The 57,009-nt window shown below is 64.9% G+C and carries 49 protein-coding genes and 1 pseudogene (2 of these 50 only partly in view); 34 read left to right on the top strand and 16 right to left on the bottom strand.

From position 1 onward, the window contains the following. Positions 1-1,337: the 3' portion of an allantoinase PuuE gene (gene puuE / locus C4S73_RS08835; protein ID WP_103872117.1), read on the top strand. Its footprint begins 88 nt before the window's first position; only the last 1,337 of its 1,425 coding nucleotides appear in the window; the start codon falls outside the window, past its left edge; the stop codon is at positions 1,335-1,337. A 163-nt stretch (positions 1,338-1,500) separates the two neighbouring features. Here puuE and C4S73_RS08830 read toward each other — a convergent pair whose 3' ends face one another. Next, entirely contained in the window at positions 1,501-2,262 is a 762-nt protein-coding gene (locus tag C4S73_RS08830) for an SDR family NAD(P)-dependent oxidoreductase (RefSeq protein ID WP_103872116.1), read from the bottom strand. A gap of 148 nt (positions 2,263-2,410) precedes the next feature. On the opposite strand from C4S73_RS08830, the gene C4S73_RS08825 reads away from it, so the two are divergent. From C4S73_RS08825 to glgX (C4S73_RS08815), 3 genes are all read left to right on the top strand, one after another. Next, entirely contained in the window at positions 2,411-2,590 is a 180-nt protein-coding gene (locus C4S73_RS08825) for a hypothetical protein (protein WP_103872115.1), read from the top strand. Positions 2,591-2,726: 136 nt separating this feature from the next. After that, a complete protein-coding gene (locus C4S73_RS08820; protein WP_103872114.1) occupies positions 2,727-5,204 on the top strand; it encodes a glycogen/starch/alpha-glucan phosphorylase in 2,478 nt (825 codons plus the stop codon). 10 nt (positions 5,205-5,214) lie between these two features. After that, positions 5,215-7,203: a glycogen debranching protein GlgX gene (glgX, locus tag C4S73_RS08815; RefSeq protein ID WP_160115703.1), complete on the top strand. Its 1,989-nt coding sequence runs from the start codon at positions 5,215-5,217 to the stop codon at positions 7,201-7,203. 142 nt (positions 7,204-7,345) lie between these two features. On the opposite strand, the gene glgX (C4S73_RS08810) is transcribed toward glgX (C4S73_RS08815), so the two are convergent. Beyond that, positions 7,346-9,433 carry a glycogen debranching protein GlgX gene (gene glgX / locus C4S73_RS08810; protein WP_103872112.1) on the bottom strand — a complete coding sequence of 696 codons (2,088 nt, stop codon included), beginning with the start codon at positions 9,431-9,433 and terminating at the stop codon, positions 7,346-7,348. Between the two features lie 225 nt (positions 9,434-9,658). Here glgX (C4S73_RS08810) and glgA point away from each other — a divergent pair, with 225 nt between their 5' ends. Continuing rightward, positions 9,659-11,188, top strand: a complete 1,530-nt coding sequence (gene glgA, locus C4S73_RS08805; protein WP_103872428.1) for a glycogen synthase GlgA — start codon at positions 9,659-9,661, stop codon at positions 11,186-11,188. A gap of 199 nt (positions 11,189-11,387) precedes the next feature. Here glgA and C4S73_RS08800 read toward each other — a convergent pair whose 3' ends face one another. Continuing rightward, complete coding sequence (locus tag C4S73_RS08800) at positions 11,388-11,654, bottom strand: DUF2934 domain-containing protein (RefSeq protein ID WP_103872111.1); 267 nt, start codon at positions 11,652-11,654, stop codon at positions 11,388-11,390. A gap of 185 nt (positions 11,655-11,839) precedes the next feature. Here C4S73_RS08800 and glgB point away from each other — a divergent pair, with 185 nt between their 5' ends. Together glgB and malQ are read left to right on the top strand one after the other, a co-directional pair. Next, positions 11,840-14,053, top strand: coding sequence for a 1,4-alpha-glucan branching protein GlgB (glgB, locus tag C4S73_RS08795; protein ID WP_103872110.1), 2,214 nt, complete (start codon positions 11,840-11,842; stop codon positions 14,051-14,053). Positions 14,054-14,094: 41 nt separating this feature from the next. After that, positions 14,095-16,155 carry a 4-alpha-glucanotransferase gene (gene malQ / locus C4S73_RS08790; RefSeq protein WP_103872109.1) on the top strand — a complete coding sequence of 687 codons (2,061 nt, stop codon included), beginning with the start codon at positions 14,095-14,097 and terminating at the stop codon, positions 16,153-16,155. Positions 16,156-16,317: 162 nt separating this feature from the next. On the opposite strand, the gene C4S73_RS08785 is transcribed toward malQ, so the two are convergent. Together C4S73_RS08785 and C4S73_RS08780 are read right to left on the bottom strand one after the other, a co-directional pair. Beyond that, positions 16,318-17,775 carry an SNF2-related protein gene (locus C4S73_RS08785; RefSeq protein WP_244595513.1) on the bottom strand — a complete coding sequence of 486 codons (1,458 nt, stop codon included), beginning with the start codon at positions 17,773-17,775 and terminating at the stop codon, positions 16,318-16,320. Further along, the gene (locus C4S73_RS08780) at positions 17,772-18,740 is read right to left on the bottom strand and encodes a LysR family transcriptional regulator (RefSeq protein WP_160115702.1); all 969 of its coding nucleotides are present in this window, start codon (positions 18,738-18,740) and stop codon (positions 17,772-17,774) included. The genes C4S73_RS08785 and C4S73_RS08780 overlap by 4 nt, the downstream gene beginning before the upstream one ends. 149 nt (positions 18,741-18,889) lie before the next feature. On the opposite strand from C4S73_RS08780, the gene C4S73_RS08775 reads away from it, so the two are divergent. The 4 genes from C4S73_RS08775 (at position 18,890) to C4S73_RS08760 (ending at position 23,901) form a co-directional block, all read left to right on the top strand. Next, the gene (locus C4S73_RS08775) at positions 18,890-20,416 is read left to right on the top strand and encodes an ABC transporter substrate-binding protein (protein ID WP_103872107.1); all 1,527 of its coding nucleotides are present in this window, start codon (positions 18,890-18,892) and stop codon (positions 20,414-20,416) included. A 160-nt stretch (positions 20,417-20,576) separates the two neighbouring features. Continuing rightward, positions 20,577-21,494 carry an ABC transporter permease gene (locus C4S73_RS08770; protein WP_103872106.1) on the top strand — a complete coding sequence of 306 codons (918 nt, stop codon included), beginning with the start codon at positions 20,577-20,579 and terminating at the stop codon, positions 21,492-21,494. Between the two features lie 18 nt (positions 21,495-21,512). Further along, positions 21,513-22,409: an ABC transporter permease gene (locus tag C4S73_RS08765; protein ID WP_103872105.1), complete on the top strand. Its 897-nt coding sequence runs from the start codon at positions 21,513-21,515 to the stop codon at positions 22,407-22,409. A gap of 103 nt (positions 22,410-22,512) precedes the next feature. After that, on the top strand, positions 22,513-23,901 hold the full coding sequence (locus C4S73_RS08760) for a M20 family metallopeptidase (protein WP_103872104.1): 1,389 nt from the start codon (positions 22,513-22,515) through the stop codon (positions 23,899-23,901). Between the two features lie 17 nt (positions 23,902-23,918). On the opposite strand, the gene C4S73_RS08755 is transcribed toward C4S73_RS08760, so the two are convergent. Together C4S73_RS08755 and C4S73_RS08750 are read right to left on the bottom strand one after the other, a co-directional pair. After that, the gene (locus tag C4S73_RS08755; RefSeq protein WP_103872103.1) at positions 23,919-24,170 is read right to left on the bottom strand and encodes a hypothetical protein; all 252 of its coding nucleotides are present in this window, start codon (positions 24,168-24,170) and stop codon (positions 23,919-23,921) included. A gap of 102 nt (positions 24,171-24,272) precedes the next feature. Beyond that, on the bottom strand, positions 24,273-24,776 hold the full coding sequence (locus C4S73_RS08750) for an MgtC/SapB family protein (RefSeq protein WP_103872102.1): 504 nt from the start codon (positions 24,774-24,776) through the stop codon (positions 24,273-24,275). Positions 24,777-24,929: 153 nt separating this feature from the next. Between C4S73_RS08750 and C4S73_RS08745 the strand changes: the two genes are divergently transcribed. Together C4S73_RS08745 and C4S73_RS08740 are read left to right on the top strand one after the other, a co-directional pair. Then, positions 24,930-25,328: a MarR family winged helix-turn-helix transcriptional regulator gene (locus tag C4S73_RS08745; protein ID WP_103872426.1), complete on the top strand. Its 399-nt coding sequence runs from the start codon at positions 24,930-24,932 to the stop codon at positions 25,326-25,328. Between the two features lie 49 nt (positions 25,329-25,377). Beyond that, positions 25,378-26,694: an MFS transporter gene (locus tag C4S73_RS08740; protein ID WP_103872101.1), complete on the top strand. Its 1,317-nt coding sequence runs from the start codon at positions 25,378-25,380 to the stop codon at positions 26,692-26,694. 89 nt (positions 26,695-26,783) lie between these two features. Here the strand turns inward: C4S73_RS08740 and C4S73_RS08735 are convergent, their stop codons facing one another. Continuing rightward, the gene (locus C4S73_RS08735) at positions 26,784-27,611 is read right to left on the bottom strand and encodes an alpha/beta fold hydrolase (protein WP_103872100.1); all 828 of its coding nucleotides are present in this window, start codon (positions 27,609-27,611) and stop codon (positions 26,784-26,786) included. A gap of 339 nt (positions 27,612-27,950) precedes the next feature. Here C4S73_RS08735 and C4S73_RS08730 point away from each other — a divergent pair, with 339 nt between their 5' ends. The 3 genes from C4S73_RS08730 to ggt all read left to right on the top strand — a co-directional run bounded on the left by C4S73_RS08730 (position 27,951) and on the right by ggt (position 32,078). After that, positions 27,951-28,673 (top strand): GntR family transcriptional regulator, encoded by a 723-nt coding sequence (locus tag C4S73_RS08730; protein WP_103872425.1) that lies wholly within the window; start codon positions 27,951-27,953, stop codon positions 28,671-28,673. A 109-nt stretch (positions 28,674-28,782) separates the two neighbouring features. Then, positions 28,783-30,366, top strand: coding sequence for an ABC transporter substrate-binding protein (locus C4S73_RS08725; RefSeq protein WP_103872099.1), 1,584 nt, complete (start codon positions 28,783-28,785; stop codon positions 30,364-30,366). Between the two features lie 116 nt (positions 30,367-30,482). After that, positions 30,483-32,078 (top strand): gamma-glutamyltransferase, encoded by a 1,596-nt coding sequence (ggt, locus tag C4S73_RS08720; RefSeq protein WP_103872098.1) that lies wholly within the window; start codon positions 30,483-30,485, stop codon positions 32,076-32,078. A 258-nt stretch (positions 32,079-32,336) separates the two neighbouring features. Here ggt and C4S73_RS28985 read toward each other — a convergent pair whose 3' ends face one another. Next, positions 32,337-32,516: a hypothetical protein gene (locus C4S73_RS28985; RefSeq protein WP_342210568.1), complete on the bottom strand. Its 180-nt coding sequence runs from the start codon at positions 32,514-32,516 to the stop codon at positions 32,337-32,339. Positions 32,517-32,678: 162 nt separating this feature from the next. Then, positions 32,679-32,867, bottom strand: coding sequence for a DUF3008 family protein (locus C4S73_RS08710; protein ID WP_103872424.1), 189 nt, complete (start codon positions 32,865-32,867; stop codon positions 32,679-32,681). 248 nt (positions 32,868-33,115) lie between these two features. On the opposite strand from C4S73_RS08710, the gene C4S73_RS08705 reads away from it, so the two are divergent. The 5 genes from C4S73_RS08705 to C4S73_RS08685 all read left to right on the top strand — a co-directional run bounded on the left by C4S73_RS08705 (position 33,116) and on the right by C4S73_RS08685 (position 40,144). After that, on the top strand, positions 33,116-34,387 hold the full coding sequence (locus C4S73_RS08705) for a DUF763 domain-containing protein (RefSeq protein WP_103872423.1): 1,272 nt from the start codon (positions 33,116-33,118) through the stop codon (positions 34,385-34,387). Positions 34,388-34,838: 451 nt separating this feature from the next. Next, the gene (locus tag C4S73_RS08700; protein ID WP_160115701.1) at positions 34,839-35,486 is read left to right on the top strand and encodes a cytochrome c oxidase assembly protein; all 648 of its coding nucleotides are present in this window, start codon (positions 34,839-34,841) and stop codon (positions 35,484-35,486) included. Continuing rightward, entirely contained in the window at positions 35,464-36,627 is a 1,164-nt protein-coding gene (locus C4S73_RS08695) for a c-type cytochrome (protein ID WP_160115700.1), read from the top strand. The genes C4S73_RS08700 and C4S73_RS08695 overlap by 23 nt, the downstream gene beginning before the upstream one ends. Further along, complete coding sequence (coxB, locus tag C4S73_RS08690; RefSeq protein WP_103872094.1) at positions 36,624-37,601, top strand: cytochrome c oxidase subunit II; 978 nt, start codon at positions 36,624-36,626, stop codon at positions 37,599-37,601. The genes C4S73_RS08695 and coxB overlap by 4 nt, the downstream gene beginning before the upstream one ends. Beyond that, positions 37,598-40,144, top strand: a complete 2,547-nt coding sequence (locus tag C4S73_RS08685) for a cytochrome c oxidase subunit I (protein WP_103872093.1) — start codon at positions 37,598-37,600, stop codon at positions 40,142-40,144. Before coxB ends, C4S73_RS08685 begins: the two co-directional genes overlap by 4 nt. Positions 40,145-40,182: 38 nt before the next feature. On the opposite strand, the gene C4S73_RS27890 is transcribed toward C4S73_RS08685, so the two are convergent. Next, positions 40,183-40,569 carry a hypothetical protein gene (locus C4S73_RS27890; protein ID WP_146071306.1) on the bottom strand — a complete coding sequence of 129 codons (387 nt, stop codon included), beginning with the start codon at positions 40,567-40,569 and terminating at the stop codon, positions 40,183-40,185. 2 nt (positions 40,570-40,571) lie between these two features. Here C4S73_RS27890 and ku (C4S73_RS08675) point away from each other — a divergent pair, with 2 nt between their 5' ends. Then, the gene (ku, locus tag C4S73_RS08675) at positions 40,572-41,414 is read left to right on the top strand and encodes a non-homologous end joining protein Ku (RefSeq protein ID WP_103872091.1); all 843 of its coding nucleotides are present in this window, start codon (positions 40,572-40,574) and stop codon (positions 41,412-41,414) included. Positions 41,415-41,429: 15 nt separating this feature from the next. Here ku (C4S73_RS08675) and ku (C4S73_RS08670) read toward each other — a convergent pair whose 3' ends face one another. From ku (C4S73_RS08670) to xth, 3 genes are all read right to left on the bottom strand, one after another. Then, positions 41,430-42,218, bottom strand: a complete 789-nt coding sequence (gene ku / locus C4S73_RS08670) for a non-homologous end joining protein Ku (RefSeq protein WP_103872422.1) — start codon at positions 42,216-42,218, stop codon at positions 41,430-41,432. A 70-nt stretch (positions 42,219-42,288) separates the two neighbouring features. After that, positions 42,289-44,913 carry a DNA ligase D gene (ligD, locus tag C4S73_RS08665; protein WP_103872090.1) on the bottom strand — a complete coding sequence of 875 codons (2,625 nt, stop codon included), beginning with the start codon at positions 44,911-44,913 and terminating at the stop codon, positions 42,289-42,291. A gap of 68 nt (positions 44,914-44,981) precedes the next feature. Then, complete coding sequence (gene xth, locus C4S73_RS08660) at positions 44,982-45,833, bottom strand: exodeoxyribonuclease III (protein WP_103872089.1); 852 nt, start codon at positions 45,831-45,833, stop codon at positions 44,982-44,984. 112 nt (positions 45,834-45,945) lie between these two features. On the opposite strand from xth, the gene msrA reads away from it, so the two are divergent. From msrA to C4S73_RS08640, 4 genes are all read left to right on the top strand, one after another. Continuing rightward, positions 45,946-46,464: a peptide-methionine (S)-S-oxide reductase MsrA gene (gene msrA, locus C4S73_RS08655; RefSeq protein WP_103872088.1), complete on the top strand. Its 519-nt coding sequence runs from the start codon at positions 45,946-45,948 to the stop codon at positions 46,462-46,464. Positions 46,465-46,746: 282 nt separating this feature from the next. Next, entirely contained in the window at positions 46,747-47,676 is a 930-nt protein-coding gene (locus C4S73_RS08650) for a DUF72 domain-containing protein (RefSeq protein ID WP_244595512.1), read from the top strand. Positions 47,677-47,797: 121 nt separating this feature from the next. Then, positions 47,798-48,040: a hypothetical protein gene (locus C4S73_RS08645; RefSeq protein WP_103872087.1), complete on the top strand. Its 243-nt coding sequence runs from the start codon at positions 47,798-47,800 to the stop codon at positions 48,038-48,040. A gap of 40 nt (positions 48,041-48,080) precedes the next feature. Continuing rightward, positions 48,081-48,689 carry a cysteine hydrolase family protein gene (locus C4S73_RS08640; protein ID WP_103872086.1) on the top strand — a complete coding sequence of 203 codons (609 nt, stop codon included), beginning with the start codon at positions 48,081-48,083 and terminating at the stop codon, positions 48,687-48,689. A 100-nt stretch (positions 48,690-48,789) separates the two neighbouring features. On the opposite strand, the gene C4S73_RS08635 is transcribed toward C4S73_RS08640, so the two are convergent. Then, entirely contained in the window at positions 48,790-49,761 is a 972-nt protein-coding gene (locus C4S73_RS08635; protein WP_103872085.1) for a TIGR03885 family FMN-dependent LLM class oxidoreductase, read from the bottom strand. A 79-nt stretch (positions 49,762-49,840) separates the two neighbouring features. Here C4S73_RS08635 and C4S73_RS08630 point away from each other — a divergent pair, with 79 nt between their 5' ends. The 7 genes and pseudogenes from C4S73_RS08630 to C4S73_RS08600 all read left to right on the top strand — a co-directional run bounded on the left by C4S73_RS08630 (position 49,841) and on the right by C4S73_RS08600 (position 55,800). Further along, a complete protein-coding gene (locus tag C4S73_RS08630) occupies positions 49,841-51,454 on the top strand; it encodes an alpha-amylase family glycosyl hydrolase (RefSeq protein ID WP_103872084.1) in 1,614 nt (537 codons plus the stop codon). Next, positions 51,455-52,159: pseudogene (locus C4S73_RS08625) on the top strand (UdgX family uracil-DNA binding protein); the annotation flags it as partial. Positions 52,160-52,290: 131 nt separating this feature from the next. Further along, positions 52,291-52,527, top strand: a complete 237-nt coding sequence (locus tag C4S73_RS08620; protein ID WP_103872420.1) for a DUF2171 domain-containing protein — start codon at positions 52,291-52,293, stop codon at positions 52,525-52,527. Between the two features lie 70 nt (positions 52,528-52,597). Continuing rightward, on the top strand, positions 52,598-54,391 hold the full coding sequence (locus tag C4S73_RS08615) for a thiamine pyrophosphate-requiring protein (RefSeq protein ID WP_103872082.1): 1,794 nt from the start codon (positions 52,598-52,600) through the stop codon (positions 54,389-54,391). A 26-nt stretch (positions 54,392-54,417) separates the two neighbouring features. After that, positions 54,418-54,795, top strand: coding sequence for a VOC family protein (locus C4S73_RS08610; protein WP_103872081.1), 378 nt, complete (start codon positions 54,418-54,420; stop codon positions 54,793-54,795). A 230-nt stretch (positions 54,796-55,025) separates the two neighbouring features. After that, positions 55,026-55,460: an HD domain-containing protein gene (locus C4S73_RS08605; RefSeq protein ID WP_103872080.1), complete on the top strand. Its 435-nt coding sequence runs from the start codon at positions 55,026-55,028 to the stop codon at positions 55,458-55,460. A gap of 106 nt (positions 55,461-55,566) precedes the next feature. Beyond that, positions 55,567-55,800 (top strand): DUF6894 family protein, encoded by a 234-nt coding sequence (locus tag C4S73_RS08600; RefSeq protein ID WP_103872419.1) that lies wholly within the window; start codon positions 55,567-55,569, stop codon positions 55,798-55,800. A 302-nt stretch (positions 55,801-56,102) separates the two neighbouring features. Here the strand turns inward: C4S73_RS08600 and C4S73_RS08590 are convergent, their stop codons facing one another. Further along, on the bottom strand, positions 56,103-56,405 hold the full coding sequence (locus tag C4S73_RS08590; RefSeq protein ID WP_160115699.1) for a hypothetical protein: 303 nt from the start codon (positions 56,403-56,405) through the stop codon (positions 56,103-56,105). Positions 56,406-56,828: 423 nt separating this feature from the next. Between C4S73_RS08590 and C4S73_RS08585 the strand changes: the two genes are divergently transcribed. After that, positions 56,829-57,009, top strand: the 5' portion of a protein-coding gene (locus tag C4S73_RS08585) for a DUF6894 family protein (protein WP_103872077.1). It continues 77 nt past the right edge of the window; the window shows 181 of its 258 coding nt (coding positions 1-181); it begins with the start codon at positions 56,829-56,831; its stop codon lies beyond the right edge, outside the window.

Here is a 57,009-nt window from a genome sequence, read left to right as displayed (position 1 = left end):
TGCAGTTCGTGATCAATTACGAGGAGGGCGGCGAGAACAACGTGCTCCATGGCGATGCTGCCTCCGAGGCCTTTCTCTCGGAGATCGTCGGCGCCGCGCCCTGGCAGGGCCAGCGCCACATGAACATGGAGTCGATCTACGAATACGGCTCGCGCGCGGGCTATTGGCGGCTCTGGCGGATGTTCACCCAGCGCAAGATGCCGGTCACGGTCTTCGCGGTGGCAAGCGCGCTCGCCCGCTATCCCGAGATCATCGATTCGATGCGGGAAGCCGGCTGGGAGATCGCGACCCACGGCCTGAAATGGATCGATTACCGCGATATCCCGGCCGAAAAGGAAGCCGCCGACATCGCCGAGGCCGTCAGCATCCAGCAGGAGCTCACCGGAGAGCGCCCGCTCGGCTTCTATCAGGGCCGCAGTTCGGAGCGGACAACGCCGCTGATGATGGAGGAAGGCGGCTTCCTCTACACCGCCGACAGCTATGCCGACGAGCTGCCCTACTGGCTCGCCGGGCCGAAGGGCCCGCAACTCAGCGTGCCCTATACGCTCGACGCCAACGACATGCGGTTTGCCACGCCGCAGGGCTTCAACGCTGGCGACCAGTTCTTCGCCTATCTCAAGGATTCCTTCGACACGCTCTATGCCGAGGGCGAAACCGCCCCGAAAATGATGTCGGTCGGCCTGCATTGCCGCCTTGTCGGCCGGCCGGGCCGCGCCGCCGCGCTGGCGCGCTTTCTCGACTATATCCAGGGCCATGACCGGGTCTGGGTCGCGACCCGGCTCGACATCGCTCGCCACTGGATTCGCTACCATCCGCCGGAAGGCGGTTATGTGCCCTCAAAGCTGCCGAAAGCGCTCTTCGTCGAGATTTATGGCCGCGTCTGGGAGCACTCGCCCTGGGTGGCGGAAGCGACGCATGATGCCGGCCTCGGCCCGGCGCAGGACAGTGCGCAGGGCCTGCACGCCGCCATGACCAAAGCGATGAACGCCGGCTCCCCCGAGCGCCAGCGCGCCCTCCTGCTTGCCCATCCCGATCTCGCGGGCAAGCTCGCCGCGGCGGGTCAACTGACGCCTGAATCCAGCCATGAGCAGGCCTCCGCCGGGCTCGACCGGCTGACCAGCGATGAGCGCGTCCGCTTCATCGCGCTGAACGAAACCTACAAGGCCCGTTTCGGCATCCCCTTCATCATCGCCGTGAAAGGACTGGCCAAGCAGGACGTCGTCACAGCCTTCGAAACGCGGCTGAAAAGCACGCCGGAGGCCGAGTTCGAAACAGCGCTCGAGCAGGTCTCGAAGATCGCGCTGCTACGGCTGAAGGATCTGCTGCCGGAAGGGTGACGGCTGTCCTGACCGTCATTGCGAGCGCAGCGAAGCAATCCAGGAGACGTCGAGCGAGACGCTGGATTGCTTCGCTTCGCTCGCAATGACGGAGAAGCGCCTTGAGCATCGGCCCGAAAAGTGGAATGCAGTTTTCGGGAAAAGCCGATGCAAAAACAAAGAGCTACAGCCCGCTGACGAGATGCCCGCCATCGACGGCGACGACGGCGCCGGTCATGTGGCGCCCCGCATTCGAACACAGCAGCAATAATGGCCCATCGAGATCGTCGGGTTCGCCGATCCGCCGCGCGGGAATCCGCTTCGTCAATGCCTGCCCGGCGTCGCTGGCGAAGAAGTCGCTGTTGATGTCGGTCGCGACATATCCCGGCGCCAGGGCGTTGACCCGGATCGCGTGCCGCGCCCATTCGAGCGCCAGCACCTTGGTCATCTGGATCAGCCCCGCCTTGGAAATCGCGTAGGGCGCGACACGCGCCATCACCCGCTCGCCGAGGATCGAAGCGATGTTGACGATCGCTCCCCCACCCTCCTGCGCCATCATGATCTTCGCCGCCGCCTGTGCCGCAAAAAAGCAGCCCTTGAGATTGACGTCGAGCTGCGCGTCCCACTGCGCCTCGGTGACGGACAGGGCAGCCTCGGTTTCGCCGATGCCGGCATTGTTGACGAGCACGTCGAGCCCGCCGAGGAGCCCGGCCGCCTCGCCGATACCCGATTGCATGGCGGCAACCGAGGCCATGTCGAGAGCCAGCGGCACGACCCTGCCCGGCAGCGGGGCACAGTCATCGGCGAGTTGCGCCAGCCGGTCGACCCGCCGGGCAGCCGCGACAACATGCGCGCCATTGCCTGCCAGCAGCCGCACGAAATGCGCGCCCAGCCCCGATGATGCACCGGTCACGATCACGCGCTTGCCCTTGAGATCGCCGAACATGCTGCCTCCTCGTCTTCAGACTGTCCGAAGGGGACACCGCCCGGCGATGCCGGTCAATCCACGGCACTGCGGGCAGCCCGATCCACACGGCATCGGAACTCGACGGCAAGGCATGCGTTGATCTCCCTCAGCTTGGACGGAGGGGGATATGTTTCGGATTCTTCTGATCATCGTGGTCATCGCGATCGGTTACGACGCGGTGGTCCACAGCGGCTACTACACCCGACAGATCTGGACGGGCGTGGTCGGCCTGACGGATTCGGCCGTCGGCAGCGCAAAGCAGCTCGGCGAGAAGGTGCGGGACGAGACCGCGACCAAGACGAATTGATCTCCCCGGTCGGGGCGGTCGTCAGGGCTGGAGACGAGCGTCCCACCGAAACATACCGCACTGCGGCAATTTCGTCTGGACACCCGCATGCATACCCCTAACACTCACCGCAGAGAAACAGCCGGAAGCGCAACGCTTGACCGAGACAGCCTCAAAGCCCGAGCCCGCCATTCATTTTGAGCCCGATGACCAGGTCGAGCGGCTCAAGGCGGAAATCACCAAGAAGCTGACCTATTCCCTGGGCAAGAACGCCTCGGTGGCGCAGCCGCATGACTGGCTGACAGCCGGCATCCTCGCGGCGCGCGACCATATCGTCGACGTCTGGCAGCGTTCGACCCGCGAGAGCTATCAGACCGGGCGCAAGCGGGTTTACTACCTCTCGCTCGAATTCCTGATCGGCCGCTCGCTCGCCGACGCCCTCAACAATCTCGGCCTGACCGGCGCGATGGCGCAGGCGATGAGCGAACTCGGCGTCGATCTCGCCGCCATCGAGACGATCGAGCCCGACGCCGCGCTCGGCAATGGCGGTCTTGGCCGCCTCGCCGCCTGCTACATGGAGGCCATGGCCTCGACCGGCGTGCCGGCGCTTGGCTACGGCATCCGCTACGATCATGGCCTGTTCAAGCAGCGCATCGACGGCGGCAAGCAGATCGAGGTGCCCGAGGACTGGCTCTCCTTCCGCAATCCCTGGGAATTCGAGCGGCGCGAGAGCTCCTACAAGATCGGCTTCGGCGGCTCGGTCACCGGCACGGCCAAGCCCGGCGAGGTCTTCTGGGAGCCGGAGGAGACCGTCTTCGCGGTGGCCTACGATACCGCGATCATCGGCTGGCGCGGCCGCGACGCCACGACATTGCGGCTGTGGCGAGCCCGCGCCATGCATCCGCTTTCGCTCGACGCGTTCAATCAGGGCGATCTCGTCGGTGCCGTCGCCGAGCGCAACCGCGCCGAGGCGATCTCGAAGGTGCTCTACCCCAACGACTCCACCCCGGCGGGGCAGGAATTGCGGCTGCGGCAGGAGTTTTTCTTCACCTCGGCCTCGCTGCAGGATCTGGTGCGCCGGCACTACCGCCAGTTCGGCAAGCTCGACAACCTGCCCGACAAGGCCGCGATCCAGCTCAACGACACCCACCCGGCGCTGGCCGTCGCCGAGCTGATGCGGCTGCTGATCGACCAGCATGGCCTGTCCTGGGAAGACGCCTGGACGATCACCAACGGCACGATCTCCTACACCAACCACACCCTCCTGCCCGAAGCGCTGGAGACCTGGCCGGTGGCGCTGATGGAGCGGCTTCTGCCGCGCCACATGCAGATCATCTTCGGCATCAATGCGCGCTTCCTTGACGCGGTCAGGCGCTCGGCCGGCGGCGAGAACGTCGACCTCTCCTCGATCTCGCTGATCGACGAATATCACGGCCGACGCGTGCGCATGGCCCATCTCGCCTTCGTCGGCTCGCACACGGTCAACGGCGTGTCGGCGCTGCATTCCAACCTGATGAAGGAGACCGTCTTCGCGCCGCTCCACAGGATCTTTCCGGAGCGCATCACCAACGTCACCAATGGCATCACGCCGCGTCGCTGGCTGCTCAGCGCCAATCCGGGCCTGACGAGCGCGCTCCAGGATGTCTGCGGCGAAGGCGTCACCGACGATATCGAGCAGATCCGCAAGCTCGCGCAGCATGCCCGCGATCCGGCCCTGCACGAAAGGCTGGCCTCGATCCGGCACGACAACAAGCTGAAGCTGGCGAAGATCATCCGGCAGGACACCGGCGTGGTGGTCGACCCCACCGCGATGTTCGACGTCCAGATCAAGCGCATCCACGAATACAAGCGCCAGTTGCTCAATATCCTGGAGACGATAGCGCTTTACGACGCGATCCGCTCCGAGCCCTATCGCGACTGGGCGCCCCGCGTGAAGATCTTCGCCGGCAAGGCCGCGTCGAACTATGGCACGGCCAAGGCGATCATCAACCTGATCAACGACGTCGCCGTGGTCGTGAACAACGACATCACCACGCGCGACCGGCTGAAGGTGATCTTCCTGCCGAATTACAATGTCAGCGCCGCCGAGGTCATCATCCCGGCGGCCGACCTCTCCGAGCAGATCTCGACCGCCGGCATGGAAGCCTCCGGCACCGGCAACATGAAGTTCGCCTTGAACGGGGCGCTCACCATCGGCACGCTCGACGGTGCCAATATCGAGATCGGCGAGCGCGTCGGCGCGGACAACATCATGATCTTCGGCATGACGGCAGCCGAGGTCGAGGCTGCCCGCCTGGCCCCCCGGCCGACGAGCGAGATCATCGCCGCGACGCCGCATCTCGAAGGCGTGCTCGATGCCGTCGCGGACGGAGCCTATTCGCCGCGCGAGCGGGACCGCTATCGCGGCCTCGTCGAGGGCCTGCGCGTCAGCGACTGGTTCATGGTGCTCAACGATTTCGAGAGCTATCGGCAGGCGCAGCGCCGCGTCGACGCGCTCTGGGCCGACCAGCCGACATGGTGGACCAAATCGATCACCAACACCGCTCATTGCGGCTGGTTCAGCGCCGACCGGGCGATCCGCGAATATGCGCAGCGCATCTGGCACGTGCCGGCCGGCTACGCCGCCAAGAGCTGAGCCTAAGGCGTTGAACACCTTGCCTGAGCGCCGCTGGCAGATCGCGCCCTGCGACCTGCCAGCGCAGATGGGCGCGACGCTGGTGGACGGCGGCGTCGCCTTCGCCGTCTTCTCCCGCAATGGCGACACGGTATATCTGTGCCTGTTCGACGAGGCCGGTGAGCGCGAGATCGCGCGTCTGCCCCTGCCCTGCCGCAGCGGCGACATTCACCACGGGCTGTTGCCCGGCGCCGGACCGGGCCTGCGCTACGCCCTGCGCGTCGAGGGGCCGTTCCAGCCGGCGCGCGGCCACCGTTTCGATGCAACCAAGTTGCTGGTCGATCCTTACGCCCGGCGTATCGACCGCCCGTTTCGCTGGGACCCGGCGCTGGCGGCGCCCCCCTCGGCCGGCATAGACACCGCCCCGCTGGTCCCGCGCAGCATCGTCACCGAACAGCCGGCCGGGGTGCCGCATCTAAGCCGCCAACCGAAACCGGGCTTCATCTACGAACTTGGCGTCAAATCCTTCACGATGCGCCACCCGGCCATAGCCGAGCCCCTGCGGGGAACGCTTGCGGCGCTGACGGCGAAACCCGTTCTGGACCATCTCGCGCGGCTCGGGGTCAGCCATGTCGAGCTGATGCCGATCGCGGCCTGGATGGATGAGCGCCATCTGCCATCGCTCGGCCTCGCCAATGCCTGGGGCTACAACCCCGTCAATTTCTTCGCGCTCGACCCGCGCCTTGCGCCCGGCGGGGATCATGACCTGCGCCAGCTTTGCGCTGTCTATGCTGAGGCCGGCATCGGCGTCATCCTCGATATCGTCCTCAACCATACCGCCGAGAGCGACGAGCATGGCGCGACGATCAGCCTGCGCGGGCTCGACAACGCCGTCTACTACCGCCACGCCAGCGACGATCCCGGACGGCTGATCAACGATACCGGCTGCGGTCACACCTTGGCGCTCGACCGCGCACCGGTGGTTCGGATGGCCACCGACGCCTTGCGGCATTGGCGCGGCTGCGGTGTCGCCGGCTTCCGTTTCGATCTCGGCACAGTGATGGGCCGGCTGGAGACAGGCTTCTCGCAGGATGCTCCGCTCTTCGCCGCGATCCTCCAGGACCCCGACCTCGCCAATGCCCTGCTGATCGCCGAACCCTGGGATATCGGGCCGGGCGGCTACCGGCTCGGCGAATTCCCCGCCCCCTTCGCCGAATGGAACGGACGTTACCGCGATGATGTCCGTCGCTTCTGGCGTGGCGATGCAGCCATGGCCGGCAGCCTGGCGACACGGCTCGCCGGCTCGGCCGACCTCTTCGGCGCGCGGCATCGCGGCCCCGATGCCAGCATCAACTTCATCGCCGCCCATGACGGCTTCACGCTGGCCGATCTCGTGGGCTATGCCGCCAAGCACAATCAGGCCAATGGCGAGGACAATCGCGACGGCGACAATGACAGCCATAGCTGGAACAATGGCCGTGAGGGGCCAAGCGACGAGCCGGCGATTGCGGCTGCACGCGATCGCGACATCCGCGCCCTGCTGGCGACGCTGTTCCTGTCCCGCGGCATCCCCATGCTGACGGCGGGCGACGAACTCGGCCGGACTCAGTTTGGCAACAACAACGCCTATGCCCAGGACAATGCAGCGTTTTGGCTGGATTGGGACCATGCCGAGGAGAATCGGATCGGCTTCGTTGCGGAGCTTGCCCGCCTGCGCCGGGAGCATCCCCTGCTGACCGCCGAAACCTTCCTGACCGGCAAGGGCACCCCCCCGGATGCGGTCTGGCTCAAACCAGATGGCACGCCGATCGTCGATCACGAATGGCAAGGACTGGACGCGCTTTGCCTCGTCCTGACCGGTGACGACGAGACGATGCTGATCGCGATCAACCGGGGACATCAGGCTGTATCATTGACCTTGCCGGAAGACCAGAAATGGCGGCGGCTTGCGTCTTCGGCCGCCTGCGATGATGCGAGGGCGCTGCCCGCACGCAGCGTCAGCCTGTATCACCGCGCCTAGTCGAACCTCCCCGTCATGGTCGGGCTTGTCCCGACCATCCACGTCTTCTTTGGTCGAGCCTGAGTTCAAGACGTGGATGCTCGCCACAAGGGCGAGCATGACGGATCGCTGCAAGACCTCGGCCCAGACGTGAAGCCAAACCTCACATCAGCACGATCAGGGACCTCGGCGACAGCGTCAGTTCGCTCTCCGCCTTCAGGCCCTTGCGGCCCTCGTCGGAGCCCGGGCCGGTCTCGGTGTCGAGCACGACCGACCACGCGCCTTTCTTCACCCGTGCCGGAATCTTGAAGACAACTTCGCCGTCGAAGGCATTGAAAAGAATCAGCGCCTCGTCGCCGCCCTGCTCAACCTCCGGCGTGTGCATCAGCAGTCCGATGGCCCGCACGCCGTCATCGTCCCAATGCTCTTCCTGCTGGTCGCCGCCGGCCGGATTGACCCAGCGCAGGACGCAGCCGTCACGGAAGGAGGCTCGCCGGAAGATCGCATGCTCGGCCCGCAGCGCGGTCACCCGCTGGACGAACTGCGTCAGTGCCCGGTCGCGGTCGGTGAGCTTGTCCCATTTGATCCAGGCGAGTTCGTTGTCCTGGGCATAGACGTTGTTGTTGCCATCCTGCGAATGGCCGAGTTCGTCGCCAGCCAGGATCATCGGCGTGCCATGCGAGAGCAGCAGCGTCGCCAGCAGGTTGCGCTTCTGCCGTTCGCGGGCCGCGATGATGCCGGCATCATCCGTGGGCCCCTCGACCCCGAAATTGAAGGACAGGTTGTGGCCGTGGCCGTCCTTGTTGTCCTCGCCATTCGCGGCGTTGTGCTTCTCGTTGTAGGAGACCACGTCGTTCAGGGTGAAGCCGTCATGGGCGGTGATGAAGTTGACGCTCGACCAGGGCCGCCGGCCGCGCAGATCGTAGACATCGCCCGAGCCGGTCACGCGCGCCGCGAGGTCGCGGATGATGCCCTCCTCGCTCTTCCAATAGGCTCGCGTGGTGTCGCGGTACTTGTCGTTCCACTCGGCCCAGCCGGGCGGGAAGCCGCCGACCTGATAGCCGCCGGGGCCGATGTCCCAGGGCTCGCCGATGAGCTTGACCTTGCGCAGGACCGGATCCTGCCCCATCGCGTCGAAGAAGCCGCCGCGCTGGTCGAAGCCTCCTGGCTCGCGCCCGAGAATGGTGCCGAGATCGAAGCGGAAGCCGTCGACCTCCATGACCTCGACCCAGTAGCGCAGCGAATCCAGCACCATCTGCAGGACGCGCGGATGGCTGGTGTTCACCGTATTCCCGGTGCCGGTATCGTTGACGTAAAACCGCGCCTCGCCGGGCATGGTCCGGTAATAGGAGAAGTTGTCGATGCCCTTGAACGAGAGCGTCGGCCCCATCTCGTTGCCTTCGGCGGTGTGGTTGTAGACGACGTCGAGGATGACCTCGAGCCCGGCATCGTGGAAGCGCCTGACCATGTCGCGGAACGAGGCCAGCCCCGCTCTGCCCTCATAGCGCGGCTGCGGCGCAAAGAAGCCGATCGAGTTGTAGCCCCAATAGTTGCGCAGGCCCTTGGCGACGAGATGGTGGTCGTCGAGAAAGGCCTGAACCGGCAGGAGCTCGACCGAGGTGACGCCAAGGCTCTTGATGTAGTCGACGACAGCCTTTTCGCCGAGCCCATCGAAAGTGCCGCGCTTCGCCTCGGGAACGGCCGGGTGCAGCTGGGTGAAGCCGCGCACATGCGTCTCGTAGAAGATCGTGCGATCCCAGGGTACCGTCGGCTTCGCGGGAGCCTTCGGATCGGCCGCGAAATCGCAGACGACGCATTTGGGCATGAAAGCGGCACTGTCGAGCTCGCTGAAGCTCAGATCCTCATCGGCCTCGGCTTTCACGTCATAACCGTAATGAGCGTCGTTCCAGGCGATCTCGCCGGCATATTCTCTCGCATAGGGATCGAGCAGCAGCTTGTTGGGGTTGAAGCGATGGCCCTCATCGGGCGCATAGCGGCCGTGGACACGATAGCCATAGCGCTGCCCCGGCTTCACTCCCGGCAGATAGCCGTGCCAGATCTCGTTGGTGTATTCCGGCAGGGTGATGCGAGCGATTTCGCTCTGGCCGCTCTCGTCGAACAGGCACAGTTCGACACGCTCAGCCGCCGCTGAGAAGATGGCGAAGTTCGTGCCTGTCCCGTCATGAATCGCGCCGAGTTCGGTCGCTTCGCCGGCCTCGACATCGAAGCGCGCCTTGGTGTTGTCAGCCATGTCAGCCCCTGCGCCAATCAGGCTGGCGGAGGCTGCGGCGCGCACCGCCGCAACACCCCCGTCACATCATTCATTTAAGCCTGTCGCGAAGCCTGCAACGTCTCCGCACCATCCGTGTTCCACGCGAGCGGCACCGAATTTGCATCATTATTTTGCAGCGCAGCATGGAACCTTAACCTTTGTAAAGTGTTCTCGATCGCGCAGGCAGGTCAGGATGGTGTGGCGATGGTCGAGGTGCTGAAGCAGGCCGGGACGGACACCATCTCCTCGACGTCCGGCCATGCCCTGACATACGCCGCCGCGGTCAAGGACAGCCCGCCGGAGCCGGCGGCATTGCTCTCCACGACAAAACTGCTCTTTGTCACGTCCGAGATGGGCGACTTCATCAAGGCCGGCGGCCTGGGCGAAGTGTCGACCGCGCTGCCCCGGCAGTTGCGGGCTTTCTGCGATGTGCGCGTCCTGATCCCCGGCTTCCGGCAGGTGCGGGCGGCCAAGCCGAACATGGACATCGTCCATCAGATGCCGCGCACGGCAAGCCTGCCGCCCTGGTCGCTCGGCCGCTTCAGCACGCCCGACGGGCTGACGATCTATGCCGTGCTCTGCGACGAACTCTACGATCGCGAGGGTTCGCCCTATGGCCCCTTCGCAGGCGGCGATTTCGGCGATAACGACATCCGCTTCGGCCGGCTTTCGCTGGCTGCTGCCGAGATCGCGGCCGGCGAGGCCGACCCGAACTGGAAGCCCGACATCATCCACGTCAATGATTGGCCATCAGCCCTGGCGGCCGGCTATCTGCGCTGGAAGGGGTTGGCAACGCCCTCGATTCTGACGATCCACAATCTCGCCTATCAGGGCCTGTACCAGCCGGCACGGATGAACGCGCTTGGCATTCCCGATCTCGCCTTCTCGGTCAACGGCGCCGAATTCCATGGCAAGATCTCCTTCCTGAAGAGCGGCATCTATTACGGCTCGCATGTCACCACGGTCAGCGAGACCTATGCGAGCGAGATCACGACGGCCGATCACGGCTGCGGCCTGGAGGGCCTGCTCAAGACCCGCATGGATGAAGGCCGCCTGACCGGCATCGTCAATGGCATCGATGACAGCTGGGCTTCGCCCACAGGCGTCGAGAAGACCGGCGCCCAGATGATCCGTCAGTGGAAGCGCCAGAACGCGGCCAATATCCGCAAGAGCTTCGAGCTTCCCGCGTCGCGCGGGCCGCTATTCTCGATCATTTCGCGCCTGGTTCACCAGAAGGGCATCGACCTCTCGATCGAGGCCGCCGAGACGATCATCGACAATGGTGGCCAGCTCGTCGTCACCGGGCGCGGCGAACCGCGGCTGGAGGATGCGATCGAGCGCCTCGCCCGCCAGCACCCGGCATCGGTCGCCGCCCGCATCGGCTTCGACGATGGCGAGGCCCGGCGCATCTTTGCCGCCAGCGATTTCCTGCTGATGCCCTCGCGTTTCGAACCTTGCGGTCTCAGTCAGATGTACGCTCAGCGCTCGGGCGCCCTGCCGATCGCCTATCGCACGGGCGGCCTCGTCGACACGATCGAGGACGGGCTGTCGGGCTTCCTGTTCTCGTCGCTGACGGGCGCAGGCCTGACATCGGCCGTGACCCGCGCACTCGACGCCTTCCGCTCGAAGCGGGCCTTCGTGCAGATGCGCGAGCATGCAATGGCCAAGCGCTTCGACTGGGGCCGGCCGACCCACCGGTATGCGGATGTCTACGCCAAGGCGCTGGCGGCATGAGGTTTGGCTGAACAATTGTGCGGCCGGGCCTCGCCGACATCCCGCGCAAGCGAGCCGGCGAGAAGCGTGCCCATGGGGCGACAGGTAAAGGCGAGTGCAGGTAAGGCGAGACAGAATGGGCGCAGCCTTCATCCTTCGAGAGGGCAACTCCATCGAAGCGCCGTCTCGAAAGATGAAGGCTGTATGTCCCGGGATGCGTTCAGGCCTTCTTCGTGGGCCCCGCTTTCGTCGCCGCGATCTTGGCCGGCGGCGTCGCGGCAGGATCCCTCGTCAACGCGGTCGTGATCTTGCCCTTGGCAGGCGGCTTGGCCTTGAGGCCACCGTTTGTCTTGAGCTCGCCGTTTTTCAGGCTGGCCGAAACGCGCGCCTCGGCCTGCTTCCAATGCTCGGCGTCGCGTCCTTCAGGCTTGCCCTCTGCTTCCCAGATCGCATAGGCCGTATCGCGAACGATCTGCTCCCGGCTCATCGACAATCTCCATTTCACGCTAGGTTTGCCCGCTGTGACAACGAGGTCGGTAATGCTTGGTTCCACTCAGAAAATCGTGAAGCATGCGGTATGTTGAAGCGGGAACGCAAAGCCCTTCCGCTGCGTTGCAGCATGAATGATTCCGCGGCCTTCGTGGAGTCGTCTTCGCGCTGGAACCAGACCCGATGACGCGCCAGATCCCACTCAGATTGCCCAGCCTTCCGCCGCGCGACATCGCGCTGCTCGAAGAAGGCCGCCATCCCGATGCTTTCGCCGTTCTGGGCCGGCATCCGGTCGAGGACATCATGCTGGTCCGGGCCTTCCTGCCCGGCGCCAACTATGTCGAACTCGTCACCGGCGAGGGCGAAGAGCGGCGCACCGTCGCGATGATCGGCCAGGGCAACGGCCTCTATGAGGCGCCCTGCCCGCCTCAGCAGCCCTACCGCCTCCGGGTCGCCTGGCCCGGCGGCATCACCGAGGCCGCCGACCCATACAGCTTCGGCCTGCTGCTTTCCGACGATGATATCTATCTCGCGGCGGAAGGCCGGCATTTCGACCTGTCGACACGCCTTGGCGCCAATATCCGCAGCTTTGAGGGTATTGAGGGCGTGCTCTTCGCGGTCTGGGCGCCGAACGCGTCCCATGTCGCGGTCGTCGGCGATTTCAACGGCTGGGATACCCGCCGCCATCCGATGCGCCGGCGATTGGGACCGGGCATCTGGGAGCTGTTCATTCCCGGACTGAAACCGGGCGCCGTCTATAAATACGCGCTCGACGCGGCCTCCGGCGAACGCCTGCCCTGGAAGGCTGATCCGCTGGCGCGCTGCACAGAGTTGCCGCCGCGCACGGGTTCCGTGGTCGCGGCGCCGCCCGACTACGCCTGGACGGATGCCGACTGGATCGAGGCGCGCTCGAAGGCTCATCCCATTACCGAGCCCATGTCGGCCTATGAGGTCCATGTCGGCTCGTGGCTGCGCACGGAATGGGGCCAGATGGGCTCCTGGGACGAGGCCGTCGACAGGCTGATCCCTTATCTCCAGCATATGGGCTTCAGCCATGTCGAGCTGATGCCGATCACGGAGCATCCCTTCGGGGGATCGTGGGGCTATCAGCCGCTGGCCATGTTCGCGCCGACAGCCCGGCTGGGCCCGCCCGAAGCTTTCGCCCGCTTCGTCGACCGCTGCCATGCAGCGGGCATCGGCGTGATCCTCGATTGGGTGCCCGCGCATTTTCCCTCAGACGAACACGGGCTCGCCCGTTTTGACGGCACGGCGCTCTACGAACACGAGGACCCGCGCGAAGGCTTCCATCGCGACTGGAACACGCTGATCTACAATGTCGGCCGGCGCGAGGTGCGCGGCTTCCTGATAGCCTCGGCGCTGTGGTGGGTCGAGACCTTCCATCTCGACGGCCTGCGCGTCGATGCCGTCGCCTCGATGCTCTATCGCGACTATAGCCGCCTGCCCGGCGAATGGGTGCCCAACCAGTATGGCGGGCGCGAGAATCTGGAAGCAGTCAGCTTCTTCCAGGAGCTCAACACGCTCATCGGCGCCCGCGGCCGAGGCGCGGTCACCATCGCCGAGGAATCGACCGCATGGCCCGGCGTCACAACGCCGGTGCATCACGGCGGGCTGGGCTTCCACTTCAAGTGGAACATGGGCTGGATGCACGACACGCTGCGGTTCTTCGCGCGCGATCCGATCCATCGCGGCCATCATGGCGACGATGTCACTTTCGGGCTGATCTACGCCTTCTCCGAGAATTTCGTGCTGCCGATCTCGCATGACGAGGTGGTGCATGGCAAAGGCTCGCTGATCTCGCGCATGCCCGGCGACGACTGGCAGCGCTTCGCAAACCTGCGGCTCTGCCTGGCACTGATGTGGACGCATCCCGGCAAGAAGCTTCTGTTCATGGGCTGCGAGTTCGGCGCTGAGGAGGAATGGAGTGTCGACGCGCCCTTTCCCTGGCCACACCCGGACGACGAACGCAGACGCGGAGCGATGAATCTGATCCGCGATCTGAACGCGCTTTACCGCGCTACTCCGGCCTTGCATCGGCTGGACCATGCCCCCGAGGGCTTCGCCTGGATCGTCGCCGATGACAGCGCCAACTCCGTTTTCGCCTTCAGCCGCTCGGGCGGCGCAGGCGCGCCCGACGTTCTCGTCATCGCCAACATGACACCGGTGCCGCGCCACGATTACCGCATCGGCGTGGTCAGGCCCGGGCTCTGGCGTGAGCGCCTGAACAGCGATGCCGATGTGTATAGCGGCGCCGGGCTGGGGAATGGCGGCGCGTGCCGGACAGGATCGATTTCGGCCCATGGCCAGAAGCAGAGCCTCTCGCTGACGCTTCCGCCGCTCGGACTGCTGGTGCTTGAACACGATCCAGCTGGCCTTTAGCAGCCGCTTCGATCCCAACCCCCTGCCCTGCGGAGCAAGCGATGAGCGACGAAACCCTGCGCGTGCTCGCCACCAAGGCCGGCATCGCCCCGCATTGGACGGACCAGACCGGCGCCGAGCGCGCCGTCTCTCCCGACAGCCTGCGCGCGATCCTATTCGCGCTCGGCCTTCCCGCCGACAGCGACCAGGCCTTGCGCAATTCGCTCTCGCTTATGGAAGCCGGCGGCCTCGCCTCGGCCTCGCATTTTACCACGGCGCGGGTCGGCCAGCCCGTCAGCCTGCCGCTCCCCGCCCCCGGCGGAACCGCAGTGGAGATCACGCTCGAAGGCGGCGCCCACCGCGTCGTCACCTCGGAAGACGGCTATGACGGCGCACTCACGCTCCCGGCCTTCGACGAGCCCGGCTACCATATCGTTCGCACCACTCAGGGCGATTTCACCGTCGCGACCGCCCCCGAACGCTGCATCACCTTCGCCGATCTGAACGGCGGCGCGCCGGGCTGGGGGATGGCAGCGCAGATTTATTCTCTGCGGAGCAACGGCGATGGCGGCATCGGCAATTTCGCGGGTGTCGCGGCCCTGGGGCGCAGCGCTGCCAGCCGGGGGGCCGATGCGCTGGCGATCAGCCCGGTCCATGCGCTCTATGGCGCGGACCCGGCACTGTTCAGCCCCTACTCACCCTCGACGAGGCTGTTCTACAACCCGCTCCACGCCGATCCGGCTGCCGCGATGCCGGCCGAACTCATCCAGGACGTGATCGCCAAACTCAGCCTCGCCGATGATATGGCGAAGCTCTCAGCCCTCCCGCAGGTCGACTGGCTCGCTGCGACGCCGCTGCGTCACACGCTCCTGCGCGGGCTGTTCGATGCCCTGCGCGATCCCGCCCGCGCTCTGGACGCGCCGCGTGCCGATTTCGAGCGCCATCTGGCCGAGGCTTCGCCGCTGCTGAAGGCGCATTCCGTCTTCGAGGCCCTGCATGCGGCCCAATTGCGCCGCGATCCGGCGGCCCAAAACTGGCACGACTGGCAGCCCGCCTACCGCGATCCCGAAAGCGCCGAAGTCGCGGCCTTTGCGGCCGAGCACGCCGACGAGATCGCCTATCAGATCTTCCTGCAATGGCTGACCGGCCGCTCCTATGGCGAGGCCCAACGCGTCTGCCGCGAGAGCGGCATGAAGGTCGGGCTCGTCGCCGATCTCGCCATCGGCATGGACGGATCGGGCAGCCATGCCTGGAGCCGCCAGCATGAGGTGCTAGGCGGCCTGAGCATCGGCGCGCCGCCTGACTATTATGCGGCGGACGGCCAGAACTGGGCCCTGACCACCTTCTCGCCGCGCGGGCTCGCGGCGTCCGGCTTCGCCCCCTTCATCGAGACGCTGCGCGCCAGCCTGCGCTATGTCGGCGGCATCCGCATCGACCATGTCATGGGCATGAGCCGGCTCTGGCTGGTGCCGGAAGGCGCGAGCGCGCTCGATGGCGCCTATGTCACCTTTCCCTCGGAGACCCTGTTCCGGCTCGTCGCGCTCGAATCCTGGCGACACAAGGCGATCGTCATCGGCGAGGACCTGGGCACCCTGCCCTATGGCTTCCGCGATTATCTGCGCGAGCAGGGCGTCGCGGGGTTGCGCGTCCTGCGCTTCGAGAAATCGGATCATGGCTATGTCCCCCCCGAGGAATGGGAGCCGGCCGCCGCCGCGTTGACCACGACCCACGACCTGATCCCGACCGCCGGCTGGTGGGCCGGATCAGATCTCGAACCGTCTCAGGATGGCATCGACCATGAGGGCATCCGCGCCTGGGATCGTGGCCTGCTCTGGGGGGCGTTCCAGCAGGCGGGCCTGGTCGAGGGCGAGCGTCCCGCGCCCGACGACACCGACCCGGTCGTCGACGCCGCCATCCGCTACATCGCCAAGACGCCCAGCACGCTGAAGATTCTTCCGATCGAGGACGCCCTCGGCATCCGCACCCAGCCCAACGTTCCCGGCACCACGACGGAGAAGCCGAACTGGCGGCATCGCCTCGATGGCGATGCGGATGCCTTGCTGGATGACGAGACCGTGCAGGCGCGATTGGCGCATCTCGGCCCGCCGCGCGGCGAGGTCTAGCGCCGGACGAACTTGCTCGGAACCACGCCGTCATCCCGGACGTAGCGAAGCGAAGATCCGGGATCCATCGAAGGGCTGCAAAACTCTACGATAGATCCCGGATCGGCGCGGCTTCGCCGCTTGTCCAGGATGACGGTGGAGTTTGGCACAGATCCTCTAGCCTCACGCCGCCGCGCGCCCCTCGACGATCCCCGCGATCTCCTCCAGCATCTGCGTGTCGTCGCCGGCTAGCCCGTCCATAGCGGCCATGCGCGCGATGACCGTCGCGGCGACCGCCTCCTCGACCGTATCCTCGGCATAGGCGTAGAAGATCGTCGCATGCTGGCCGTCGCGATGGCAGCGCCCCTCGATCTGCTGCAGCTGGATCGCGCTGTGGCGCATGTCGTGGACGACCAGAGACCGCTCGCGCTCGCCGCCCGGCATTTCGCCCCGGTGCAGCGAGATCGATTCCGTCACGGTGAAAATCACGGCATCGAGCCCACCGGTCTGGAAAACCAGCCGCGTCTGCTCATTGACCACTCCGGAGCGCTCGCCATTGATCTCGGCGACGCGCCAGCCGCGCCCACGCAAGGCATCCGCCAGCATGGCGCTGGTCTCCAGGAAAGCGACGGAGACCGCGACCTGCTCGTCATTGCCCAACAGGTCGTCGCAGAAATCGACCGTGCCGGGAATCCGTAACAGGCTCGCCTTCTGCCGGAAGCGCAGATCGGCGGCCCAGCCCTGCGGCTTGCGCGTCGAGCCCCCCGCCAGTCCCAGCTCTCGCCGGAACTCGCGCCAGGTCGCATCGTAGAGCTTGCGTGCGGCTGCATCGAGCGCGACCGGCGCAAGTTCGCGCTGCACCTCGGGCCAGCCCGCGATCTCCTCGGGCCGCCTGCGCAAGCCGATGGCGTTGGCGCCGCGATAAAGCAGATCGGCCATCACCTTGCGGTCGGTTTCGTTGGGATCCCAACTCCAGTTCTTCCAGCGGCCTTTGGCGCGGCCGATCTTCAGCCGCTTCATCAGCACGCGAAATCCGTCGAGATCTTCGGTCGGAGCGCCTGCGGCCCGCGCCAGCAGCGTGCCGAGATAGGACAGCTCATGCGGCGACTGGCCGGCCGTGGCGCTCATATAGATCGCGAAATTCGCAGCCGCCGCCATCTGTCGGCAGACCATGCCCTGCTGCGAGTTGGGGTTGCGGATGCGGTGCGCCTCGTCGATCACCACCAGCGGCCAGATGCGCTTGGGCGTGCCGTGCTTGGCGAGTTCGTTGTTCTTGGCGCGCACCGAACGCTTCTTGCTGTCGGCAGGAGCCGCCAGCAGCGACTTCGTCCGTTCGAAATTCATCAGCGTCACGCGCTTCGCAGGCAGGCCCGACAGCGCCATGGTGCGGCGCCATTGCGGTATCGCACCCTTCGGGCAGATCACCAGGATTTCCGCTTCCGGCATCGCCGAGAGGGCGAGCCAGGCCGAGAGCGTCTTGCCGAGCCCCGTCAGATCGCCGAGCAGAAAGCCCGGCGCGCCCTTCGCCCGGGCAGAAAGGATGGCGTCACGCGCTACCAGCTGGTGGGCGTGAGGCACCATCAGGACAGAGCCGTCGCCTTGATTCATCGGGATCGAATTCATGAGCGGGATCGAGTTCATGCCGTCTGCGTTGCCACGGCCGCTGCGGGGCCGGCAAGCTCGGCCGCTTGCAAGGTCAGCGCCGCGCTCGTCTCGGTGTTCTCCAGCTCGCGCGTCAGGAGCGCCAGAAAGTTCGTCACCAGCCGCGGCAACACCCGCCCCGACATCGTCTGGAGCTGCAGGCTGCGCGATGGCATCTCGCTGTCCCTGAGCGGCAGTGCGACGATCGAACCGTCGCGCATCGAGGCGCCAAACGTGATGCTGCTGGCAAAGGTCACGGCCCCGCCCAGCCGGCAGAAATGCAGCACGCTGGTGATGTTGGTCGAGGTCAGCACGGGGTCGAGCGTCAAACCGCGCCCGGAGCAGTGGATATCCATGATCTTTCGCACGGTCGCCTCGCCGTCGAGCATGGCCAGCGGATAGGCGAATATCTCCTCGATCCTGACCGGCGCCCGCGCCAGTAGCGGATGGCCCGGAGCCACGAACGCATAGGTCGGCACCGCACGCTGCCAATGGGTCGTGATGCCCCGCTCCGAAGACAGCACGAAGGTCGCGCCGATATCGACCGAGCCCATCCGGACCTGCTCGGTCACCACCGGCGGCGACATCACCTTGACGTCGAAGGCGACCTCCGGATGCGTCTTGCGGAAGGCATGGATCGTCTCGGGGATGAAACTCACCGCGAAACCCTCGGTGATTCCCAGCCGAATCAAGCCCTTGCCGGCGCTGCTGAGTTCGCGGATCTCGCTGACGATCTGCTCGTTCTCCAGCGCCAGACGTTGTGCATAAGCCGCCAGCGTCAGCCCCGCCTGGGTCATGATCATGCCCCGCGCGCGCCGCTCGAACAGCACCGCGTCGAGTTCCTTCTCGAGATTGGAGACCTGCCGGCTGACGGCCGACGCCGCCACGCGCAGGCGCTGGGCGGCCGCACTGACGGAGCCGGTCCGCGCCACTTCGAGAAAATATCGCAGGGCCGATGATTGCATGGGAACGCCTGTAGCGCTCCTTTGCCGGATCGGCAACGATCCGTTCGATTCATTCTTATGGCGGCAAGTGCGATCCTTCGGCAGATTTGCGGCCGCACAAAGGCGCGGTAACGACGGCATCGCCGCGGGCCGCTTCGAGGGGAAAAAGAATGAAACTCGTATCCAAGGCTTTCGCGCTGATGCTGGCCTCGACCGCGCTTGCGGCGACGGTGTCCGGCCCGGCGCTGGCCCAGAAGGCGGCCAACACCGTCCGCTTCGCCTATGACCAGGCGCCTGAAAACGTCGATCCGTTCTTCAACAACGTCCGCATCGGCGTGATCATCGGCGCCAATGTCTGGGACACGCTGGTCTACCGCGACCCCACCACCAACGAGTACAAGGGCCAGCTCGCCAAGAGCTGGAAACAGATCGACGACAAGACGATCGAGTTCGAGCTGCGCGAAGGCGTTAAATTCCACAATGGCGAGGAGTTCGACGCCGACGACGTCGTCTACACGCTGAACTTCGTCGCCAAGCCCGAGAACAAGGTCGTCACCCAGGGCAACGTCAACTGGATCGAAAAGGCCGAGAAGGTCGGAAAATACACCGTCCGCCTGACCACCAAGGAAATCTTCCCCGCCGCGATCGAATATCTCGCCGGCCCGGTGGTGATCCATCCCAACGAATATTACGAGAAGGTCGGCCCCAAGGGCCAGAACGACAAGCCTGTCGGCTCCGGCCCCTACAAGGTGACGAACTACGTTCCGGGCAAGTCGATCACGCTCGAGGTCAACAAGGACTACTTCAAGAATTCGCCCAAGCCACAGGCCAAGATCGGCAAGATCGAGATCCGTTTCATCCCCGACCGCCAGACCCAGATGGCCGAGGTGCTGTCGGGGGGCGCCGATCTGATCATGAGCGTGCCCAAGGACCAGGCTGACCAGCTCAAGACCATGCCGAACCTGCAGGTCGTCTCGGGCGAGACGATGCGCATCGTCTTCATGCAGATCAATGCGCTCGAGAACTCGCCGGCCCCGGCCCTGAAGGACGAGCGCGTCCGCAAGGCGATCAACCACGCCATCGACCGCGAAGCCATGGTCAAGAACATCGTCGGCGAAGGCTCGCGCGTTATCAACACGATCTGCTTCCCGTCGCAGTTCGGCTGCACCGACGAGGGCGCGGCGCGCTACGCCTATGATCCCGCCAAGGCCAAGGCGCTGCTCGCCGAGGCCGGCGTCAAGGACCTGACCCTCGACATCGTCGCCTATCGCGAGCGCAACCAGACCGAGGCGCTGATCGGCTATCTCCAGGCCGTCGGCATCAAGACCAACCTGCGCTTCCTGCAATATGCGGCGATGCGCGAGGTCATCAGCTCCGGCAAGGCCAACCTGACGCACCAGACCTGGGGCTCGTTCTCGGTCAATGACGTCTCGGCCAACACGCCGAATTACTTCGCCTTCCGCAGCGAGGACATCACCCGGGACGCCACAGTTCGCGACCTCCTGAACAAGGGCAACAACTCCGTCGCCCCCGAGGTCCGCAAGCAGGCCTACAAGGAAGCGCTCAAGATCATCGCCGACAAGGCCTATGCCGTGCCGCTCTACTCGCTCCCGACCTACTACGTCGGCAGCAAGGATCTGACCTTCAAGGCCTATCCCGACGAGCTCGTGCGCTTCTGGGAAATGACCTGGAAGTAAACCCGCCTCGCTCGCGGTAACCGTCATTGCGAGCATCGCGAAGCAATCCAGTGGTCTCGCTCCGCGCCCTGGATTGCTTCGTCGCTGCGCTCCTCGCAATGACGAATGAGCGCAGCCGCTTCCTGTCAATAACATTCATCGAAGCTCAGAGACCCACACCTTGATCGGTTTCATCCTCAAACGCCTTGGCCTGGCGGTCCTTGTCGCGCTCACCGTCTCGGCTATCGCCTTCCTGCTGCTGCGCCTCTCCGGCGACGTGGCGGTGGCGATTGCCGGCGAAGGCGCGCAGCAGGCCGATATCGACCTGATCCGCGAAACCTATGGGCTGAACCGGCCGATCCTCATCCAGTATCTCGACTGGCTCTGGCGGACGATGCAGGGCGATTTCGGCACCTCGATCTATTTCAAGACCGATGTCGCAGCCCTCGTCTTCTCCAAGATCCCGACCACGCTGATCCTCGGCGTCGCCTCGCTCGGCTTCGCGCTGGCGATCTCGATCCCGCTGGGCATCCTCGCTGCCGTCTATGCCAATAGCTGGGTCGACCGGCTGGCCTTGGCGATCGCAGTCGTCGGCCAGGCGCTGCCGAACTTCTTCTTCGCGCTGTGCCTGGTGATGCTGTTTTCGATCACGCTGCGCTGGCTGCCGGTTTCCGGCTCGCAAACCTGGCAGCATTTCGTCATGCCGACGATCGCGCTCGGATACTACGCGGCACCCGCCTTCATGCGGCTGATCCGCGCCGGCATGATCGAGGTTCTCTCGGCCGATTATATCCGCACCGCCCGTGCCAAGGGCCTGTCGCCACGCAAGGTCGTGGTGACCCATGCGCTGCGCAACGCGCTTGTGCCGGTCGTCGCGCTGACGGCGGTGCAGCTCGGCTTCCTGCTCGGCGGCTCGGTGGTGATCGAGTCGATCTTCGCGCTCGATGGGCTGGGCTACCTCGCCTATCAGAGCATCACCTACAAGGATTTCCCGGTCATGCAGATGGTCGTGATGCTGCTCGCGGGCGTCTATGTCCTGCTGACGCTGCTCGCCGACATCGCCAATGCCTGGCTCGATCCCCGCATTCGGGTGTCCTAGGATGCAGGATTTCCAATCATGAGCGACGTCGCCCCCCTCACCCTGCCCGCCGGCTCCGTCCCACCTGGCCGCACGCCGCTGAAACGCCTGCTGTCGCAGACGACGCTGCTGATCGGCCTCGGCTTGCTCGCGGTTTTCATCGCCATGGCGGTGCTCGCGCCGCTGCTGGCGCCGCACGACCCCTATCTGCAGAACCTGACGGCACGCAACGTCCCGCCCTTCTGGTACGAGAAGGGCAACTGGGCCCATCCGCTGGGCACCGATCCGCTCGGGCGCGACTATCTCTCGCGGCTGCTCTACGGGGCGCGGATCTCGCTGCTGATCGGCATCAGCGTGGTCATCCTGTCCGGCCTGATCGGCGCGACCATGGGCCTGCTCGCGGGCTATTTCGGCGGCCGCATCGACCTCGCCGTCACCTTCATGGTGACGACGCGTCTGGCCATGCCGGTCATCCTCGTGGCGCTCGCGGTGGTCGCGATCATCGGCTCGTCGCTCTGGGTCGTCATCCTCGTGCTCGGCCTTTTGAAATGGGATCGTTTCGCGGTGGTGATGCGCAGCGCGACCCAGCAGGTGCGCTCGCTCGACTACATCGCAGCTGCCCAGGCCTCCGGCGCCTCGACCCTGCGCATCATCCTGAAGGAAGTCCTGCCCAACGTCGCGCCCCAGCTCATCGTCGTCGCGACGCTGGAAGCCGCAAGCGCCATCCTGCTCGAAGCCGCACTGTCCTTCCTCGGGCTCGGCGTGCAGCCGCCGCTGCCGTCCTGGGGGCTGATGATCTCGGAAGCGAAGGCCTACATGTTCTTCTCGTTCTGGCTCATCGCTTTGCCCGGCTCGGCGCTGGCTCTGCTGATCTTCGCGATCAACCTTGCCGGAGACGGCCTGCGCGACGCGATCTCGCCCGCCAAATCGATCTGATGTTCCAAATACCCTCAGCCCTCATCCTGAGGAGCCGCGAAAGCGGCGTCTCGAAGGATGAGGGCTGGCGATAACTCTCGCTCATAGCTCACGGAGACCGCCCATGACCCGCGCCCAGGCCATCGCGCATGCGCAAGACTATTTCGACTCCGGCAGCTTCAAGAGCGATCTCACGCGGCTTGTCGCCATGCCGACCGAAAGCCAGAACCCCGAGCGCGCGCCGGTCCTCGCCGATTATCTCGAAAACGAGATGCGGCCGCTGCTGGAGAAGCTCGGCTTCACCTGCAAGACGCTGACGCATCCGCGCGCCAAGGGCCCCTTCCTCTTCGCCGAGCGCATCGAGGACCCGAGCCTGCCGACCATCTTCGGCTACGGGCATGGCGACGTCATTCGCGGCCTCGACGCGCAATGGAGCGAGGGCCTCTCGCCCTGGACGCTGACCGAGCGCGGCGACCGCTGGTACGGCCGCGGCGTCGTCGACAACAAGGGCCAGCACGTCATCAACCTCAATGCGCTGCGTGCCGTGCTCGAGACGCGCGGCAAGCTCGGCTTCAACGCCAAATACCTGATCGAGATGGGCGAGGAATGCGGCTCGCCGGGCCTGCGCGAGCTCTGCACCGAGCAAAAGGAGCTGTTCAAATCGGACGTGCTCATTGCCTCGGACGGGCCGCGCCTCAATGCCGAGCGCCCGACCCTCTTCCTCGGCGCTCGCGGCGGCGTGACCTTCGATCTCACGATCAACGCCCGCGAGGGCGGCCACCATTCCGGCAACTGGGGCGGCATCCTCTCCGATCCCGCAATCCAGCTTGCTCACGCCATCGCCTCGATCACCTCGCCGACCGGCCAGATCCGCATCCATGAATGGGTGCCCAAGGAGCTGCCGGAGCCCGTGCGCAAGGCGCTGGCCGATTGCGAGATCGATGGCGGCCCCGATGGCCCGGCGATCGATCCCGAATGGGGCGAGCCCGGCCTGTCGCCGGCCGAGCAGGTTTTTGGCTGGTGCTCTTTCGACGTGCTGGCGATGAAGTCCGGCGTTCCGGAAACCCCGGTCAACGCGGTGCCGCCCAGCGCCTGGGCCCGCTGCGCGCTTCGCTTCGTCGTCGGCATCGATCCCGAGGATGTCATCCCCGCACTGCAGCGCCATCTCAAGCGCCATGGCTTCGACATGGTCGAGGTCACCAAGGCGCGCGATGCCGTCTTCAACGCCACCCGCCTCGACCCCGATGATGCCTGGGTGCACTGGGCGCTCGCGTCCGTCGCGAAAAGCACCAACAAGAAGCCGGCGCTGCTGCCCAATCTCGGCGGCGGGCTGCCCAACGACATCTTCTCGGAGATCGTCGGCATGCGCACGATCTGGGTGCCGCACTCTTATCCCGGCTGCTCGCAGCACGCGCCCGACGAGCACCTGCCCGTAGCGATTGCCCGCGAGGGGCTGGCGATGATGGCAGGTCTTTATTGGGACCTCGGCGACGGCAATACACCGCCGCTCTGAGCATCGGGCTCTGAAACCTACTCCTGTGGCTGGCGCGGATCGCGCGCCGGCGGCAGATCGACAGGCGTCGCCGGAGGAGCCTCCGGCGGTGCGTTGGGCGGCAATTCCGGCGGCGGTTCGGTAGGAATACCCTGCGGCGCCTCGTCGGGCGGCGACTCGACCGGCGGAGCCGGCGGCACCTCGGTCGGCGTCAAAGGCGGCGCTTCCGGCGGCGGATTGGGAATTGCCGGCGACCCAGGGTCGCTCTGAGCATGCATAGTGACGGCCATAAGGGGTCCTCCTGCTTCGTCCAACGCGGGGCAAGCGGGAAGGTTCGCGGAACGCCCTTCAAAATCCACGCGAGCTGAGCGCCCGCGCGCTGCTTTCCCCGATCACGAGTCGGCAGGATCGCCCGGATCGCCCGGATCGTCCTTGGGCGAAGTTTCGCGCCCGGCCGGAACCTGGCCGCGATCGCCTTCATGGCGACGCTGTATGAACTCTTCGACCGTATGGTCGATGTAAAGCAGCAGAAGCGAGATAACAGTCGCCGCCAGCACGATCCACCACTGGCCCAGCCCCGCCGCACATCCCAGCGCAGCCGTCACCCATATCGCCGCTGCCGTCGTGAGACCATGCGGATTGGGATCGCCGTCGCGCCGGATGATGACGCCGGCACCGAGGAAGCCGACGCCGGTCAATACGCCCTGAACGACGCGGCTGGCTGCATCGATATGCCCGTTGCCTGCAAAGATCGCGGCCGCCGCTGCAGTTCCCAGTCCCACGAGGCCGAAGGTGCGGATTCCCGCGCTCTTATGCTTCAGCGTGCGCTCCCAGCCGACAGCGACACCCGCTGCCGTACCGGCCAGCAACCTGAGAAGCAGATTCAGTTCATCCAAAACCAGCACTCCCGGCAGTACCACGGCAAGACGCTCTGCCGTTGCGGCTCGGCAAGGTCCTCACCTCCCGGAAGAATTAGCACGGCCCGCGGAAAAGTCGCCCGAAGCCAGCCCGCTCTTGCCATTACCCATATGCGGGCATATACCCGCGATATGGCTATAGTCTGTTTTTGCACGACATTGCGACGCGCGGCTCGAAGAGTCGCAGAGAGCTTCGACGCGGCTCTGGCGCCCATCGGCATCAACACTGCGCAGTTCAGCCTGTTGCGGTCGATCAGCCGTGCCGCGCCGGTGAAATTGACCGAACTCAGCCGCGTGACGGAACTCGACCGTTCGACGATCGGCCGCAATGTCCGCGTTCTCGAACGCATGAATCTCGTCGCGCTGGGTCGCGGCAAGGATCAGCGCGAAGCCATGGTCACGCTGACCGAGGCGGGGCGCGCTGCTATCACCGAGGGCATCCCGCTATGGGAGGCTGCTCAGGCAGCCTTCGAGGCTCGGCTGGGAACAGAGCGGGCTCAAAAGTTACGCGCCGAATTGGACGCACTCTGACTATTTTGTTTCGCATATGCGGGTATCTACCCGCAATCTGGAGATCGTGATGTCTGCAACCGCTCGCCCTTCTGGATTATCCACCGCCATTGCAGCGGCAATGGCGCGGCGCGGCCTGCATTATGGCTGGGTCGTCGCGGCCGTCACCTTCCTCACCATGCTGGTGACCGCCGGAGCTGTCGGGGCGCCCGGCGTACTGATCGGGCCGTTGCAGCGTGAATTCGGCTGGGCCACCGCCGACATCTCCTCGGCCCTGGCCGTCCGCCTTCTGCTCTTCGGGCTGATGGGGCCGTTTGCGGCAGCGTTCATGAACCGGTTCGGGGTTCGCCCGGTCGTGAGCGTCGCCCTGACGCTGATCGCGTCCGGCATTCTGGGCTCGTTCTTCATGACCAAGCTCTGGCACCTCGTCATGCTCTGGGGCATCGTCGTGGGGCTGGGCACCGGTCTCACGGCGATGGTGCTCGGCGCGACCGTCGCAACGCGCTGGTTCCAGGCCAGGCGCGGCCTCGTGGTCGGCCTCCTGACCGCGAGCACGGCGACTGGGCAGCTCGTCTTCCTGCCGCTGCTGGCGAGCCTGACCGAAAGCGTCGGATGGCGCAGTGCGCTCGTCCTCGTGCTCGCCATGCTGGTCGTCGCGACGCTGGCGGTGCTCGCCTTGATGCGCGACCGCCCGTCCGACATCGGCCTTGCGCCCTTCGGCTCCGACAGCCTTGCTCCCGCCCCTCCCCCGGCAGGCGGTTTCGGCGCGATGCTGATGTCGCCGCTGGTGGCCCTGCGGGAGGCCTCGCGCACGCACACATTCTGGGTCCTGTTCGGCACCTTCTTCATCTGCGGCGCCAGCACCAACGGCCTCGTCCAGACCCATTTCGTTTCGCTCTGCGGCGACTTCGGCATGGCCGCGACGACGGCAGCCGGCGTGCTCGCAATGATCGGCATCTTCGACTTCGCGGGCACAGTCGGCTCCGGCTGGCTGTCCGACCGTTTCGACAGCCGCTGGCTGCTGTTCTGGTATTACGGCCTGCGCGGGCTCTCGCTGCTTTATCTCCCCTTCACCGACTTCTCCTTCTACGGTCTCTCGCTCTTCGCCATGTTCTACGGCCTGGACTGGGTCGCGACGGTGCCCCCGACCATCAAGATCGCGGCCGACAAGTTCGGCGAAAAGACCAATCTGGTCTTCGGCTGGATCTTCGCCGGCCATCAGCTCGGAGCGGCCTTCGCGGCCTATGGCGCCGGTTTCAGCAGGACCGTCTACGAGAGCTACCTGCCCGCCTTCTTCATTGCCGGCGCGCTATGCCTCTTCGCGGCGGCCTTCGTGACGACCCTGCGCGGCACCGGCATGGCCCAGCAGAAGGTGCAACCGGCCTGACAGCACTGCCGCCGGCGTTCGCAACCGGCAACAGCACCGTAACGGAAGACAGAGGACGCGGCCGTCGCGCGCCCTCTGCTCGCGACGCATTAGCCCTTGATGAAAGCGAGCACATCGGCGTTGAAGGTGTCGGCGTCGGTCTCGGCGAGCCCATGGGGCGCTCCGGGATACACCTTCAGCGTCGCTCCCTTCACGATCTTGGCGCTTTTCAGCCCCGCGGCCGCGATCGGCACGATCTGGTCGGCATCGCCATGGATGACGAGCGTCGGCTTGTCGATCTTCTTCAGATCCTCGGTGTAATCGACCTCGGAGAACTCGTGGATGCAGTCGTAATGGCCCTTCACGCTGCCGGCCATGCCCTGCAGCCAGAACGACTCGCGCAGGCCCTCGCTGATTTTCGCGCCCGGTTTGTTGAAACCGTAGAACGGCATCGTCAGGTCCTTGAAGAACTGCGACCGATCGCCCGCCGTACCCTTGCGGATGCCGTCAAAGACCTCGATCGGCGTGCCCTCGGGATTGGCAGCTGTCTTCAGCATCAGCGGCGGAACGGCGCCGACAAGCACCACCTTCGCGACACGACCGGTGCCGTGACGGCCGATATAGTGAACGACCTCGCCACCGCCGGTGGAGTGGCCGACCATGACGAGGTTCTTGAGGTCGAGCTTCTCGATCAGCTCGGCCAGGTCATCGGCATACTGGTCCATGTTGTTGCCGTCCCAGGGCTGGTCGGAACGACCATGTCCACGCCGGTCATGAGCGATGACGCGATAGCCCTTCTCCGCGAAGAACAGCATCTGCGGATTCCAGGCTTCCGAGCTGAGCGGCCAGCCATGGGAGAACAGGATCGGTTGGCCGGTGCCCCAGTCCCGGTAGAAGATGTGTGTGCCGTCCTTGGTCTTGATGGTGCCGTTGCTCATGCTTCTGTCTCCGTGTTGAATGGTTCAGCGGCGACGACCGGTCCAATGAATGGACGCGTGGCGACGACTGACAATATCGCCGGTCGCATGGCGCCGCTCGTCAAATCGGTCTGGTCCGAGCCCGCCCGCCATCGATCACCCGAGCACCTGCCCTCCAAGCACAGCCGGCAACTGACGGCGTAGGCAAAGCAAACGCATCGGCCGAAAATTCAGGCACCTCCGGCCAGCATTGCAGCAAGCGAAGGCTTGAGTTCCCTCACATCATCTGCATCACTGTATCCAGTGATGCAGATGATGGCCTGCGACCTGTTTCGCGGGCTCTCGTCAGGAGCCGCCGACATGAGCTTTGGACGTAACGCCTCAGTCGCCACGGCCCAGGACGAGGCCTATATCGCCATCCTCCACGCCATCCGCAGCGGCCGTTTTCAGCCGGGCGTGCGCCTGATCCCCGAGACGATCGCGCAGGAGCTGGCGATGAGCCGCATGCCGGTGCGCGAAGCCTTCCAGCGGCTCGCCAATGAAGGGCTCGTGGTGATCCGGCCCAACCGCGGCTGCGTCGTGTCCGGCCTGACGATCGACGAGATCTTCGAGACCTTCGAGATGCGCTCGGTGCTGGAGGGGCTGGCGGTCCGCTTGGCCATGCCGCGTGTCGACGCAGGCGTCCTGGCCGAGCTCGACATGTTTCTCCTGCGGATGGAGCGCAGCGGCGAAGCCGGCGGCGGCGACTGGCTCGCGCACCACCAGGCCTTTCACGAATATATCTGCGGGCTGAGCGGGCGGCCGAAGCTGGTCAAGCAGATCTCGGCCCTGCACATCGCGATCGAGCCCTATATGCGCGTCTGGCTCCATCACGTCGACAGGCCGCTGACCGCCACCAAGACGCAGCATGTCGTCGTCGAGGCGATGAGAACGGGCGACGCTGCCCTCGCGGAAATCACGATGCGCGATCACGTCATGCGCACGGCGCCGCGCCTCGCCGAATTCCTGCGCGCCGGCAATCTGCTGAACGGGACGCCGCGTCGCACCGGCCAGGCGGCACCCGCCTCGCTCCATCTGCCGTGACCATGCGGCCTGGGCCACGCGCACGGGCCCAAAACCAGATCAGCGGCGAACAGGCCCGAAGAGGCCGGACGCCATTGAGACAACCAGACAATCAAACAGGGGAATACGAATGGATCGGCGTCAGTTTCTGAAAGCTTCCGCGGCTGCGGCACTCCTGCCCGCGCCCAATATCGCGCGCGCGCAGGACAACAAGGTCCTGCGCTTCGTGCCCTATTCCGATGTCGCGATCATCGACCCGATCTGGACGACCGGCTACTCGACCCGCACCCATGCATTGCTGGTCTGGGACACGCTCTACGGACTGGACGAAAGCCTGCAGCCGCAGCCGCAGATGGTCGAGGGCCATGTCGTCGACGATGACGGCAAGCGCTGGACGCTGACGCTGCGTCCCGGCCTCGTCTTCCACGATGGGAGCAAGGTGCTGGCGCGCGACGCGGTCGCCTCGATCAAGCGCTGGGGCGTGCGCGACACCTTCGGCCAGTCGCTGATGGCAGTGACCGACGAGATTTCGGCGCCCGACGATCGCACCATCGTCTTCCGGCTCAGCAAGCCGTTTCCGCTACTGCCGGCTGCGCTGGCACGGCCAAGCGCGCTCGTTGCCGCGATCATGCCGCAGCGGCTGGCGGAGACCGATCCGTTCAAGCAGATCCCCGAAGTGATCGGCAGCGGCCCGTTCCGCTATGTCCCGCAGGAGCGCATCCCGGGCGCCCGCCATGTCTATGCCCGGCATGAAGGCTATGTGCCGCGCTCAGCGGGAACGCCGAGCTTCATGGCCGGCCCGCGCACGCCCTATCTCGACAGGATCGAGTTCCAGGTCATGCCGGATCCGGCAACCGCCATTTCGGCGCTTCAGACCGGCGCGGTCGACTGGGTCGAGCAGCCCCTGATCGACCTGCTGCCCACCCTGCGCAAGAACCCCGACATCGTCGTCGCGATCAAGGACCCCTCCGGCATGGCCGGCCAGCTCAGGCTGAACCATACCCAGGCGCCGTTCAACAACCCGGCGATCCGGCGTGTCATCCTCAGAGCGCTCGACCAGCAGGACTGCATGAACGCGGTCTGCGGCGGCGATCCCGAGGTGGTCAGGACCAGCATGGGCTTCTTCCCCAGCAACTCCGCGATGGCGTCGGAAGCCGGCATCGAGGCACTGAAGGCGCCCAAGGACTACGCCAAGCTGAAGCAGGAGCTGATCGAGGCCGGCTACAAGGGTGAGCGCATCGTCCTGCTATCGGGCCAGGACGTGCCGCGCATCGCCATGGTCTGCGAAGTCGCCGCCGACATGCTGAAGAAGATCGGTGCCAACGTCGATTTCGTCGCGGCCGACTGGGGCACCGTGCTCCAGCGCATCACCAATCGCCGCCCCGTCGAGGAAGGGGGCTGGAGCTGCTACGTAACCTACTGGTCCGGGCTCGACCTCGGCACACCCGCCACCAACTCGCCCATGCGCGGCAATGGCGCCAAGGGTGGACCGGGCTGGCCCGAAAGCCCTGCAATCGAGGCGCTGCGCGCCCGCTGGCTCGAGACAGGCGATGTCGCACAGCAGAAGGCGATCGCGCAGGAGATCCAGCTTCAGGCTATGCAGGACGTGCCCTATGTCCCCGCCGGGCAGTATTTCCAGCCCGTCGCCTACCGCAAGACCCTCACCGGCATGCTGAACGGCGTCCCCGTCTTCACCAACCTCCGCAAGAACTAATCCCCGCAAGGGTTGACGACAGCCGGCCCGGAGGACAGCGCGCTGTCTTCCGGGCCCTCCCATGATAATCCCCCACCCGCCGCAGCACGCGGCGGACAAACTGGACCAGCCCTGCCATGCGTGACTTCGAGCTTCCCGGACGTTCCCTCGCCATCGGCCGCGACGCCATGGCCGCGACCTCCCACCCGACGTCGACGCTCGCAGCCATCGATGTGCTGCGCGCCGGCGGCAACGCGGTCGACGCCGCCATCGCGGCCTGCGCCGTGCAATCCGTCGTCGAGGCCGGCTCGACAGGGATCGGCGGCGATTGCTTCGCCCTGATCTCGCGCGAAGGCAGCACCGAGATCAGGGGCTATAACGGCTCCGGCCGCACGCCCGCCGCCGCAACCGCGCAATGGTATCGTGAGGCCGGCATCACCTCGATCGAGCGGCATTCGCCTCACGCCGTCACCGTGCCCGGCGCTGTCGAGGCCTGGGCACGGCTGGTCGAGGATCACGGGCGCATGTCGCTGGCCGAGATTCTCGCGCCCGCCATCGCGCTCGCGCGCGACGGCTATCCGCTGACGCCGCGCGTCGCCTACGACCTCGCCAATCAGCGCGAATTGCTGCGGCAGGACCCCAACGCCGCCGCGACCTTCCTCGTCGCGGGCCAGCCGCCGGCAGCCGGCACCTTGCAATACCAGCCCGGCCTGGCGGCAACGCTGGAGGCTATCGGCCGCGAGGGGCCGGACGCCTTCTATCGCGGCGAGATCGCCGCCGAGATGGCCGACTATCTCAAGGCGGCAGGCGGCCTGCACACGCGCGAGGATTTCGCCGCTGCCGAGGGAGAATATGTCACCCCGATCAGCACGCAGTTCCGTGGCCGCACGGTCTATGAGATTCCGCCCAACGGCCAGGGCATCGTCGCGCTGATGATCATGAAGATCCTCGAACGCTTCACGCCGACGCCCGATCCTCTGGCGGTAGAGAACCTGCACATCGAAATCGAGGCGACGCGTCTGGCCTACGCAGCGCGCGACCAGTTCGTCGCCGACATGTCGGTCAGCCACGTCCCCGTCGACTACCTGCTCTCCGACGCTCTCGCCGACGAGCTGGCGGCCCGCATCGACCCCGCCAAGGCGACCGCGCCGCTGCCGGCGCTGACCGGCGGCGCCGAGCATCGCGACACCGTCTATATCTCGGTGGTCGACAAGCAGCGCAATGCGGTCAGCTTCATCAACTCCGTGTTCCATCCCTATGGCAGCGGATTGATGACGCCGAAATCCGGCGTGCTCTTCCACAATCGCGGCCAGAGCTTCGTGCTCGAACAGGGGCACCCCAACGCCATCGGCCCGCGCAAGCGCCCGATGCACACGATCATCCCGGCCATGGTCGCCGAGAACGGCAGGGTCTGCCTCTCCTTCGGCGTGATGGGCGGCCATTATCAGGCGATGGGCCACGCCCATTTCCTGGCAAAACTGTTCGATCACGGCCTCGATCTGCAGAGCGCCATCGACCTCCCCCGCCTGTTCCCGCTGCCGGGCACGGCGACCGTCGAGGTCGAGGGCCGGCTGCGCGAGCGCTGCGGCGCTGCGCTGGAAAGCCGTGGCTTCAAGGTCCAGCCGCCCAAGACGCCGATCGGTGGAGCGCAGGCGATCTGGATCGATTGGGAGAACGGCACGCTGCTCGGCGGTTCCGACCCACGCAAGGACGGCTGCGCCATCGGCATTTAGAGCATCGGCCGGAAAAGTGAGATGCGGTTTTCGGGAAAAGCCGATGCAAAAACAAAGAGCTAGATCGTCGGGCCGGATACGATATCCGGTCCGACGGTCTAGAGCACCTCACCATCGCGGGTGAACTGCTGACTCCGTTGGGGGTCGGACATTATCTGCGAGCCGCCAGGCGATGGCCGCGGGGAGTGAAGGAACCGTCGCTCCCCTCGGAACAAGCGCATGAACGGTATTTCTGCGCCGCCTGCAGAGCCGCTACGGCTATCGCTTTGACCGCCGCATGCGATAGCGATCGAGGTGATCGGCGGCCCACATGATCAGCCGAGCCATCGGCCGCCGCAGCATGGGCACGTCAGCAGCGATCAGCATCAAGCCAAGCGGCAGCATCCATAGCCCCAGAAACGGCAGGATCGAGAAGACGCCGCCGACGATCAGCACCATCCCCGCCGGCAGTCTGACCCAGCGCGATTGAGGGTGCCGCAACCACCGCATCCAAGACGCCAGCCTATGCGGCAGTTCGCGCTCGATACGCTTGAAGGCGAGACGAAGCTCCCTTGCGCCATCCGACATGCTATTCAGATGCCGCCGTGACCGAGGCGAGGCTCACGACTTCGACACATGCTCGGGCTTGCCCTTGCGCTTGGTCGAGGCGAGTTCGTCGAGTTCGCGTTCACTCATCGATTTCTCCATCGATTTTGAAGCGCCTTTGAGTTCGCTTTTCTTGATGTCGCCGCGCTTGGCGGCCAGGGCGGCGCCTGCCGCCTTTTGCTGAGCTGCTGATTTCGCCGGCATGACCGTCTCCTTGCAAAAGGTCGCTTCCAAGCGACATCGTTTAAACCATCGACTTGCCCAAGCGTTCCCCACGGATCGGCTTTATCGAGCCTTCGCGCCGGCGGGTCGGTACGTTGCGGCCAAACCAAAGAATTCGAGAGCGGTGAGGCCATCCGCGGCCGACGAGCGACAGTCCGAGCATGCTCCTTTGCAGCATCCGCCTGGTTGCGCTATATGTTGAGTTCCTGTTTCGTTCGCGAGGACCCGGCGTGACGCGTCGCTCCGGCAGTGCCGATCTGCCATTGCATTACGGCCGCGTGCCCGCCTGGCTTGCCCAGCGCATGACGCGTCTCGGCGCTGTCATCTGCGAAGCGATCATCCATCACTATGGCCGCGACGAGCTGCTGCGACGTCTGGCCCACCCTTTCTGGTTCCAGTCTTTTGGGGCGGTGATGGGCATGGATTGGCACTCCTCGGGCATCACCACGAGCGTCATCGGCGCTCTCAAACGCGGGCTGGCGCCGCTCTCCGGCGAGCTCGGCCTGCATGTCTGCGGCGGACGTGGCAGCCATTCCCGGCATACGCCCGCAGAACTGGAGCGGATCGGCGCCAGGGTCGGCTTCGATGGGCACGCGTTGGCCAAAGCAAGTCGCCTCGTCGCCAAGGTCGACAGCGCCGCTGTGCAGGACGGTTTCGATCTCTATCTCCACGGCTTCATCGTCACCGATGACGGACAATGGGTCGTCGTGCAGCAGGGCATGAATGGCGATGGTGGACTCGCTCGGCGCTATCACTGGCAGTCGGAGGGGCTCGCGAGCTTCGTCGAGACACCCCATGCCGCAATCGATGGCCAGAACCAGGGCCGCATCATCAATCTCACCGATGCACGCGCGAAACCGTCCCGCGACGGCCAGATCACGATGCTGCGGGAAATCGGTCCAGATGCCATCGTCAAGGAGTTCGCGGCGCTGGAGCGCGACCGTGCCCCGCCGGCGCTATCGCCCGCGCAACTCGCCCTGCCCCATCTGGTCATGCCGGCCCATCACGACGTCCGGCCCAAGGACGTGATCGCGCGGCGACTTCACGGGGCGCTCGCAGCTGCGGCCGACAGAGCTCCGGCCGATTTCTCGGAGCTGCTGCTCGTGCCTGGCGTCGGGGCGCGCACCGTGCGCTCGCTTGCGATGGTGGCCGAGGTGGTCCATGGCGCGCCGTGCCGCTTCGCCGATCCGGCGCGCTTCTCGCTTGCCCATGGCGGTAAGGACCGGCAACCCTTCGCCGTACCCACCAAGGTCTACGATCAGACCATTGCCGTGCTGCGATCCGCGGTCGATCGGGCAAAGCTGGGCCAGGACGATCGTCTCGCCGCGATCTCCCGGCTCGACCGCGAGAGCCGCCGGCTGGAGCGTGTCGCCACGGGCCCGACACTGGGCGAATATGTGACCGAGGAACGCCGACGGTCGGCGGAGTATGGGGGCCGGAGCATCTTTGGCTGGGAGCAAGGGGAGCCCGAGGTCGCCTCGGCAGCCGCGGTGAAGCCCTGAGCCTTCGCATGTCCCAAGGCTTTCCAGCTCCCTCCCTCCGCGATTCGCGGCAACCGGCTTCTCACCCTCCTTCCACCCGGTCACGTCGGCCATCTTGATCGTCGGAAACCACGACGATTTGGAGATTGGGCAGCGTGGGATCGGGCTGTAGCCGGCGTCTCCCGGCAACGCTACCTGGCTGTTTCAGGCTGCAAGGCTCAACACCGAGGCGGCAACGCCGGATGATGTCTCCTTGCGGTGGGAGGCGCGAGCCAACCGGATCCTGACGTGAGGCCGAGGCATTTATTCGCGATGCTCGCCCTTTGCCGCACTGCCTGCGGAACCCCGGCGCTCTCCGCTCGTTGGCGAAATGGGGGAAGTGGGTTTGGAACGCATTCTCGTTCAGCACGAAAGCGGAGCCAGAACGGACGGATCAGCTGCCGTCCTGACGAGCTGCGCCCTGGTCCTGGTGTTGGGGGTCGTAACGGTCGCACTGGTCGAGATCGGCCCGCTTTCGCTGCAGATGCTGCAGCATCTGGCCTTGATGAACCTGCTGGCTCCCCTCGCTGCGCTGCTGTTTGCGGGGCGCTTCAGACCGGGCGCGCCCCACATGATCTGGAAGGCCGGGCTGCTGCAGATTCTGCTGCTCTGGGCCTGGCACGCACCGGCCGTGCAGCAGGCGACGGCAGGCTCGGCCATATTCCAACTTGCTCTGCTCATCCTGCTGGCGGTCTCTGCGGTCGCGTTCTGGCGCGCGGTGATCGCGGTTGGAGCGTCGTCGGGATGGCGCTCGCTCGCCGCCTTAATGTTGACGGGCAAGTTCGCCTGCCTTCTCGGCGTGCTCCTGATCTCCGCGCCGCGCGATCTCTACGGGCTGCCCGGCCTCGCGCTGGCATTGTGCACGACGGGCCCCTCCACGCTGGCGGATCAGCAGCTCGCTGGCCTGCTGATGATCACGGCCTGCCCGCTGAGCTATCTCGTCGCGGGCGTCATTCTGGCCGCGCAGATGCTGGCGCGTCTCGACCTCGGCCAAGGTCCGGAGATGAGTGCCTCGGAGATGAGTGCCTTGGAGGTGGATTCCCTGGAGGTGGATGCCGATGTCGCTGCTCGGTCGCGCTAGGTTCGCGAGCTGGTGGCTGTTCGCCAGCTGGCGCCGAGTGATCGGCGCCGTGCTCGCGCTCGTCTCGGCTGGCATTGCCGGGGCAACGCTGTTCGCCTGGCTAGGCGTCTACAACGTCGCGGCCAGTACAGGCCATTTTCGCATCGTCGATCATATCCTGCGCTTCGGCATGGAGAATTCGGTCAGGGCGCGCGCGCCGGACATGGCTCTCCCACGGCCGGACGATCCCGACCTCATCCGGCTGGGCGCCGGCCATTTCCACGGCGGCTGCGCCTATTGCCATGGCGCGCCTGGCACACCGATCAGCCCGGTAGCGGCCGGCATGCTGCCACCGCCGCCAGATCTGTCGGAGAAGGTCGGCCTCTGGAGCGACGGCGAGTTGTTCTGGATCGTCAAACACGGATTGAAATACGCCGGGATGCCCAGCTGGCCCGCGCTGGAACGCGATGATGAGATCTGGGCGTTGGTCGCCTTCCTGCGCCGCCTGCCGACCCTAGAGCGCGGGAGTTATCGCGCACTGGCCATGGGCGAAGTCGATGTCGAGCCGCAAAGCGGCGGCGAGATCGCGACCGGTCAGGCCGACGCCGACGCAGTCGGAGCCTGCGCACGCTGCCACGGAGCGAAAGAGGCACCGCCGAGCAAGCTCGTGCCGACCCTTCACGGCCAGCCCAAGCCGGTGATCCTCGGTGCGCTCAAGGCCTATGCGGCTGGCGAGCGCCCGAGCGGAGTGATGCAGACAGCGGTGGCCGGCCTGCCGGATCGCGCAATGGATGAGCTCGCGGCCTACTATGCCGGGCTCCCGCCGCTTGCGATCCGCGACACGGCGTCCGCCGGATCTGCCGCGCTCGAACGTGGGGCGGCGCTGGCGCGCGAGGGCATTCCGTCGCGCGGCGTCCCTGCCTGCCTGAGCTGTCACGGCCCCCAGGCGATAGCGACCTATCCGCGGCTGGCGGGACAGCCGGCGCGTTATCTCGAAAGCCAATTGAGCGTCTGGCGCACCGGACTGAACGACAGCAGCCCGACCGCCAAGATCATGGCGCCGATCGCGCGCCGCCTGAGCCGCGAGCAGGCCGGCGACCTCGCCGTCTATTTCGCCAGCCTGTCGCCTTCAACACCGACGGCCGGCGAGAGCGAACGATGATCCGTCGCTCCCTCCCTTACATCGCCGCCGGCACATTCGCGCTGTCGGGCTGTAGCGAGATGCAGTCGGCGCTGGCGCCGGCCGGCGACGAGGCCAGGCGCGTCGCCCTGCTGACCTGGATCCTGTTTGCCGGCGCGGCCATGATCCTGCTGATCGTCGGCATCGCGCTATATCTGGGGATCAGGGGCTCGGAACGCTCGCGTCGCGTGTTGGGCTCCGACAAGGCGATCAAGCTCGGCGGCATTGCCTTCCCGGTCGTGACGTTGACCGTCCTGCTCGGCTATGGCGTCTGGCTGATGCGCGGCACGATCGCTACAGATCAACCCGGCACGCTGCGCATCGAGGTCACCGGCGAGCAATGGTGGTGGCGCGTCGCCTATGCCGGCCGCAACGGCACCGCCATCGCGGAGGCGAATGAACTCCGGATACCAGTCGGACGCGAAATCGATGTCGTGCTGCGCTCGGCCGATGTCATCCATTCATTCTGGGTGCCGAGCCTGGGGGGCAAGCTCGACATGATCCCGGGCCGCACCAATACGCTCAGGCTCAAGGCCGAAAGACCCGGCATCTATCGCGGCCAATGTGCCGAGTATTGCGGCGGCCCGCATGCGCTGATGGCGATGGAGATCGTGGCGCTGCCGGACGGAGAGTTCGAGGCCTGGCTCGCAGCCGGCGCGGCGACACCTACAGGCGACCGCCACGAGCGAGGACGCGCGCTGTTCGAATCCGCCGGCTGCGGCGCTTGCCACACGGTGCGCGGCACGCAGGCCTCGGGCGTCGTCGGGCCCGATTTGTCTCGCGTGGGCGCGCGGCGCTTCCTGGCTGCCGCGACGGTGCCCAACACTCCCGAAAACCTCGCCCGCTTCATCGCGAGCGGACAGGCGATCAAGCCCGGCAATCTGATGCCGGAGTTCAAGATATTCTCCGACGACGAACTTGGAGCGCTGGTGATGTATCTCGTGAGCCTGAAATGACATCGGAACGGAATGCATCGGCTGACGAGCAGGTCTTGCCGAACGAACTGCCGCGGCCCGAGGGCGAGCGCGAAGCACTCGAAGCCGTCTGGGCCGGGCCCAGAGGCTGGCGCATCGTCAGCGACGTCAACAACACGATCATAGGCTACTTCTACATCGCCACCGCCTTCCTGTTCTTTCTGGCGGCCGGCGTGCTGGGGTTGCTGATCCGGCTGCAGCTCGCCTCGCCGGGCAATGATGTCCTGTCGCAGGAGACCTACAACCAGATCTTCACCATGCATGGCACGGTGATGATGTTTCTGTTCGCGGTGCCCGCCGTCGAGGCGGCAGGAGTGCTCCTGCTGCCGCAGATGCTGGGTGCGCGCGACATGCCGTTCCCGCGGCTCGGCGCCTTCGCCTTCTGGGCCTATTTCGTCGGCGGGACCATTTTCTTCTGCACGCTGTTCTTTGGTGTCGCGCCGTCCGGCGGCTGGTTCATGTACCCGCCCTTGACCGGCCAGCGGTTCTCGCCCGGCGTCGGCGCCGACTGGTGGCTGCTGGGCATCGGTTTCATCGAGATCTCGGCGATCGCCGGGGCGATCGAGATCATCGTCGGCGTGCTTCGCACCCGTGCGCCGGGCATGACGCTGGCACGAATGCCGATCTTTGCCTGGACCATGCTGATCTTCGCCGGAATGATCGTCTTCGCCTTCCCTGCGGTGATCCTCGCGACCATCCTGCTGGAACTCGAGCGGGCTTTCGACTGGCCGTTCTTCATCGCCGAGCGCGGCGGTGACCCGCTGCTCTGGCAGCACCTGTTCTGGTTCTTCGGCCACCCGGAGGTCTACATCATCTTCCTGCCGGCTGCCGGCATGGTCTCCATGATCGTGCCGACCATGACGGGCACGCCGCTCGTCGGCTATCGGCTGATCGTGGTGGCGCTGATCGCGGTAGGCTTCTTCTCCTTCGGGCTGTGGGTCCACCACATGTTCACGACCGGCATTCCGGCCCGGTCGCTCGGTTTCTTCTCGGCAGCGAGCATGGCGGTGGCGATCCCCAGCGGCATCCAGATCTTCGCCTGGATCGCGACCATCGCGACCGGCCGGCTCAGGATCACGGTCGCCTCGCTCTTCGTCATCGGCTTCCTGCTGATCTTCACGCTCGGCGGGCTCACCGGCGTGATGGTGGCGATGGTGCCGTTCGACCGGCAGGCCCATGACAGTTATTTCGTCGTCGCGCATCTGCACTACGTGCTGTTCGGCGGCATGGTCTTCCCGCTATTTGCGGCGATCTACTACTGGACGCCGGCCTTCAGCACGCGACGCCTCTCCGAGTATCTCGGAAAATGGGCTTTCGGACTGATTTTCGCAGGCTTCAACCTCGCCTTCCTGCCCATGCACATCACGGGGCTGATCGGCATGCCGCGCCGGGTCTACACCTATCCCGCCGGCATGGGCTGGGACAGGCTGAACCTCGTCTCGACGGTCGGGGCCTTCCTCCTTGCATCGGGCGTGCTCGTCTTCCTGATCGATGTCGCCCGCAACCTGCGCCTCACCCGTGGCGGGCCGGTCGGCGACGCCTGGGGTGGCGGCACGCTGGATTGGGTGCCGAACCACAGTTTCGGCCTGCGCAGTATTCCGCGCATCGCCAGCCGCGAGCCGCTATGGAACCAGGCCGGCCTCGCCGGCAAGGTCGAGGCCGGCCGCTACTACTTGCCGGGCACGGCGACCGGTGCGCGAGAGACCATCGTAACCTCGCCCGTCGAGGCGGAGCCGCAATATCTGATGCGCCTGAGCGGTCCCGGCTGGGCGCATCTTTCGGCGGCCGTCTTCACCGCCGGCTTCTTCCTGCTGCTGACCGTCAAGGCGGTGACGTTGGCCTCGATCTGCGGCCTGCTTGCGGTGATCTCGATCCTCGCCTGGATGTGGGACAGCGATCCTGCACCGACCGAGCCCGTCGACATCGGCGGAGGCATCGTCCTGCCGACCTATGCCTCCGGTACGCTCTCGCACAGCTGGTGGGCGATGGTGATCCTGATGCTGGTCGCCGCCGCGCTCTATCTCTCCTACCTCTTCGGCTACCTCTATCTCTGGACCGTCTCGCCGCAGACCTGGCCGCAAGCTTCCGCGCTGCCATCGCCATGGTCGCCGCTCGGCCCATTGGCGGCCTTCGCGATCAGCGGCATGCTGCTGCTTGGTGCGCATCGCCTGCTGAGCCGCAAAGACGTGCCCCAAGCCGGCCTCTGCATTCTGATCGGGCTCGGTGTCCTGGCCCTGCTGGCGGGGCTGGCGCTCGATGGCCTGTCCCATTGGCGCAGCGGCCTGCGGCCCCAGGCCAGCGGCTATGCGGCGATGGTTTATGCCAACGTGGCGCTGCAATTGCAGATCGCCGGACCTGTCGTGGTGATGGCTGGATTTGCCATCGCCCGCGCGCTCGCCGGACGCCTGACAGCGGTCCGGCGCGTAGTGTTCGACAACCTGTCCCTGTTTTGGGCCTACGCGATTGGCCAGAGCCTGTTCGGCCTGCTGCTCACGCACGGCTTTCCGCGGATGGTCGCGTCATGATGCATAGGCCCATTTCTGTCGGAAATGCTGTATCGGCGTTACTGGGCCCGATGATCTGGGCCGCGCACTTCCTTATCGTCTACACTTTGGAGTCGCTTTTCTGTCGGGCCGCCATCGGGCACTGGCATGGATTTGCCATCGCCGCCGCAACCGTCACCGCAGTCGCGGCGCTTGTCGTCCACGGCCGCCGACAGCGGCCGCGCCTTCGCGTAGAGGGGGTGGACGGCTTCCTCGCGCGAGCCGCATTGACGCTGGGTGGCCTGTCTCTCGTTGCGATCCTGCTTGTGACCACAGCCGGCCTCGCGCTGCCGGCCTGCCGATAGGGCATTGGACTGCCCGGTGCAGTTGGCGCTTGGAACGGGAACCATCACATCGCCGCCTAGTTCCTCGCATGTAGGCATCACCGACGCATCCTGGGGAAACATCAATGGCTCCGCGCGCTGTCTGGAAAGGCGTCCTGAAGATCGCCGAGGTGACCTGCCCCGTGTCGCTGTACACTGCGGCGTCGACTGCCGAGCGCATCTCGTTCCATACCCTCAACCGCAAGACCGGCAACCGGGTCCATCGCCAGTTCATCGACGAGGTCTCGGGCAAACCCGTGGAGGCCGAAGATCAGGTCAAGGGCTATGACAAGGGCGATGGCGACTATGTCATTCTCGAGCCTGAGGAGATCGCCGCCGCCATCCCCGAAAGCGACAAGACACTGAGCGTCGAGACGTTCCTGCCTTGTGACGAGATCGACGACATCTTCTTCGACAGGCCCTACTACGTCTCGCCGAGCACGCCTGTCGCATCCGAGGCCTTCGCGCTGATCCGTGAGGGTCTCAAGGGGCAGCGATCGGCGGCTCTGGCACGTACGGTGATTTTCCGCCGGATGCGCTCGATCCTGATCCGCCCGCATGGCGAGGGGCTGATCGCGACGACATTGAACTTCGACTACGAGATACGCTCGGCCGAGGACGCATTCAGCGACGTGCCGGCCATCAAGATCGATGACGAGATGCTTGAATTGGCCGAACACATCATCAAGACGAAGGCCGGCCAATTCGATCCAAAGTCGTTCGACGATCGCTATGAATCAGCCTTGGCCGAGCTTGTTCAGGCAAAGATCGAGGGCCGCAAGCTCAAGCCGCAGAAGCGGCCGGAGCCGACCAAGGTCGTCAACCTGATGGATGCATTGCGCCAGAGCGCAAAGGCGAGCGGGGACAAGACGACACGGAAGACAAAGTCCGCCACACCAAAGCAGGAGCCTCGCAGGAAGGCGAGCTGATCGTTTCCGGGCCGCTCACTTGCGCCTGGGTTCGAGGCTCTTCTTCAGCGCATCCATGATGCTGATCACGTTGCCTTCCGAGACCTGACGAGGCGGTGCTTTAGCGGGTTTGCGGCCTTTTTGCTTGGCTTTGATGATCGCCAGCAGCTCGTTTTGCACCGGGTCGGTCGCAAGCTCAGGCGACCAGTCCTTGGTGCGCGTCTTGATCAGCTTGTCCATCAGGGGGCGAAGATCGGCTTCAGGCTCCGCCTTGCCGATTCCCGCGAAGTAATCCTTCTCCGGCCTGACTTCGTCGCCATAGCGCAGCGTCCACAGCACGATGCCATTGTCGCGGGCGTCGAGCAGCACGGCCCGCTCGCGTCGGTACAGAACGACGCGCGAAATCCCGACCGTCTTGGTTCGCTTCATCGCCTCGCGGATGACCGAGAAGGCTTCCTCGCCGACCTTGGCATCGGGGACGAGGTAGTGCGGCGTATCGTACCAGATCCAGCCGACCGACGAGCGGGGTGCGAAGGTCTCGATATCGATCGTCCGGGTGCTCTCCAACGCCACGGCATCGAGTTCGTCATCCTCCAGCATGACGTATTCGTCGTCACCCTTCGGATAACCTTTGACCTCGTCGTCATCAGGGACGGGCTTGCCCGTAACCGCATCGACGAACCGGCTCTGAATCCGGTGACCCGTCTTGCGGTTGAGCGTGTGAAACCGCACTTTCTCGCTCTCGGAGCGCGCGGGCATCAGCGCCACCGGGCACGTCACGAGCGAAAGCTTGAGATAGCCCTTCCAGAATGTCCGCTGCGCCATGGTCAGAATCTCCCGATGCCCCGGAGAACGCAGCGCCATGGTCGATCGTTCCACCGGCGCCCCAAAGCGCTCAGGCCGCCTCGGCCCGCTTGCCGAGTTTCTTGATAGCGTCCGCGATCGATCCGGCCGCGTCGTCGTAGCCCTCCCAAGCCTTGGTCTTCGCGAGCAGGCCAGGCAGGGTCCTCACTGTGAAACGACTCGGGTCGAGACCAGATTTGACCTCAGGCCACGTCAGCGGCATCGAGGCGTGCGCACCGGGCCTCGCCCGCGGCGAGAGTGGCGCGACCGCCGTCGCCATCCGGTCGTTGCGGAGATAGTCGAGGAAGATGCGGCCGTTGCGCAGGCGCTTGGCCATGTTGACGACGTAGCGCGCCGGCTCCTCGCTGGCCAGATCCGCACAGACCCGGCGCGCGAAATCCTTCGCAGCGGGCCAGTCGACCTTGCTGCGCTTTCCCGGCGCCAGGGGCGCGACGACGTGCAAGCCCTTGCCGCCCGTGGTCTTGCAGAAGCTTTCGAGTCCGACCGCGGCGAGCCTCTCGCGCATCTGCTTTGCGGCATCGATCACGTCACCGAAACTGACGCCCGGTCCCGGATCGAGATCGAAGACGAGGCGCCCTGGAACCTCGGGATCGCCGGGCGCGCAGTTCCAGGGGTGAAGCTCGATGCCTCCGATCTGGGCTGCAGCGGCCAGCGCCTCGATGCGATCGATCTGCAGGTAAGGCTTCTTGTCGCCAAAGACGCGGACGAGTTCGAACAGGTTCGATGTGCCCATGCCGGCATGGCGCTGGAAGAACATCTCGCCATCGATTCCGTCGGGCGCACGCACCAGTGAGCAGGGCCGCCCCTTGATATGCGGCAGCATCCACCCGCCTACCGCTGCAAAATACTCGGCCAGTTCCTGCTTGGAAACGGGGCGATCATCCTCTGCATGCGGCCACAAGGCCTTGTCGGGATGGCTGATGCTGACGCCGATGACATCTACCCTGCCCCCGCGAGCGCGAGAACGGGTTGGTCGCGGCTGAGGCGTCTCGGTTTCTCCTGGATCGGCAGGAAGTTCAGTCTCCACCTCGGCGGCTGGCTTGTCTTCACGCAGGCCCTTGAAGGCCGCCTGCCGCACCATGCCGTCGCCGGTCCAGCCGGCGAACTCGATCTCGGCAACAAGCTCGGGCTTCAACCAGGTCACACCAGGTTCGCGCTTTGGCGCGCCAGCCCCGGTGAACGGCGAAGTCTTCGCGGTAAGAGCCTTCAGCCGTGGCAACAGTGCCGCGACCTTGGAGGCGCTGTAGCCGGTGCCGACCCTGCCGATATAAACGAAATGAGGGCCCCGGTTGACGCCGACCAGAAGCGATCTGAACTTCCCGGCAGTCGTGGACCACCCGCCAATGACAACCTCGTGCCCAGCCCGGCATTTGGCTTTCGTCCATGTATCGCTGCGGCCCGATACATAGGGCGCCTCGACGGCCTTTGAGACGATGCCCTCCAGCGACAGTTTGCAGGCCGACTTCAGCACGGCATCGCCGCCGGTCTCGAAGTGTTCGACATAACGAAGGACCACACCATCGGCATGCTCGTCGAGATAGGCTTTCAGCTGCTCTTTTCGCGCGCGGAGCGGCTGCTCGCGCAGGTCCGTATTGGCTTGGAACATCATGTCGAAGGCGAAGAAGACGAGATCATTGGTCTTGCCCTCGGAGATGGCTGCCTGAAGGGCCGCAAAATCCGGCGAGCCGTGCTTGTCGAGTGCGACGATCTCGCCGTCGATGATCGCGTCGGGCAACCCGGCCGCCGCTTTGGCGATCGCGCGGAATTTCGAGGTCCAATCCAGCCCCTTGCGGGTCTTCAGCGTGACCTTGCCTGCCTCGACCCGCATCTGGACGCGGTAGCCGTCGAATTTGATCTCATGGACCCAATCATCGCCATTGGAGGGCCGTTCGACGCTTCTGCACAGCTGCGGCGCGATGAAGGAAGGCATCTCGGCCATGCGCGCTTCGCGCTTCGGAGGTGATGTCTGCGCGCCGCGTCTCTGCTTTGCCGCGAGTCCTTTCCGGCTGTCCCATTCGGCATCTGCAGCGAGAACGTTGTCGGCTAGCAGAAATGGCTTGGGAGAACGGCCTTTTCCTGCCGCTATCGCCGCCATCTTCCGGCCCGATGCCACAGAAGTGTCGGCTCTCAAAACCGCTTCGCCGTCGCCCTCGACCGCATGTTCGTCACGATGCTTGATGAGGAGCCAGTTGGTCCGCTTGCCTCCGTCCCGATCTCCCCGCATCCGGACAAGGACGAAGCTGCCCTGGAGCCGTTCGCCCTCGAGCGTGAATTTGAGGTCGCCCTTCTCGAATTGTCGCTGGGCACTGAGCTTTCCCTCAGGTTTCCAGAACCCGCGGTCCCACAGCTGGACGGTGCCCCCACCATATTCGCCCTTGGGGATCGTACCCTCGAAGTCGCCGTAAGCGAGCGGGTGATCCTCCACTTCGACCGCGAGCCGCTTGTCCTGGGGATCGAGCGACGGGCCCTTCGTCACAGCCCAGGATTTGAAGACGCCGTCGAGTTCGAGACGCAGATCGTAATGCAATCTCGTGGCGTCATGCTTTTGAATGACGAAGCGCAGGCGCTCGGAGGAGGCCACAGTCGCGTCATCGCCGGGCTCCCTGGTCTTCTCGAAATCGCGCCTGGCACGATATGCCTGCAGCTTGTCCGCCACCGATCAACCCTCCGCGCGTGTCGTCAACGCGTGCTGGGTTTACGTGTTCCATCCCGGGAAGTTTGCCGTCAGCTCCGGATGATCGAAAGCTCATGGCGATCGGGGCCAGGCCGCGCCGAACGAAGCCGGCGTCGCGTCGGCTTCGTGGAAACAGAAAGCTCGATCCAGACCGGCGCGTGGTCGCTCGCTTTTTCCCAGCCGCGGACATCGCGATCGACATCGGCTGCGATGAGCCGCTGCGCAACCAGCGGATTGAGCAGGAAATGGTCGAGGCGAAGCCCGGCATTGCGGCCCCAGGCATTCCGGAGATAGTCCCAGAAGGTGTAGATGCGCTCGCCGGGATGGAGCGTGCGCAATGCGTCCGTCCAGCCTTGTTCCGCCAGACCCCGAAAAGCCTCGCGCACGTCGGGGCGAAACAGCGCGTCGTCGACCCATCGCTCGGGCTTGTAGACGTCGAGCTCGGTCGGCATCACATTGTAATCGCCGGCCAGGATGATGGGCACATCGAGCGCGAGAAGCTCCGCAGCGTAGTCTGTCAGCCGCTGGAACCATCGCATCTTGTATGCGAATCTTGGTCCGGGCGCGGGATTGCCGTTCGGCAAATAGAGGCAGGCGATAAGCGTTCCATCGATTACAGCCTCGATATAGCGGCTTTGATTGTCTTCGGGATCGCCGGGCAGGCCTCGGCGGGTCTCGATCGGCTCCGCGCCGCGCGCCAGGATCGCCACGCCGTTCCAGCTCTTCTGGCCATGCCAGATCGCGCCGTAGCCGGCCTTCGCGATCGCACCGATCGGAAAGCGACCATCGGGAGCCTTCAACTCCTGCAGGCAAACGACGTCGGGCCGAGCCTCCTCCAGCCAGCGCAGGAGGACCGACAGCCGCCCGTTGATGCCGTTGACGTTGAAGCTGGCGATTTTCATCGTCTCATCTCAGTTCGTGATCCGGTACCAAGGTCGAAACCGCCTCGGCCTGATATCCGGTCCGACAATGCCTATATTCGCAAACGAGCTCACAATCAGGAGATCCAGAGTTATGACAACGGAACGCGCAGTGCTCGCCGGCGGTTGCTTCTGGGGCATGCAGGATCTGATCCGCCGTTATCCCGGCGTGATCTCCACGCGAGTGGGCTATTCCGGTGGCGACGTGCCCAATGCCACCTATCGCAATCATGGCGACCATGCCGAGGCGATCGAGATCGTGTTTGATCCCGCCCGGATCAGCTACCGTGATCTGCTCGAGTTCTTTTTCCAGATCCACGATCCGACGACACGCGACCGCCAGGGCAACGATATCGGCGCGAGCTATCGCTCCGCGATCTTCTATGCGAGCGACGAGCAGAAGCGTGTCGCGCTGGATACCATCGCCGACGTCGACGCCTCCGGGATTTGGCCAGGCAAGGTCGTGACCGAAGTAGCGCCGGTCGGCGACTTCTGGGAAGCCGAGCCCGAGCATCAGGATTACCTGGAGCATTATCCCGGCGGCTACACCTGCCATTTCCCGAGGCCGAACTGGAAGCTGCCGAAGCGCGAGGACATCAGCCGCGCCGGATGAGACCTCTGCGCATCGCTTCGATCGCGATCCCTCCCTCCCTATAAGAGCACCACCCTCTCCAAGACATCGGCTCAGCCGGTCGACCGCTGCTTGCGCAGCCACCGGCCGGGCCGATTTTTTTGGGCCTCCGTCGAGAGGCCGCCTGCTTTCCGGACGCCGAAAACCGACGCGAAGCCTCGGTGGGAACCTGCTGGCGCCGTGCCCGTTCTGCGATAGCGACAAGGTCGAAGCTGGCGGGAGGCCGCTTCTCCAGTCGCAAAAGGCTTGTGCACCGCGGAAGGCATGACGATGGGCAAGCAGGGGCATCGACGGCGCGCGGCGGTCCGCATCGGGGTCTCAGGCTGGACTTATTCGCCATGGCGCGGGCAGTTTTACCCCAAAGGCCTGACACAGAAGAATGAACTGGGTTTCGCCGCCCGGCAGTTTCCGGCATTGGAAATCAACGGCACCTTTTACGGACTTCAAAAGCCGGACGCCTTTGCACGCTGGGCGGAGGCGACACCCGACGGGTTCGTATTTGCGGTCAAGGGCTCGCGTTTCATCACTCATATTCGCCGCCTCCGGGACATCGAGAAACCACTCGCCAACTTCCTCGCATCCGGCCTGCTGCGGCTCGGCTCGAAGCTCGGGCCGTTGCTCTGGCAGTTTCCGCCCAACTTCCGCTTCGACGCGGCCTTGATGAAGGAGTTCATCGAGCGCCTGCCCAAGGACACGCAGGCGGCAGCGACCCTGGCGCGGCACCATGATGAGCGGGTTGAAGGGCGGGCCTGGACACGCACGGATGCAAAGCGGCCGATGCGACATGCGATCGAAATTCGCCATGAGAGCTTTCGCGATCCGGCTTTCATCGATCTGCTGCGCGATCACGAAGTTGCACTGGTTTGCGCCGACACGGTCGACTGGCCCCGCTTGATGGATCTGACCTCCGACTTCGTCTATTGCCGCCTGCACGGCTCGGCGGAGCTCTACCGATCACGCTACGGCAAGGCGGATCTCGAGCGCTGGGCGGCGCGGGTCGAGGCCTGGGCGCGCGGGGTCCACATGCGCGACGGGGAATTCGCTGGCGACGCCGAAGCCGCGCGCGCTCAGCCACGCGACGTGTTCCTGTTCTTCGACAATACGGACAAGCTCCACGCTCCCGACGATGCGGCGACGCTGATGCGAATGCTGGAGCTGGACTGGGAGCCCGAGGCGAAAGAGCAAGCCGCATGAGCCGGCAGCCGCAAAATCCGGCACTCTCGGATCATACGAATTTGGCTTTCGCGGTAGTCCCGGTCTCCCGGAACATGAGCCGTCTTCGCCGGTTGACGGATCACGCCAAGGGAGCCTCGCCATGATCACCAACAAGACGGAATATGAAGCTATCGCCGCCAGGGCCCGCGCATTGAGCGATGCGCAGGAGGGGTCGCCGGCGGGGGAGGAATTGGCGACGCTGGTTTCGGAGCTTCGGCAATGGGACGAGGCGCACAAGGGCGAGCAATCTCATGGCCCCGAACCCGTCGAGGGACTGAACCGGCCCGACGACATGTCGATCTCGGGCCTGCCGGGCAATCTCGGCAAGCTCAAAAAGGACTGAAGCTCGTCGCTGTTTCCATGGTGACCCGCTTCGCTAGACAATGCAGCAGTCCCAAAACTTGAGGCTTACCTCCCGGTCGCTGCATCTGTGCATCGATATGCAGATGCTGTTTTCCGAGGATGGCCCCTGGCCGACACCCTGGATGGCGCGGGTCCTTCCCAACTGTGTCGCGCTGGTTGAGCACGATCCCGCACAAACGATCTTCACCAGGTTCATCCCGCCAGATACGGCGGCCGACGCACATGGGGCATGGAAGGGCTATTACGAGCACTGGGCCGAGGCGACGCGGGCACGGCTGGACCGCCGTTTGCTCGAACTGATGCCGGACCTGCACCGTTTTGCCCCGCCAGCCCTCGTGCTCGACAAGCCCGTCTATTCGGCATTTGCCGGCTGGCGCCTTGCCAAAACTCTTGCCGAGCGTTCGGCGGACACGCTGGTGATTTCCGGTGCGGAGACGGACGTGTGCGTCCTGTCGACCGTGCTCGGAGCGATCGATCTCGGCTATTTCGTCGTGGTCGTGCGCGACGCTGTCTGCAGTTCCTCGAATAAGGGGCATGACGCGCTGATCACGATGTTCGAGAGCCGGCTGGGCCATCAGCTCGCGATAGCCGATGCCGAGACCGTGCTCGGCTCATGGCCTCGCTCATGAGGCACGCGCCTACCCAGAGCAAGTGGCTGCACGGATGCGGCAGCGGAAGGCACCCCGCGCGTTGATGGGTTCGCGAGGAGGCATTGGACATGAGCGAGATCTAGCGAACGTCGCGCGTGATTTGAGGCAGAACGGATTTGCCGAAGGCTTCGATGAAAGCCTCCTGATTGCGGCCGACCTGATGCAGGTGGATTTCCGAAAAGCCAAGCTCGATATAGTCCGAGAGCCAGGCCGCATGCCGGCCGAGGTCGGAGGAGATCAGCAGGTCCCTTGCCATGTCCTCTGGCCGAACCAGCCGGCCTATGCGCTCGAAATCACCAGGCGAACGCAAATCCCAGTTCACTTCGCCACCGGCCAGGCAACAGCGCCACTGTTCATGGGCGCCGGCGAGTGCGGTCTCCTCGCTTTCGTCCCAGTTCAGCCCGACCTGCAGGACCATCGGCTTGCCCTCCCCGCCGCCCCTTCTGAACGCCGCCACGACGCGCTTGAGATGAGGCGGTTCGGCGTGGACGGTCAACAGCCCGTCGGCCCAGCCCCCGACGAGGCCGGCAGTCGCTTCGGTGACGGCTGCGCCGAGCAGGAGCGGCGGCTTCCGGGGCAAAGTATAAAGTTTCGCGTCGATGGCCGTAACACGACCGCGATGCGTCACGGTCTCGCCGGCCAGAAGCGCCCTTATGATGTCGGCGCATTCGCGCAGCCGCGCGTTGCGCTCGGCCTTTTCAGGCCATGGCAGCCCCGTGACGTCCTCGTTGATGCGCTCGCCACTGCCCAAAGCCAGCCAGAAGCGGTTCGGAAACATCTCGGCCAGCGTCGCGGCACCTTGCGCGACCACGGCAGGGTGATAGCGATAGCCCGGCGCGGTGACGAGCCCGCAGGGCAAGGCGACACGGGCCATCGCCGCGCCGACCCAGCTCCAGGCGAAACCGGATTGTCCCTGCGCTTCCGTCCAGGGCTTGAAATGGTCCGACGACATCAGGGCCTGGAAGCCCGCTGCCTCTGCCTGAACTGCGAGAGCCAGCAGATGCGACGGCGCAAACTGCTCATGCGATGCGTGGAAGCCGATGAGTGCCATTTCCTGCTCTGCTCCGCCTTGCGGAAAGCAACCGGATGAGCCCGCGAACGTTCCTTCGAAAAGCGAATGAGGGCGAGCTATGCCGGATCAATCCAAATGGTGGCAGTCTGGGGTCATCTATCAGGTCTATCCGCGCTCGTTCCAAGACAGCGACGGCGACGGCGTCGGCGATCTCCCGGGCATCCTGGCGCGGTTGGACTATCTCGCGGAACTCGGCATCGACGCGATCTGGATTTCGCCGATCTACCCCTCGCCCATGGCCGATTTCGGCTACGACGTGGCCGACTATGAAGGGATCCATCCCACATTCGGGACGCTCGACGATTTCGACCGGCTGGTGGCTGCCGCGCACGCGCGAGGCATCCGGATCATTCTCGATTTCGTCCCCAACCACAGCTCGGACCGGCATCCCTGGTTCATCGAAAGCAAATCGGGCCGGGATGCGGCCAGACGCGACTGGTATGTCTGGCGGGATGCCGCGCCCGATGGTGGCCCGCCCAATAACTGGATCAGCGAATTCGGCGGCAGCGCGTGGAGCTGGGACGAAACGACTGGCCAATACTACTATCACGCCTATCTGCCCGAGCAGCCCGATCTGAACTGGCGCAACCCGGAGGTCGCAGCCGCGCTGCTGGAGGCGCTCCGGTTCTGGTTCGCTCGCGGCGTCGACGGCTTCCGGGTCGATGCGATCCATCATCTCTTCGAAGACGAGAATCTGCGCGACAACCCGCCCAATCCGGAATGGGTGCCGACGATGTCGCCGGCCAGGAGCCTGATCCGGACACGGACGATGGATCAGCCGGAAGTTCACGACGCCATCATGGCAATGCGGCGCGTGGCCGACAGTTTCCCCGGCGACCGTGTCATGATCGGCGAGGCCTATCTGCCGATCACCCGTCTGATGGCCTATTACGGGGTCGATCTCGGCGGCTTCCAACTGCCCTTCAACTTTCACCTGATGTCGACGGCGTGGAATGCGCAGGCGGTCTCCACGCTGGTCGAGACCTATGAAGCGGCGCTGCCCGCCGGCGGATGGCCCAACTGGGTTCTCGGCAATCACGACCGCTCGCGCGTAGCAAGTCGTTTGGGCCCGGCTCAGGCCAGGATCGCCGCGATGCTTCTGCTCACCCTCCGGGGGACGCCGACGCTCTATCAGGGCGACGAGATCGGCATGACCGACGTCCCGATTCCGCCCGAGCGCGTGTGCGACCCTTGGGAAAAACGCGTGCCTGGCCTCGGGCTGGGCCGCGATCCCGTGCGCACGCCGATGCAGTGGGACGAAGGCGAGCATGCCGGATTTTCCAACGCGGAGCCGTGGCTGCCGCTGCCGCCCAGCCTTGAGGGGATGACCGTATCGTCGCAGCTTCAGCAACCCGCCAGCATGCTGCAGCTTTATGGAAACCTGCTTCGCCTGCGGCGGGCCGAGCCGGCATTGTCGGTGGGAGGGTATCGCGCAATTTCCGCCGAAGAGAATGTGCTGGCATTCGAGCGCTTCCATCAGGAGCGAAGGCTCCTGATCGCCCTCAATTTCGATGATCATGCCAAAACGCTGCCGCAGGCGGACGCCAAGACGCTGCCGCGGGCGGACGGCGTCGGGCGCATCATGCTGTCGAGCTATCTCGACGAAAAAGCCTCTGCAAGGCGCTCAATGGAACTCCGACCTTCGGAAGGCGTCATCATCGAACTGGAGTGAGCTTCGCAGCAGGATCGCGCTGACAGGAAGACCGCCATGACAGTCAAGAAGCATGCCTCGAAGGATGTGGCGATTGAGGATCCGGTGCAAAATCCGAAATCGCTCGACGAACTCAACGCGACCATCCTGGCAGCCGAACCCTTGGTGCCTGGCGCGACGCGTGCGGTATTGGGCGAAGGCCCGCAGGGCGCCGCGATCGCCTTCGTCGGTGAGCAGCCCGGCGACCAGGAGGATCGCGAAGGCCGCCCCTTCGTAGGGCCGGCCGGGCAACTGCTCGACCGGGCGATGGCAGAAGCAGAGATCGCGCGGGACCGGGTCTACGTGACCAATGCCGTGAAGCATTTCAAGTTCGAGCAGCGCGGCAAACGCCGCATTCACGAGCGACCGACAACCGGCGAGGTGAAGCACTACCGCTGGTGGCTGATCAAGGAACTGGAATTCGTGCAACCCAGGCTCGTTGTAGCGCTCGGAGCCACGGCCGTGCTGGCGCTGGCCGGCCGCGCCCTGCCGATTTCGCGCAACCGCGGGGAGATGCGGTTCGAGCCGTGGCGCGGCTTCATCACCGTCCACCCATCTTACCTGCTGCGCGTGCCCGATGACGACGCCAGACGCGATGCCTATGAAGACTTCGTCGCCGACCTCAGGCGTATTCGGGCGCTCTCGGAGTACGGCATGCCCGCCTCCGCCGCCGCGAGAGGAACTTGATCTCCCGATCCCGACGCAATCGCTTCGATGTAAAAATTCTGGCGGACCTCGACATCTTCGGAACAACGCCGACCCCTCGTCGTTCCATGGCGGACAGCCTTTCGAGGCGCTTCCGAGCACGGACCAAAGCCATGATGCATGTTCAGCAGATCAAGGAAGGTTTGGAGGTCGTCGGCTCCGACGACGCGCATGTCGGCACCGTCGATTCCTTATCGGGGCAATTGCTGAAGCTGAAGAAGAACGATCCAGGATTCGGCGGTTCCCACCACTATCTCGACATCGGCCTGATCGCGGCCGTCGACGACAAGATTCGACTGATCGTTTCGTCAGCCGAGGCCAGGGAACGCTGGTCCGAGGAAAGCAGCTGAAACTGAAGCTGCAGCTCAAAACCCGGTCTTGATCCAAGCACCCCGTCAACCTGCTTCGGAGATTGAGACGATGACGCAAACCGTGTCGGACTTCGTCTGGGATCGCCTGCGCCAATGGGGCGTGTCGCGCGTCTACGGCTATCCCGGCGATGGAATCGGCGGGCTCATCGCCGCGCTGCATCGACAGGAAGGCAAGATCGCCTTCGTGCAGGCGCGGCACGAGGAAATGGCAGCGCTGATGGCGTCCGGCGAAAGCCGGTTCACCAACGAGGTCGGCGTGTGCATCGCAACCTCAGGGCCCGGCGCGGTGCATGTGTTGAATGGCCTCTACGATGCCAGGCTGGATCACAGGCCGGTGCTGGCGCTGGTCGGACAGCAGGCCCGATCGGTGATGGGGGCGCATTACCAGCAGGATCTCGACCTTCAGTCCCTCTTCAAGGATGTCGCCGGCGCCTATGTCGAAACGGCGACCGTTCCGGAACAGGTTCCACATCTGATCGACCGGGCCTACCGCATCGCCAAGGCGGAACGCCGCGTCACCTGCATCATTCTGCCCAACGATCTCCAGATCCAGCACATGCGCCAGCCCGCCATGGAACACGCGATGACGCATTCAGGCGTCGGCATCGACATGTCGCCGGCCCTGCCCGATGCGAATGCGTTGCGGCAGGCGGCGGCGATCCTCAATGCAGGCGAGAAGGTCGCGATGCTGGTCGGCGCGGGCGCGCTGGGGGCGACCGACGAGATCATCGCCGTTGCCGAAAAACTCCAGGCCGGCATTGCCAAGGCCCTTCTCGGAAAGGCGGCGGTCCCCGACGATCTCCCGTTCTGCACGGGCTCGATCGGTCTGCTGGGTACCAGCGCGAGCTGGGACATGATGCAGGAGTGCGACACGCTGCTCATGGTCGGCTCCGGCTTTCCCTATACCGAGTTTCTGCCCGGACCCGGACAGGCACGCGGCGTCCAGATCGATATCGATCCGGGCATGCTGGGCCTGCGCTATCCGATGGAGCTCAACCTCGTCGGGGACAGTGCGGCGACGCTCGCTGCTCTGTTGCCATTGCTCGAACAGAAGTCAGCGGGTTCCTGGCGCCGGAAGATCGAACAGGACGTCGTCGCGTCCTGGGACGAGCTTGCCGAAATGGCCAGTGTCGAGGCCGATCCGATCAACCCCCAGCATGTCGCAGCCCAACTCTCGGCACGCTTGCCTGACAATGCCATCGTCACGGCCGATAGCGGCACGACGACTGTCTGGTACGCCCGCAACCTGCTCTTCCGCCGCGGCATGATGGGCTCGGTCTCCGGCAGGCTCGCGACCATGGGCTGTGCGGTGCCATATGCCATCGCCGCCAAGTTTTCGCATCCCGACCGGCCGGCGATCGCCCTTGTCGGCGACGGCGCGATGCAGATGAATGGGCTGGGCGAGCTCGTCACCATCGCCAAATACTGGCGCGAATGGGCCGATCCACGACTGATCGTCATGGTGCTGAACAATCGCGAGCTAGCCTATGTCACCTGGGAAGAGCGAATTCAGCAGGGTGACCCGAAATGGCCGGCGAGCCAGGATCTGCCCGATCTGCCTTATGCCGATATCGCCAAGCTCATGGGCCTGGACGGGCTGCGCGTGACGGAGCCGGACCAGGTCGGCCTCGCCTGGGAGCGCGCTTTCGCGGCGGATCGGCCATTCGTGCTCGACATGGTCACCGATCCGAATGTCCCGCCCTTGCCGCCGCATATCACCTTGAAGCAAGCCAAGGGCTTCGCGGGATCGATCCTCGCGGGCGATCCGGAGGCCGGCAACATCGTTTCCAAAACCGCGCGCACGCTGCTGGACGCAATCCTGCCGGGGCGCGCGGATGGCTGACATAATTTGCATGGACGGAGCATCTCATGATCCATCATGTCTCGGTTGGAACGAACGATCTCGAACGCGCCAAGGCCTTTTATGACGCCGTGCTGCCGGTGCTTGGCTTGCGCCAACTCAAGGCAACCGGTCATTCGGTCGATTACGGGATCAGTGAGATTCTGTTCAGCGTCGAAAAGCCCGTCGACGGACATGCGGCGACCAGCGGAAACGGCGTCCACATCGCTTTTGTCGCGGGGCATCGCGGGACCGTGAACGAGTTCCATCGCGTCGGGATCGCGCATGGCGGCGCAGATGCCGGTCCGCCCGGCCTGCGACCGCAATATGATGAAAACTACTATGGCGCCTTCATCCGCGATCCCGATGGCAACAAGATCGAAGCTGTGACCCACGCAGCCAAATAAGCACGGCTCGATCGATGTCGGCGCGTCCACGCTGCCGGCGACCAGGCTGGCTTGCCGGGAGCGGAACCAATGCCGTTCACCGATGTTGCGGGAGGAGAAATGAAGACTGCGATGGAAGGCGGAATTCCGCTTTTGATGATCGACTTCCCGCCTCCAATCGCAGGCTGCCAGCAGTTGGCGGAGCGCAGAGGGTCCGGAGCGCCCATCGGCAAGCGATAGGGAGGCGAGCAATGCCAACGCTCGAACGAGCTATTGAGATTGCGGCATCCGCGCATTTGGGACAACTGGATAAGGCCGGTGAACCATACATCGCCCACCCATTGCGCGTAATGCTACCGTTTATCCGAGGCGGCGATGAAACCCGCGCAATAATCGCGGTCCTGCATGATGTGCTCGAGGACAGCTCATGGACTGCTGCGGACCTGCATCGCGAAGGTTTCCGCACCGAGATTGTCGAGGCAGTCACCGCGCTTACTCGACCGCCGGGAGAAGCCTACTCCGCCTTCGTTCGGCGCGCCGTGTCGAATGAGTTGGCGCGCCCGGTCAAGGCCGCGGATTTGCGGGACAATTTGCAAGTCGCCCATTCGGCGAAGCTCCCGGAGGAAGAGCGGGAGCGTTTGCTGGAGAAGTATACGGCAGCGCTGCGAGTGGCCGACCAGAGTTAATTCAAGCTCATCCGCATCGAGATAATTCACTGATTTAGAAAGCGATAATCTGACCTCTACGAAACGCATCCGCCGTCCAAGTATATTGAGCTTCGAGGACACCAGAATGCCACGCTTTTTTATCGATACAGCCGATGGCGACGATGTCGTGCGTGACGAGGTCGGACATGAACTTCCCGACCCGAAACGCGCGCGCATTATGGCGCTCGATGCGCTGCCTGACATGGCCCGTGACAGTATCCCTGATGGTGACTGCCGAACGTTTGCTGTCTCGATCCGGAATGCAGACGGAAAGGTAATTTATCACGCAAGCCTGGCCCTGTCGGGCAGCTGGGCCTGAACGTTCTCGCAGCGTCGCCGGGGAGCAAGCTCTCGGGGTGCAAGGGCACTTTTAAACCTATGATAGTGCGCGGCAGCCCCGATCGCCTATGTTTCCGGTCATGGAACAGGGTCAGGGTGAGTTGCTTTTGCCCAACGGGCAAAGGATCGTGGCCAACTACCTGATGTCGACCGGAGGTCGTGGCATCTCTGGACAAATCGCTGCTGACCTCAGCACGATCGACACGGGGACATTCTGGAATGGTGTCACCCTTCTCACTGAAGACGGCGCTCCTTGAAAATCCTCATGACATCCATCGGTAATCACGGCGCGCCTTTCGTGGCCCTTTCAGATTGAGGCGCCTCCCGGCGGGGATCGCCGTCGACGACCACACCACCGAACTTCATCTGGAACGCATGCGCGTGCCGCTCGTCTGGAAAGCTGATACGCAGTCGATCGTGACGCGGCTGCATCGAGACGCGGGCTTGATGCGGAATTTCCCATTCCATCAGCCATATCCCGATGTCGTGCAAGCGCGGCAGCAGCGTCGGGGGATCCAGGGGCACGTCCACCTTGTAGGATCCTCGATCCACGTGCGTGCTGATAGCAGCGTATTGCGGAGTCATAATGTGCCTCCGGTCGACTGAGCTATTGGCTGGTCACGCGACCGTAACCGAACCGAGCGCCTCGCAAATTATCTTGTGATAAGGCGACGTCTCCAAGCGAGAAAAAAGCCCGACGCATCTTTTCTCAAACGCCGGGCTGACGGCCGGGCTCGCCACCCTCAAGCAAGTGGAAAATAAATCAAGCTTGGCATAAGCATAAATCAACACAGGCTAATGCAGGTACATTCATCCATCACATGATCGGGCACTAGTGTTTGCGCAAGCTCAGGCCATTCATCAATTTCTTCAGGCGTCTAGACTTCGCTGTGGAATTGTTCACGCACATGCGCGATCAGCATAATTGGATCATTCATGCCCTCTTGGCATGACGCGGCTATGAGATCAGCATGGCGTCAGCGACAGGCCGATAGAAAGAGGTCCACGATGCCGCGCTACTTCGTCGATACCGATGATGGAACCACCAGCGTCGTGGACCGTGAAGGGTTTGAATTCGCTGATCCGGGCGCAGCACGCAATGCCGCCATTCGGGCATTGCGCGATATGGCGGCCGATAGCCTTCCCGACGGTACCAGTCGAACTTTCAGGGTGGCGGTGCGCGCCAACG

It is taken from the genome of Allobosea lathyri (genome assembly GCF_900108245.1).
GTDB lineage: Bacteria > Pseudomonadota > Alphaproteobacteria > Rhizobiales > Beijerinckiaceae > Allobosea > Allobosea lathyri.
This window is presented reverse-complemented; position numbering and strand designations above follow the sequence as displayed.

Coding starts and splice junctions, on each gene's coding strand:
- C4S73_RS08590 (WP_160115699.1), bottom strand. CDS start 56,405: ATGACTCCGCAATACGCTGCTATCAGCACGCACGTGGATCGAGGATCC.
- C4S73_RS08610 (WP_103872081.1), top strand. CDS start 54,418: ATGATCCATCATGTCTCGGTTGGAACGAACGATCTCGAACGCGCCAAG.
- C4S73_RS08730 (WP_103872425.1), top strand. CDS start 27,951: ATGAGCTTTGGACGTAACGCCTCAGTCGCCACGGCCCAGGACGAGGCC.
- ku (WP_103872422.1), bottom strand. CDS start 42,218: ATGGCGCAGCGGACATTCTGGAAGGGCTATCTCAAGCTTTCGCTCGTG.
- glgB (WP_103872110.1), top strand. CDS start 11,840: ATGACGCGCCAGATCCCACTCAGATTGCCCAGCCTTCCGCCGCGCGAC.
- C4S73_RS08605 (WP_103872080.1), top strand. CDS start 55,026: ATGCCAACGCTCGAACGAGCTATTGAGATTGCGGCATCCGCGCATTTG.
- C4S73_RS08735 (WP_103872100.1), bottom strand. CDS start 27,611: ATGAGCAACGGCACCATCAAGACCAAGGACGGCACACACATCTTCTAC.
- C4S73_RS08695 (WP_160115700.1), top strand. CDS start 35,464: ATGTCGCTGCTCGGTCGCGCTAGGTTCGCGAGCTGGTGGCTGTTCGCC.
- C4S73_RS08600 (WP_103872419.1), top strand. CDS start 55,567: ATGCCACGCTTTTTTATCGATACAGCCGATGGCGACGATGTCGTGCGT.
- C4S73_RS08760 (WP_103872104.1), top strand. CDS start 22,513: ATGACCCGCGCCCAGGCCATCGCGCATGCGCAAGACTATTTCGACTCC.
- C4S73_RS08635 (WP_103872085.1), bottom strand. CDS start 49,761: ATGGCACTCATCGGCTTCCACGCATCGCATGAGCAGTTTGCGCCGTCG.
- C4S73_RS08825 (WP_103872115.1), top strand. CDS start 2,411: ATGTTTCGGATTCTTCTGATCATCGTGGTCATCGCGATCGGTTACGAC.
- msrA (WP_103872088.1), top strand. CDS start 45,946: ATGACAACGGAACGCGCAGTGCTCGCCGGCGGTTGCTTCTGGGGCATG.
- C4S73_RS08685 (WP_103872093.1), top strand. CDS start 37,598: ATGACATCGGAACGGAATGCATCGGCTGACGAGCAGGTCTTGCCGAAC.
- C4S73_RS08615 (WP_103872082.1), top strand. CDS start 52,598: ATGACGCAAACCGTGTCGGACTTCGTCTGGGATCGCCTGCGCCAATGG.
- C4S73_RS08785 (WP_244595513.1), bottom strand. CDS start 17,775: ATGAACTCGATCCCGCTCATGAATTCGATCCCGATGAATCAAGGCGAC.
- C4S73_RS08630 (WP_103872084.1), top strand. CDS start 49,841: ATGCCGGATCAATCCAAATGGTGGCAGTCTGGGGTCATCTATCAGGTC.
- coxB (WP_103872094.1), top strand. CDS start 36,624: ATGATCCGTCGCTCCCTCCCTTACATCGCCGCCGGCACATTCGCGCTG.
- C4S73_RS08640 (WP_103872086.1), top strand. CDS start 48,081: ATGCAGCAGTCCCAAAACTTGAGGCTTACCTCCCGGTCGCTGCATCTG.
- xth (WP_103872089.1), bottom strand. CDS start 45,833: ATGAAAATCGCCAGCTTCAACGTCAACGGCATCAACGGGCGGCTGTCG.
- C4S73_RS08755 (WP_103872103.1), bottom strand. CDS start 24,170: ATGGCCGTCACTATGCATGCTCAGAGCGACCCTGGGTCGCCGGCAATT.
- C4S73_RS08765 (WP_103872105.1), top strand. CDS start 21,513: ATGAGCGACGTCGCCCCCCTCACCCTGCCCGCCGGCTCCGTCCCACCT.
- C4S73_RS08745 (WP_103872426.1), top strand. CDS start 24,930: ATGGCTATAGTCTGTTTTTGCACGACATTGCGACGCGCGGCTCGAAGA.
- C4S73_RS08800 (WP_103872111.1), bottom strand. CDS start 11,654: ATGAGCCGGGAGCAGATCGTTCGCGATACGGCCTATGCGATCTGGGAA.
- C4S73_RS08725 (WP_103872099.1), top strand. CDS start 28,783: ATGGATCGGCGTCAGTTTCTGAAAGCTTCCGCGGCTGCGGCACTCCTG.
- glgA (WP_103872428.1), top strand. CDS start 9,659: ATGGTCGAGGTGCTGAAGCAGGCCGGGACGGACACCATCTCCTCGACG.
- C4S73_RS08740 (WP_103872101.1), top strand. CDS start 25,378: ATGTCTGCAACCGCTCGCCCTTCTGGATTATCCACCGCCATTGCAGCG.
- C4S73_RS08650 (WP_244595512.1), top strand. CDS start 46,747: ATGACGATGGGCAAGCAGGGGCATCGACGGCGCGCGGCGGTCCGCATC.
- glgX (WP_103872112.1), bottom strand. CDS start 9,433: ATGGCTGACAACACCAAGGCGCGCTTCGATGTCGAGGCCGGCGAAGCG.
- C4S73_RS08775 (WP_103872107.1), top strand. CDS start 18,890: ATGAAACTCGTATCCAAGGCTTTCGCGCTGATGCTGGCCTCGACCGCG.
- malQ (WP_103872109.1), top strand. CDS start 14,095: ATGAGCGACGAAACCCTGCGCGTGCTCGCCACCAAGGCCGGCATCGCC.
- C4S73_RS08645 (WP_103872087.1), top strand. CDS start 47,798: ATGATCACCAACAAGACGGAATATGAAGCTATCGCCGCCAGGGCCCGC.
- ggt (WP_103872098.1), top strand. CDS start 30,483: ATGCGTGACTTCGAGCTTCCCGGACGTTCCCTCGCCATCGGCCGCGAC.
- C4S73_RS08830 (WP_103872116.1), bottom strand. CDS start 2,262: ATGTTCGGCGATCTCAAGGGCAAGCGCGTGATCGTGACCGGTGCATCA.
- ku (WP_103872091.1), top strand. CDS start 40,572: ATGGCTCCGCGCGCTGTCTGGAAAGGCGTCCTGAAGATCGCCGAGGTG.
- C4S73_RS28985 (WP_342210568.1), bottom strand. CDS start 32,516: ATGGTGCTGATCGTCGGCGGCGTCTTCTCGATCCTGCCGTTTCTGGGG.
- C4S73_RS08710 (WP_103872424.1), bottom strand. CDS start 32,867: ATGCCGGCGAAATCAGCAGCTCAGCAAAAGGCGGCAGGCGCCGCCCTG.
- C4S73_RS08780 (WP_160115702.1), bottom strand. CDS start 18,740: ATGCAATCATCGGCCCTGCGATATTTTCTCGAAGTGGCGCGGACCGGC.
- C4S73_RS27890 (WP_146071306.1), bottom strand. CDS start 40,569: ATGTTTCCCCAGGATGCGTCGGTGATGCCTACATGCGAGGAACTAGGC.
- C4S73_RS08620 (WP_103872420.1), top strand. CDS start 52,291: ATGATGCATGTTCAGCAGATCAAGGAAGGTTTGGAGGTCGTCGGCTCC.